The sequence below is a fragment of the Actinomyces sp. oral taxon 180 str. F0310 genome, assembly GCF_000185285.1.
GTDB lineage: Bacteria > Actinomycetota > Actinomycetes > Actinomycetales > Actinomycetaceae > Pauljensenia.
This window is the reverse complement of sequence record NZ_GL622194.1, coordinates 1,276,479-1,323,575: the sequence shown is the minus strand read 5'-3', so window position 1 is coordinate 1,323,575 and position 47,097 is coordinate 1,276,479. Positions and strand designations below refer to the sequence as shown.

Here is a 47,097-nt window from a genome sequence, read left to right as displayed (position 1 = left end):
GCGGGCGCGCCGAAGCGGGGGTGGTCTGGGTTTCAGCGGGGGCGCGGGCGCGCCGAAGCGGGGGTGGTCTGGGTTTCAGCGGGGGCATGGATATGAAACCGGAAGCGCCCGTGCCTTCCGAAACTGCCCTTCAAGCGGCGCGTATCGTGCAGCAGGGGTGGCCTGGGTTTCAGCGGGGGTCCCCCGCCCCCGCCCCGGCACTTGCCCGCCCGCCCCCGCACCCCGGGGCAAGCCCCCCCGCACCCCGGGGCAAGCCCCTCGCGCCCCGCCGCCCGTGACATCGGACTGACCCGCCATGCCGCGCACACGCAAAAGGGGCGGGACCTCGACGGTCCCGCCCCTTCGATCAAGCGATCAGTTCTTCCACCAACCCTTGACGGTCTCGAGAGCCTGCGAACCCAGGTCCGTCAGGCCCGCGTAAGCGTTCACCAGGCCGGAAGACAGGCGAGCGCCGTGGAAGCGAGATGCAACGTTCTCCCAGTTGACCAGGTTCCACCAGGCCTTGACGTAGTCGGCCTTGACGTTGAGGTAGTCCAGGTAGAACGCGTGCTCCCACATGTCAATCATGAGCAGCGGGACGGTCGCCACGGGGATGTTGCCCTGCTGGTCGGTCAGCTGGAAGGTCACCAGGCGCTTGGAAATCGTGTCCCATGCGAGCACTGCCCAGCCGGAACCCTGCAGCCCCAGGGCGGCGGCTGCGAACTGTGCCTGGAAGGACTCGAAGGAACCGAAGAACTCGCTGATGGCGGCGGCGAGCTCACCCTCGGGACGGGACGCGCCCTCGCCGGTCATGTTCGTCCAAAAGATCGAGTGGTTCGTGTGGCCACCCAGGTTGAAGGACAGGTTCTTCTCCCACAGGTTGATGGCGGCAAAATCGCCAGCCTCGCGCGCCGCGGCCAGCTTGTCCAGCGCCGCGTTCGCGCCGGCCACGTAGGCGGCGTGGTGCTTGTCGTGGTGCAGCTCCATGATGCGCCCGGAGATGTGGGGCTCAAGAGCGGAGTAGTCGTAGGGCAGATCCGGCAGGGTGTAGGCGGTCATGATGCTCCTTCAGTGGGTCGTCAGCGAATGTCTGCTACTCCCTAGGGTAGTACTTAGGTCCCGTGTTGCGAAGAGGTTGGCGACAACCTCCCGCGTGAGAGTACTCATGGACGAGGCCGGCAACCCCGCGCATGGACGAGGCCGAGGGGCACCCGCGCCGTCGGAATCACCCGCACCGTCGGAATCACCCGCACCGTCGGAATCACCCGCACCGTCGGAATCACCCGCGCCGCCGAGGACCACCCGCACCGGCAACCCCGCGCATGGACGAGGCCGAGGGGCACCCGCACCGTCGGAATCACCCCTGTGCGTGCCGACCTCGCATGGCGCTCACGGCCGCGGCCACGCCAACGACGAGCCACGCGAGAACGGCGCCCAGGGCGAGGCCGAACACGCCGGACAACGCGGTTTCCACCACCCACGACGTCGCCGCGCCCAGAGGCGAAACCGCGTGGACCGCACCCTCCAACAGGTGGTGGAACACGGAAAGCCCGACCTGGGAGAGGTTCTCGATGACCAGGTGACCGCCGACCCACAGCATGGCGACCGTGCCGACGATCCCGATGACGTTGAAAACATGCGGCATGACGCGCACGATCGAACGTCCGACGTTGTCCACCGGGCCGGGACGATTATCCGCCGGATCCAGGGCCCCGCGCGCCAGCTTGACACCGAAATCATCGGCCTTCACCAGCAGAGCAACCAGGCCGTAGACGAAGAACGTCATGAAGAAGGCTACCCCGATCAGCACCGCGACGCGCCGCACGCCCGACTCTCCCGCCAGTCCCGCCATCGACACCAGCATGATCTCGGCGCTGAGGATCAGGTCCGTGCGCGTCGCCGAGGCCACGATCTGCTTTTCCGCATCCTCCGCTCTCGCGGTGTCCTCATCGTCGTGGCCCCCGTGGTGGGAAGGCAGCCACCCGAGCTTCTCCAGGACCTTCTCCCCGCCCTCGAAGCACAGGTACGCGCCGCCCGCGACCAGGAGGACGGGCAGGACCTGGGGAGCGAGCCAGGTCAGGGCCAGCGCGACGGGCAGAATGATGACGAGCTTGTTGATGAGGGAACCGCGCGCGATCTTCGCGATGATCGGCAGCTCGCGAGCCGGACTGAGCCCCGACACGTACTGCGGGGTGACGGCCGTGTCGTCGATGACGACGCCGACTGCCTTCGAGGAAGCCTTCACCGCGCTCGAGGCGACATCGTCGATGGATGAGGCCGTGGCCTTCGCGAGGGTTGCGATATCGTCGAGCAGGGCGACAAGTCCGCCGGACATGAGCTTTCCTCCTATGGGCCTCGCGTGGGGCGCCTCGTTGGGTACCCGCGCATTGTACGCGCGGGGATACGCTTGAGTCATGACGACCTCCGTACCCGTCCCCGCCCTCGACCGCGACCTGATCGGCAAGCTTCGCGCCGACGCGATCGCCTCCCGCTGGAGCGTTGAGCACCTGCAGACCGTGCTCAGTGCGGCCGCGCTGGACGCGCTCATGCGCGACTCCCGCCTGCCCGCCCTCGTCGAACTCGCCGAGCAGGAAGACCCCGCGGCGACCCTCACGCGCTTCTTCATCCTCGGTGTGCCCGCGCGCGCCTCCGCCCTCGACCAGGCCCTGCCCTCCCTCGGCGCCCTGGGCCTGGAGGCCCTCGGCCTGGCCGCCGCCATTGACGAGGCCGACGCCATTGACGAGGCCGACGCCATCCTGGCTCTTCCCCGGTTGTGCGCCAAGCGCGCGGGAGCGCAGGAGGCCACGGCCAGGCCCGCCACCACCGTTCCGGCCATGACCGACCCCAGCGGCGAGGCCCCCGGCAGCGTCGAGGCGTCCGACCCGTGGATGCGCGCCCTCTTCGACCTGCGCCCGCACGCCGCCACGACGCCGGATGGGGACCACGAGTGGTGGGTGGCCTCGGACCTGTCGGAGGTGCAGACCGGCAAGCCGCTGTGCGACGACCACGTGCTCGGAATCGGCGGGGCGACGCTGACGCTGCTGGAGATGACGGTGCGCGAGAGCGTCGAATCGGCGCTGGACGTTGGCTGCGGCTGCGGCATCCAGGCCCTGTACCTCGCGACTCACGCGAGCCGCGTCGTCGCGACCGACCTGTCGGCGCGGGCGTGCGCGCTCACCCAGTTCAACGCGGCCCTCAACGAGGCCACCATCGACGTGCGCGAGGGCTCCCTCTTCGAACCCGTCGAGGGCGAAACCTTCGACCTGATCGTCACGAACCCGCCGTTCGTGATCACGCCGGACTCGGTGCGCGGCGCTGCGGGGCTGTTCGAATACCGCGACGGGGGCATGGACCGCGACAACCTCGTGCGCGCGGTCCTGCGCGAGGCGCCGGCCTGCATGGCGCGGGGCGGCACCCTGCAGATGCTCGCCAATTGGGAGATTCCGGGCGATCGCGACCCGGACACGCAGTGGTCCGGTCGCGTCGACGAGTGGCTCGAGGGGCTACCGGTCGACGCCTGGATCGTCCAGCGCGACGTGCTGGACCCGGCCAGATACGTCGACATGTGGATCCGCGACTCGGGCGGCCAACTCATGGATCGCGCCGACTACGAGCGGGCCTTCACCTCGTGGCTGGCCGACTTCCGTCGCGCGGGCACGGGAGCGATTGGCATGGGGTTCGTCGCGCTTCGTCGGCTCGACGAGGCCGAGGCCGCCTCGGGGGGCAGGCGAGCCTACGACCTGTCGCTTGACGGGCGCGTGCCCCGCGGGGCCGACGTGAGCTGGGCGCTGGCCTCCCTGCGCGGCCCGGAGCTGTGGGACACCGCGCTGACGCGGGCCTCCGATGTGCGCGAGGAGCGCCACTACGTGCCGGGAAGCCCCGATCCGGAGCTGCTGATCCTCCACCAGGGCGCGGGACTGGGCCGTTCCGTGCCCGTCTCCTCGGCCGTGTCCGCCGTCGTTGGAGCCTCCGACGGGGAACTCACGGTCGGCCAGATCGTGGCGGCCGTCGCGACGCTGACCGGCGCTCAGGCGCAGCAGGTGCGCGAGGAGGTTGAGGCGCCCCTGCGCGACCTGATCCGCTGGGGATTCCTCACGTTCTGAGCAGCCGCACCCGTGCTACCCCGTCGGCTTGCCCGCGAGGCCGCCGAGGCGTTGGATGCCCTCACCGCCCTCGCGTCCCACCGAGTCGATGGATCCGGCCCCACCATCGGGTGATCAGCCACTCGTCGTGAGTGGAGATAACCAGGGTTCCCTCCCACTCGCGCATTGACTCTTCGAGGGACTCCAGGGCGTCCAGGTCCAGGTAGTTGGTGGGCTCGTCGATCACGAGGACATGGGGGTTGGCGCGCGCCGCCCACGCCAGCTGTGCCCTGCGCTGGTTTCCCGCGGAGAGCTCGCCGAGCGGCCTCCTCCACGCCGCCGGGGGGACGAATCCCCTTCCTGCCTCCCCGATGCCCAGGTGCCACGCGTCCTCGGGGATCAGGGGGTCGCCGGGCCGGGGGAGCACCTGGGGCACGAAAACGACCCCGGGGGCGGCGTCGATGCTTCCGTGCGCCCCGCCGGGGGCCCCGCGTGCGATCCACTCCAGCAGGGTGGTCTTGCCCGACCCGTTGGGACCCGCGACGAGGAGATGCTCGCCGTAGCGCGCCTCGAAGGAGGTCGGCGCGAGACGTCCCTCCACCGACGCGCCGCGGACGGACAACGCGATGCACGTTGCGCCTGGGTGTGAAGGTGTCCCACCCGTGGTGGTCCCGCTGGCGTGGGGGAAGGAGAACGCCAACTCGTCGTAGCGGGGCTTGGGGACTTCGCGGGCCGCGAGGACCGTCAGCCTCCGGGAGTCGTCGTTGATGCGCCGCGTCGAGGTGGCCTGGGCGCGGTCGGCGTAGTACTTCTGCGCCATCCTCGTCTCCGTGCGGGGCTTGAAGCGCGCATGCCCCACCACCGCCGAATCCCGCTGGTGGGCAGCGAGTCGACGTTTCATTGCCTGCTGCTCCGCGTAGATGGCGATGTGCCGCGAGCGTGCGGCGGCCTTGTCGCGCAGGTAGTCCGAGTAGGATCCGCCCACCCTGTACGCCCCGAAGCCCGCGGGCTCTCCCTCGGAGATCGCAACCGCCCGCCACGGCGTCGGATCCAGGTCGAGCAGCGCCGTCGCCGTGCGCTCAATGAAGGCCCGGTCGTGGCTGGTCATGAGCACCGGCCCCTGCCAGTCGTCGATCGTGCGCGCCAGGTGCTCGCGCCCGTCAGCGTCCAGGTGGTTCGTCGGTTCGTCCAGGACGAGCGCCTCCGGTCGATCGACGAGGATGAGGGCCAGGCGCAGGCGGGCGCGCTGCCCCGGGGAGAGGGATGCGAGGGGTCGGGAGCGGTCGAGGCCTCCCAGGGCGAGGGCCTCCAGGGTCTGTTCGAGGCGCGTGTCGATGGTCCACGCGTCCCGCGCGATCATCGCCGCTAGGACGCGGTCGTACTCCGCTTCGTCGCGCGGAGAGGGGCCCTGGGCGAGGCGCTCGGTGAGGAAGTCGAAGCGCGCCGCCAGCCCACGGGTGCCCGACGTGGCGGTATCGATGAGGTGTGCGACGGTGCGGGCCTCCCGTGCTTCCGCGGGCGGGGGGAGCGGCGTGGACCTCGTCAGCGCGGGTGGAGGGGGTACTGATGACGGTGGGACCTCTGCGGGCGGCGATGCCTGGAGGGACGCCGAGGCCGGTGGGGCGCTGACCGTCCCGGAGTCCGGCTCGAGCTGCCCGGCTGCCAGGGCGAGCAGCGTTGACTTGCCGATCCCATTGGGGCCAACGACGACGAGGCGCTCGGCGGGCCCACACGTGAAAGAGACGTTGCTCAGAACATGACGCGCGCCATAGGAAAAGAAGACGCGGGAAAAGACAATCGTAGACATAACACACCTGGGGGAGGAGGGACGAGGGGCGCTATGTCAGGAGTCCATGGGCCCATTGTACCGGGAACGGCTCATTCGTGGGGCGGAGTCCGTCGGGAGGCCGCGAGGCCGCCGTCTCCCGGGGAGTCGTCGTGGGCGTTTGCACTGGGAAGGGCGGGGAGGAGGCTCAAGCCTCCTCCCCGCCCCGTGAACATCAGTGAACTACTTCCACATGACTCCTTCGTCTGGTTGGGCGAGTGCTCCCGCGTTATCACCGCGCTGTTGGTGGCGTTACCTGGCTCCTTCGGTGGTCTGTGCGGGATTCCCGCCTCCCTTTTGTCTGACAACAGTTACTGTAGGATGCCAACCTTGGGGAATGGGCGAAGGAAGCCTGGAGAATCCTGGGATTTCGAGCCGTCACGGCTTGATGTACGTGGCCCCGTCCTTCGTCCACTCGCGGATCGCGGGGATGGCGGCGGGCACTTGCCCCAGCCACTCGGGCAGCGTGCCGTCGACGAACTCGTGGTTGGCCAGCGACCTGGCGCAGGCGAAGAAGTCCACGCCAGCACGGGCCGCCGCCTCCATCTGCGCAGTCCAGTCGTTTGCGCCCTGGAGCGCGTAGACTCCAGTGCCGTTCACGATGACGACGATCCCGTGAGCCAGGCCGAGTTGCGTGAGGTTGCCGAGGTTCGACAGCGCCGCGGGCCAGCGGGCGACGTCAGAAACGTGAAGAATGTAGTCGTAGCTCATAGTGCTCTCTTCCGTGGGAATGACGTGGCGTCAGTGGAGTCCCCGTCGGGGTACGGGGAAGGCTACCGCGCGGGGATGGGACGGCCGCTAGTGACCCCGGTGTCGTGCTTTTGCCTTCTCACGTTCGAGTCGGTACTTGGCATCTGCCGCCTCCCGTTTCTTCTGCTTGGCGTCCGCGGCTCGGCGCTGCGCCCAGCGCTCGCGGTCTGCGTGGATTGCCGCTTGCGAAGCGGTCGATGGGCGCCCCCGGTGGGCGAGGCGGGACGCTTGGCGCTGCGCGCGCTTGGGATTGGGGCGCTTGGTGCGGCGCTCGAGGTCGGCAGAAACAACGGCTGCCTCATCGAGCCGGCGTGTGAGCGCGTTGGCGTGGGCGAGGAAAAACTCATACAGTTCCGCGTCCGAGGGCTGCGTGCCAAACACGATCCGAACCGCCTGGACGCGGCCCGCCTCGTGGCGCTCAATGACGACCACCCAAAAGCGGCCGTCGAAATACAGTGTGGACTCCGTCTTCATCATGTGTCTCCAGGTACACCAAAGTGGACCTGATGACGCCGGATTCTGCGCTGGGCAGCGACGGATGCGGGGCATCGTCCAGACTTCCTACTGGACCGTGCGATTCGCGTACCAGGACTGACGCTTCATTGTACGTCCGGTTTCCCCAGATCCGTCACTTCGTGGCCGCAGGAGAATACGGACGAGGGGTGAGCGTGCGTTAGTTGACGATCGGCTTGCCGCCGATGGACATGGGGGCACGGGTGCGTGCCTGCGTGTCGAGATCCCTCTCCCAGGCCGAGGCATCCTCCCAGTTGGCTGAGGAGAGGAGGCGCAGGGCGCCGATCTCTCCGAGGGCGTCCAGCAGGAGGAAGCGGGGAGCGGGGTAGGGGGCGTCCCACGGGATGGCTGTCCACACGCCATTCTTGCCCAGCAGGAACTCGCCGCGGTTGCGATCGTGCAGGTCGTTGGCGGCCTCCCGCGCCTGCCCTTCGGCGGCCCACAGCCAGCGGGTGGTGCGGAATGCCTCCCAGGTCTCGTCCCACGACGAATAGTAGGACTGGAGGGCGCGGTTGATGGCCGCGAGGGTGTCGAAGGCCTCGTCCTCGCTGAGCCACCCGGCGGATGCGCCCGCGCGGGTCAGGTTGGCGGCGCGGATGAAATCCCACGCGGCGAACTCCAGGGATTGCAGGCCGCGGTCGTTGGCCTGGAATCGGTGGATCTGCCAGAGCCTCTCCCAGTCCTGCGTCGACACGTCCGCGGTCTTGCGCAGGCGGGAGATCTCGGCCTCGGCCCACGACTGATTGGCGCAGCGCTTGCGCAAAAACGCGAAGTCCTCGCGATGACCGTCGCGCAGGAGCGAGTAGAGCTGGCGCAGCAGCTGCTTCCTATCCGTGATGTCCCAGTCTCGCTTGAGCATCTCCTTCGTGGCCGCGGGGTCGGACACGCTCAACACGTTGAGCGTGTCTCCGTTGCACAGCGCGTAGGGGAAGGACGGGGCGAGCAGGCGCGCCGTCGGGTCCGTCGTCATCGAGGAGCGAGTCCCGCGCAGGTGCGGCGTGTGATGCTCGTTGAGGTCATTCCACTCGCTTTCCTGCCCCGCCTTGCGCACGTCTTGAGGCGCGGGTGCGGCTCCCTTCGAACGATTGATCGCCGTCTTGATCCTGTTCGACACCAGCGCGAGTGCCACGAAGAAGATCGCGAGCCACACGGGGGAGGGAACCTGGGAGAGGATGTTCTCAATCACGATGACGATTGTGCATGATCGGCGGTGACTTACACAAGCCAGCGGACGACCGACGCCACGGGGAGCCCGGGCCAGCCGCGTCCTCGCACGCGTGAGAATCGGACATCGCCTCGGCGCTGTCAACCCCGCGCCGCGTGAGACGCGCGGATATCACCTGCGGTACCCAGATGAGCGCCGGACACGGTAAGGTCCTTCCCAGGTGCGTCTCCGGGTAAGAGAGCCGCGGGGATGCTACAAATGCTGGGGAAGAACGGGAAGGGACGGCAATGTCAGCGACGAAGCTCGTGATCGTGGAGTCTCCTGCGAAGGCTGCCACCATCGAGGGATACCTGGGCCCCGACTACCATGTGACCGCCTCGATCGGTCACATCCGCGACCTACCCCAGCCCTCCGAGCTACCCAAGGATATGAAGAAGGGGCCCTTCGGACGCTTCGCCGTCAACGTCGATGACGGCTTCACGCCCTACTACGTGGTGAACCCCGACAAGAAGAAGAAGGTCACCGAACTCAAGAAGCTCCTCAAGGAGTCCGACGAACTCTTCCTGGCAACCGATGAGGATCGCGAGGGAGAGGCCATCGCGTGGCACCTCCTGCAGGTCCTCAAGCCGAAGGTGCCCGTGCGACGCATGGTCTTCCACGAGATCACGAAGGAAGCGATCCAGCGGGCACTGGACAACACGCGCGACCTGGACACGGCGCTGGTGGACGCCCAAGAGACGCGCCGCATCCTCGACCGCCTCTACGGCTACGAGGTCTCCCCCCTGCTGTGGCGCAAGATTCGCCCGTCCCTGTCGGCGGGTCGCGTCCAGTCGGTGGCCACGCGCCTCGTGGTCGCCAGGGAACGGGACCGCATGGCCCACGTGAGCGCCGAATACTGGTCGATCGACACGGCCTTCACCTGCGCCGGTCAGGCCTTCAGCGCCCGCGTGACCTCCGTCGATGGGGCGGCGATCGCGACGGGCTCGGACTTCAGTGAGAAGGGCGAGCTGAGTGCGAAGGCTCTCAAGGCCGGCGTTCTCCACCTCGACGAGGCCACGGCCCGCTCCTACGCCCGCGCGCTCACTGACGCCCCGGCCTCGGTCGTCGACTCCGTGACCCGCAAGCCCTATCGGCGCCGCCCGGCCGCCCCCTTCACGACCTCGACCCTGCAGCAGGAGGCTTCGCGCAAGCTGCACTGGAATGCATCCTCGACCATGCGCACCGCCCAGTCCCTCTACGAGTCCGGCTACATCACGTACATGCGTACCGACTCCACGGCGCTGTCGGGGCAGGCCATCCACGCGGCCCGCGAGCAGGCCACCCAGCTCTACGGGGCCGAGGCCGTGGCCGAGGCTCCGCGCACCTACGGAACCGCGTCGAAGGGCGCGCAGGAGGCCCACGAGGCGATCCGACCCGCCGGGGACCACTTCCGCACGCCGGGCGAGGTGGCCTCGTCCCTGTCCAAGCAGCAGCTGGCCCTGTACGACCTGATCTGGAAGCGCACGGTCGCCTCCCAGATGGCCGACGCGCGCGGGTACACGGCGACGATCCGCGTGCTCACGGGCATCAACGTTGACGGCAAGCGACACGATGTCCTCTCGTCGGCCTCGGGCACCGTCATCACCGCCCCCGGGTTCCGCCTGGCCTACGAGGAGGGGCGCGACCAGGGCCGATACGAGGCGGAGAAGAGCGACGCGGAGAAGACCCTGCCCGACGTGGCCGAGGGCGACGCCGCCTCCCTGACCCAGGCGACCCCCGCCGGGCACGAGACGCAGCCCCCGGGGCGCTACACGGAGGCCACGCTGGTCAAGACCATGGAGGAGCTCGGCATCGGACGCCCCTCCACGTACGCGGCCACGATCCAGACGATCGGCGACCGCGGATACGTCACGCACCGCGGCCAGTACCTGGTCCCCACGTGGCTGGCATTCTCGGTGACGCGCCTGCTCGAAGAGAACCTCGCGAACCTCGTGGACTACGACTTCACGGCCTCCATGGAGGGCGACCTGGACCGCATCGCGGCGGGGGAAGAGAACGGAACGGAGTTCCTCTCCGGCTTCTTCTTTGGCCCCGACGGTTCGGGCGAGACGGGAGGCCTGCGACACGACGTGGCCTCCCTGGGAGACGACATCGACGCGCGCGCCGTCAACTCCATCGACCTGGGGCGCGGGGTGACCCTGCGCGTGGGCCGCTACGGCCCCTACATGGAAAAGGCCGACGGCACGCGCGCGAACGTTCCGCCGGAGGTGGCTCCGGACGAGCTGACCGACGAGCTCATCGACCAGCTCTTTAGCCGGGCCGCCGACGACGGGCGCGAGCTGGGCGTCGATCCCGGCACCGGCCACACGATCATCGTGAAGGACGGGCGCTACGGTCCCTACGTCACCGAGGTCCTTCCCGAGCCCGAGGGGGATGCCGGCGCGAAGGCCAAGAAGGGCGCGGTTAAGCCCAGGACCGCGTCCCTGTTCAAGACGATGGACATTTCCACCGTGACCCTTGCCGAGGCCCTCCAGCTGCTCTCCCTGCCGCGCGAGGTGGGGGTCGACCCGGCCTCGGGCGAGGTCATCACGGCGCAAAATGGCCGCTACGGTCCCTACCTGAAGAAGGGGACGGACTCGCGCACGCTGGCCAGTGAGGACCAGCTCCTGACGATCACCCTGGACGAGGCCCTGGCGATCTACGCTCAGCCCAAGACTCGGGGTCGAGGCGTGGCCCGTCCGCCGCTGCGCGAGTTCGGCGAGGACCCGATCTCCGGCAAGAAGGTCACCGTTAAGGACGGGCGCTTCGGCCCCTACGTGACCGACGGTGAGACGAACGTGACCGTCCCGCGGGCGGAAACGGTCGAGGACCTGACGGCCGAACGCGCCTACGAGCTCCTGGCCGACAAGCGAGCCAAGGGGCCCGCCCCCAAGCGCGCGCGCAAGACGGCGGCAAAGAAGACGACGACGAAGAAGAAAACGGCGGCGAAGAAACCCGCCGCGAAGAAGACGCGCGCCAAGAAACAGGCGGCGACGAAGGAATGACGATGGCAGCGCGAGGAGTGTTCATCACTTTCGAGGGCGGCGACGGCTCCGGCAAGTCCACGCAGATCCTGGCGGTGCGCGACTGGTTCGCGAGTCGCGGACGCGAGGTCGTTGTCACCCGCGAGCCGGGCGGCACCGAGCTGGGGGCGGAGATCCGTCGCCTGGTGCAAAACGGGCCTGAGGACGTGGATGCGCGCACCGAGGCGCTTCTGTATGCGGCGGACCGTGCCTACCACGTGACCACGGTCGTGGCCCCCGCCCTCGAGCGCGGCGCGGTCGTGCTGGGGGACCGCTACATCGACTCCTCCCTGGCCTACCAGGGGGCGGCCCGCTCCCTGGGCGTCGACGAGATCTCGTCCCTGTCCGCGTGGGCGACCCGCGGCCTCTACCCCTCGCTCACGTTCCTCCTGGACCTGCCCCCCGAGGTCGGGCTGCGGCGCCATACCGACGCCCCGGACCGCATGGAGCGCGAGTCCATGGACTTCCACGAGCGCGTCCGCCACGAGTACCTGCGCCTGGCCGACGCGGAGCCGGATCGCATCGTCGTCATCGACGCCGTCGGCACCGTCGAGGAGGTGTTCTCCGAGATCCGCGGGGTCCTCGTCGAACGCTTCGAAGGTGGGGTGGCCACCATTGACGAGGCCGCGGACGTATCCGCGGAAGCCGCGAGGGACGCGGGGGAGCCGGCACCCGACGCCGGCCGCTCCCCGCGCACGGGAGGCGGCGAGACGCCCTCCTCCCGCAAGCCCGCGACCATGGTTGGCGCCCTCGGGGAATCCCAGGGTGCCCTGTGGGATGAATGATGAGCGTCTGGTCCTCCCTGGTCGGACAGGATGATGCGGTCGCTAAGCTCAGCGAGGCCGCGGCCAGCGCGCGCGCGATCGTGGCTTCCAGGGCGGGTTCGGCCGCCTTGGAAGACGCTCGCTCGATGAGCCACGCGTGGCTCATCACCGGCCCCCCGGGATCCGGACGATCCGTGGCCGCGCGGGCCTTCGCGGCGGCCCTGCAGTGCACCGGCGAGGAGGTCGGCTGTGGAACGTGCCCGGGGTGCCGCACGACCACGGGGCGCACCAATGCGGACGTTCTCTTCGTCGCGACGGAGACCTCGATCATCAACGTTGAGACCGCGCGTTCCCTGGTCCTCCAGGCCCAGTCGTCCCCCTCCCAGGGGCTGTGGCGCGTGATCGTCGTCGAGGACGCGGATCGCCTGGGTGAAGCGGGGGCGAACGCCCTGCTCAAGGCCATTGAAGAACCCCCCGAGCACACGGTCTGGCTCCTGTGCGCCCCCAGCCCGGAGGATATGATCGCCACGATCCGGTCGAGGTGCCGCCACCTCGGCCTGCGCATCCCCACCGCCAACGCGGTCGCGGACCTCCTCGTGCGCGAGGGCGTGGCCACCCCCGAGGTTGCCCTCGAGGCCGCGCGAGCCGCCCAATCCCACATCGGCCTCGCCCGAGCGCTGGCCGCCGACCCCGAGATGCGAGCGCGCAGGCGCGCCATCGTCACCGCTCCCGCCTCGGTGCGAAGCGTCGGAGAGGCGGTGCTCGCCGCCGAACGGCTCCTGGAGACCGCCAAGGCTCAGGCCGACGCGCAGGTCAGCGAACGCAACGCGCGCGAGAAAGCGGAGCTGCTGCGCCAGCTCGGGATGGAGGAGGACGAACGCGCCACCAAGGCCTCGCGCACCCTCATCCGCCAGCTCGAGGAGGATCAGAAGCGCCGCTCCAAGCGCGCGCTCACGGACGCGATCGACCGCGCCCTCATCGACCTGCTCGCCATCTACCGCGACGTCCTCATGACGCAGGTGGGTGGAGACGGAGAACTCATCAACACCGACCTGGCCGACCTGGTCCGTTCGATCGCGGCCGAGTCGACTCCCCGCCAGACGCTGAGCCGCGTCGACCACATCGAGACGGCGCGGCGGCGGCTGAAGTCGAATGGAAACACACTCCTCGTCCTGGAGGACATGGCGATCTCCCTGCGGCCCCAGGCGTAAAACTAACCCCCGCAATCTCCGTTACAATCGGGGCCATGAAGACACGCTCCATCGCGGCCGTCGCCGTCGCGATCCTCGCCGTCGTCGCGATCGTCCTGACAGTCCTCGGCTACTACGGGACTCAGCACAGGGGACCCGTTCCGGCAGCGACGGCCACGTCGTCGGCGCCTCCGATCCCGGTGCAATCCGGATCGACTCAGGCGTACTACGAGCAGACCATCACGTGGGGCGCGTGCGCATCCGGCACCTTCGGCTCCTTCCAGGGGGTGGACTCCTCCGACGCCAGCGAGTACCAGTGCGCCTTCCTGAAGGCGCCCCTCGACTGGGCGCAGCCCGACGGCAACCAGATCTCGTTGGCCCTCGCCGTCCACCGCTCCGGCTCCAAGAACGCCCCCGCCCTGTTTATCAACCCGGGCGGACCCGGCGGGGCGGTCGTCTCCGCTCTTCCCTACTACGCGAGCCAGGGACTGGGTGAGTCCGTCGTCAACGCCTACGACATCATCGCCCTCGACCCGCGCGGGGTGGGCGACTCCACCCCCGTCTTTTGCCTGAGCGACGACGAGAAGGACAAGCGAAACGCGGGCGAGGACGGCGCGAACGACACCGGGGATGAGTCCCCCCAGTCGGCCATCGAAGCGGCCCAGGAGGACTCGCGCACCCTCGCCGCCGGATGCAAGGAGCGTTCCGGTAGCCTCTTCGAACACATCGACACCGTCAGCGCGGCGCGCGACTTCGACATGGTGCGTGCCGTCCTCGGTCAGGACACCCTCAACCTTCTCGGATACTCCTACGGCACGTTCCTGGGGGCCACCTACGCCGGGCTCTTCCCCGAGCGGGTCGGCCGCTTCGTCCTCGATGGTGCCCTCGATCCCTCCCTCAGCGTCAACGAGGTCGCGGCCCTGCAGATGCGCGGCCTGGACGCTTCCCTCCAACAGTGGATCAGCGACTGCGCCACCCAGGCCTCGTGCCCGATGGGACGCAGCCGCGACGAGGGGATCGAAACGGTCCGTTCCTTCCTGGACTCTCTGCAGGACAAGCCGCTGCGCACGTCGAACCCGGATCGCCCCCTGACGGAGAACCTGGCCGTGACCGCCATGACCGGAGCCATGTACAACACGCAGTGGTGGCCCCAGCTCACCCAGGCCTTTGCCTCCGCGTGGCGCAGCGGGGACGGCAGCGCCATGCTCGCCATCGCCGACACGCTCAACTCGCGCAACGAAGACGGCACCTACGAGGACAACTCCTCCGACGCGATCAATGCGATCAACAACCTCGACTATGCGCCCGAGGGAACCAGCGAGCAGTGGGCCGCCGAGGTGGACTCCCTCAGGAAGGACCTGCGGATCCTCGGCAAGTACGTGGGCTACCCGTCGGCGGCCCTCGAAGCGTGGCCCACGCGCCACGCCCCGCGCTCGCGCATCACCGCGCAGGGGGCGGCGCCCATCGTCGTCATCGGGACGACCCACGACCCGGCCACCCCGTACTCGATGGCTCAGGGGCTCTCCGGTCAGCTGGCGAGCGGCGTCCTCGTGTCGGTCGAAGGCTGGAATCACACGGCATACAGGCGCGGCGCGAACCCGTGCGTCGTGCGGGCCGTCGAAGACTACCTGGTCAAGGGCACCGTCCCCTCCGACGGGCTCATGTGCCAGTAGGTGCGTGACCCACGACATCCCTCAGGGGGGTGTCCTGGTTTGCGCTCGCGGCACACATTCCAGTACAGTTGTGCCGTTGCCTGCGCGCCCCGGAGACGGTGGAACGGCAGGCTCGGCCGCCTTAGCTCAGTCGGCAGAGCGATTCACTCGTAATGAATAGGTCGTGGGTTCGATTCCCACAGGCGGCTCGGATGCGCCCACCCCGCTCGGGGTGGGCGCTCGTGTCTTCTCCCCCGCGCATGTCTGGATGCGGGTGTCGAGGCGCAGCCGAGTCGCGGGCAAGCCGTGGCTCGCCGGGGCGGACGGGACCGTGAGGTAACCGCGGCCTCGACCAAGATTGGTAAGGCGCTCCTATCCACCTGTCGCGTGCGAGCCAACGGCGGTATAACGCGCGCTTTCGGCGTTTTATTCCCGGAAGTGGCCGCGCCGTGAAACAGGCAACGAACGGCGAGTTAGGACTAGAAAATGCGGGACCAAAGGACCAAGATGGATGTGACCAAGAGGCGGTCCCGCGAGGGTAGGTCCGCCACGTAACAACACGAGCGAAGGAGAATCAACATGACCGTTGAGTCCACTGGTTTCAAAGCTTCCGACGTCCTCGCAGGCAACCTGCAGAAGGTCCTCACCGACGTGACGGCGCTGTCCCTCGTGGGCAAGCAGCTGCACTGGAACATCACGGGCGACGGATTCCGTTCGCTGCACCTCTTCCTCGACGATGTCGTTAACATCGCGCGCGAGGCCTCCGACGAGGTCGCCGAGCGCATGCGCGCCATGCAGGCCGTCCCCAACGGCCTGCCTGAGGTCGTGGCGCAGCGCAACACCCTGCCCACGGTGCCCGAGACGATCATCAAGACGGACGATGCCGAGGAGCTCGCCGTCGCCGCGATCAACGCCACCGTCGCCACCATGCGCGACGTCCACGAGAAGGTCGACGCCGAGGATTCGGCTTCTGCGGATATCCTCAACGACTACATTCGTCGCCTTGAGCAGCAGGCATGGTTCATCCGTTCGCAAAACGGCCAGGCCTGAGCCTACCCTTCACGGCCGGGGTGTGAGCCTGCCCGGCTCGCCACAGCACCGGGGTGTCCCGCCTAGGAGGCGGGACACCCCGGTCCCGTTGAAGGCTCGGCTCCCGTGGGGCAAACCGGGAGGGTCGGCGTGCCCCGCCCCGCGCTCGTCCAGGCGCTCACCCGAGCTCCACCCGTGGGCGGAGGTGACACCCCGTCAGCGACACGCGGGACCGCGATCACTACGCTGGAGGCGTGATGAACTCCCAGGACCCCGAGGTCGCCGAGGCCTCCCTCGCCGCAGCCGCGCCCTCCCGCCCCGACGACGCCGTCGCCCTCGTCCTGGTTAACCTCGGAACCCCGAGCGCTCCCGAACCCGGACCGGTGCGCGCCTTCCTCCGCGAGTTCCTGTCCGACCGGCGCGTCATCGAGATGAACCCGTTCCTGTGGAAGCCGATCCTCGAAGGAATCATCCTGCGGGTGCGCCCCCGCGAGGTGTCCCGCAAGTACCGCAGCATCTGGCTGGAGCAGGGCTCGCCCCTCATGCACTACACCCGTGAGCAGGCGCGCCTCCTCGGCGAGCGCCTTCCCGGCGTGCGGGTGGAGGTTGCCATGCGATACGGTCAGCTCTCGATCGGCGCCGCGTTGGATCGCCTGCACGCCCAGGGCGTGCGCCGCGTGGCCGTGCTTCCCGCCTACCCCCATTATTCGGCGACGACGGTCGCGTCGATCAACGACGCCGTGTGCGCCTGGATCGGACGCAACCGAGACGGATTCGAGATGCGCCTGCACCGCTCGTTCCCAGCCTCGCCCGCCTACATCGACGCGCTCGCCGTCGCGCTGGAGGCCCACTGGGAGCGCGAGGGGCGCCCAAACTTCCTGGCCGGAGAGCGCGTGGTCGTCTCCTTCCACTCGATTCCCGTGGCGATGGATCAGGCGGGCGACCCTTACCGCGCCGAATGCCGTCGAACCGTGGCGGCCCTCGAAGCTCGGCTCGGGCTGCCGATGGGGACGCTCACTGCGACATTCCAGAGCGTCTTCGGCCGCGCCGAGTGGCTGGGACCGCAAACAATCGAGGAAATGGCGAGGCTCGGTGGCGAGCACTGCCCCCGCGTCGACGTCATATGCCCAGGATTTACGGCCGACTGCCTGGAGACGCTGGAGGAGATCGACCAGCTCAACCGCGAGACCTTCACCGAGGCGGGGGGCGGGGACTACCACTACGTGCCGTGGGCGAACGCGTCGGATGGGGCCGTGAGCGCCCTGGAGGAACAGGCGCGCATCGCGCTCGCGGGTTGGATCTAGGGCGTGCGCGCCGACCCTTTGCTGTCACAATCGACCGGCGGACGAACCGATCCGGCGCGGGGGCTGAACGCCTCGTAGCGTGAGGGCATGGACTCCCCCGACTGTCACGACCTTGCAACGCTGGCCATTCACATCGGCTGTGCGCCGGATCCGGTGACCGGCGACGTCGTTCCCCCGATCCACGTCGCCTCCACCTACGTTCAAGACCGGCCCGGGCAGCTGCGCGACGGCTACGAGTACGGCCGCTGCGCTAACCCGACGACCAACGCCTTCGCGGGGGCAATCGCGGCCCTGGAAGGCGCGCGGAACGGCTTCGCTTTCCCGTCCGGAATGAGCGCGGAAGACACGCTCATTCGCCTGCTGGCCAGACCGGGGGATCAGGTCGTGCACTCGACCGACGTGTACGGGGGCACGCACAAACTGCTCAGCGTCATCAAACCCGCCGAGGGCATCGCATCGGAGTCGGTGGATCTGACCGACGTGGACGTGGCGGCGTGCGCGATTCGGAGGGCTCGCCCCCAGATCGTCTGGGTGGAAACCCCGTCGAACCCGTTTCTCACGGTGACCGACATCGCCGCCATCGCGGAGCTGACTCACGAGGTGGGCGGCCTGCTGGTGGTCGATAACACCTTCGCGACCCCCGTTCTGCAGCGTCCCCTCGACCTGGGAGCGGACGCCGTGGTGCACTCGACCACGAAGTACGTGGCCGGGCACTCGGACGTCGTGGGAGGGGCTTTCGTGCTGCGCGATGACCTGACACTCCCCGCCCACGTCACCCCCTTCTTCGACGAGGCGGATGCGGCCGCGGAGGCGGTCAAGCTGCAGATGACGCTCGGGCACGTGCCCTCCCCGCGGGACACCTACCTTGCGCACCGGGGCCTGAAGACGCTCGCTCTACGGGTCGAGCGACACTGCGAGAATGCGCAGAGGGTCGCCGAGTACCTGGCCGAGCACCCCAAGGTCACCTCCGTGCACTACCCGGGCCTGGCCTCGGACCCGGGTCACGGGATTGCGCGGCGCCAGAATCCGCGAGGCGTGGGCGGGGTCCTCTCCTTCCAGGTGGCCACCGAGGAGGCGGCCATCCGCCTGTCGACGCGTACGCGCCTCTTCACGCTGGCGGCGTCGCTGGGCGCTCCGGAGTCCCTCATCGAGCATCCTGCGATCATGACGCACTCGACGCGCGCGGGCGGCGTGGGCGGGGTGCCCGGGACGCTGCTGCGCCTGGCGGTGGGCCTGGAGGACGCAGGGGACCTGATCGCGGACCTGGAACAGGCGCTCGCGCAGATATGATCGTGACGAGGGGGAAGCAGCATCGGTCGAATGACGCAGGTCCGCCGGGCCTCCTCACCGCCCGGATTCGTCCGTGAACCGCGGGGATCCAGGTGCTGAGCTCGCGGTGAGACTTCCCCGGGAGTGCCTGCGGGCAAGCCAGCTGGCGGCTGCGGTGGCGCCACCGACCGCGAGAACCGCGGGCACGAGGATCGTGGCGCCCTCGCCGGTGAACTCGATGACCAGGATGAGGCCGGTGAAGGGGGCCTTCATGGATGCGCCGAGGAAGGCTGCCGCGCCCAGGAACGCGAAGGCCGCAACCTGTGATCCCGGCCATGCGGCGGCCCAGGGCAGTCCGATGACGGCCCCGAGACCCGCCCCCAAGGCAACCGCGGGAGTCAGGACGCCGCCCCAGCCGCCGGAGCGAATCGTCGCGAGGGTTGTGGCGGTCTTGGCAACGAGGACAAGCGCGGCGAGGGCGACGCCGGCTCCTGCGGCCCAGGCGGCGTCGAACTGGGTTTGGGCGCTGGCCTGCCCGTTTCCGAGCACCGAGGGCACCCGGGTCGAGACGAGGCCGACGAGAGTGAAGCAGAGCGGCATGGCGACGAGGAGGCGCCAGTCGCGTGGGCGAGCCGAACCGAGGGAGGCGACCACCCGGCGAAACACCCACCCGGCCGCCCCCAGGAGCGGACCGACGAGCGCCCCAAACACTGTGAGAGACAGGGAAGGGGTGAGGGGGGGAAGCGAGTAGAAGAAGGCGGGCCTGGTGAAACCCGTCGACAGGAGGACTGCGATGGAAGAACTGACGAGGGCGGGTGCGACGGCGCGCGCGGATCGGGAGACGAGGAGGACCTCAAGGGTGTAGATGGCTCCCGACAGCGGAATCGAGTAGACGGCCGCCAGTCCCGCGCCTGCTCCGCAGGCGACGATGATCCTGCGGTCCTGCGCGCACAGGCCGAGCCGATCGGCCGCCGCGGCGGCGAGCGCTGCGGCCATCTCTCGGGGGGCGACCTCGCGTCCGACCGAGGCCCCGAGGCCGACGATGACGATCTGGGTGAGGGCGTGCCACACGGCCCGAAGAGGAGGCATCGGCGTGCCCTCCACCGCGGCGCCGACCGACGTGATCGTCTGATTGCGCCGGAAGAGGAAGAACCAGGACAGCGCGCCGATCACTCCGGCCAGGGCGAGGACTCCGACGCGGCGAGCGGGGGAGGCGGCGCTCACGGCCTGCAGGAGCGTGCCCGAATGCATGTTCCAGGCCAGCGCCTGGATCCAATGCAGCAGGTGAATGCACGCCAGGCCGACGAGGCCGGCAATGATGCCGGTGGCCACGGTGGCTGCAGCGAGGCGGCGGGTGTGGCTCAGCACAGTGAATCCTCGTCAAGGCGCGCGCTGACCCTGGAGAAAAGGGAGGTGAGCACGGACACCTCTTCGGGTGTGATGTCGTCGAGGAACAGGCGGCGGATGACGGCGCGCTGGATGAGCGCAGCCTTGTCGAAGAGAGTCTTTCCGTCGAGCGTGAGGAAGACGAGGCCGCCGCGCCCGTCGCCCTGACAGGGGCGGCGCTCGATGAGTCCGCGTGATTCGAGGCGCTTCATCGTGTGCGTGAGGCGCGAACGTGAGAAGACGACCCGATGGGCCAGCACGGAGGGGCGGATTCCCTCCTCTCCCGCGCGGTCGGTCATGAGCAGGACGGAGTATTCGGGCATGGAGAGTCCGGCCTGCCCCTTGAGTGCCGCTTCGATGCGTTCGGTGAGGCGCGCGGTCGCCGTGAAGTAGAGTTCCCAGGCTGCTGCGCGGGGGTGGTGTGCTCGGCTCACTGCTTCTCCTCGTGTCGTGCTCCTCACCGGCGAGGCCGATGACGACCTCGCGGGCGGCTACGAGTATAACTTTCAATTACCCACAGCTAGAAATCAGTGCAGCGTAACTCACGTTCGGCGCGTGAATGGGATGATGAGAAAGATATGGCGAATTGCGTTAATCTGATTTCATTGAATTCCATGTTGATAGGGATCTGGAATTCTTGGAACGCATGAAGGAGTGAGTACATGAAGAAGACGACGAAGATTGTGGAAGTTGTCGATGATTTCGATGGATCGCCCGCCGATCAGACGGTCCGATTCGCATTCAATGGCGCCTCGTATGAGATCGATCTGAGCCGCGAGCACTTTGAGGAATTCGCCGAGGCCATCCAGCCCTACATCAAGGCCGGGCGCAAGACCGGTTCCACTCGCCGCCGCGGCAACGCAGGAAACCCGACGCAGCGTCTCGAGAACGCGAAGATTCGTGCGTGGGCTCTCGCCGAGGGGCATCAGGTCTCGGACCGCGGGCGCATCCCCGCCCCGATCGTTGAGGCCTATCGCAAGGCCAACGCCTGAGGAGCCCAACGGATTGGGGCGCGCAGTTTCCTGCGCGCCCCAATCGCTGCACTATCTGGGGGCCGCGCATCGCGCGGCCCCCAGATAGTTTTCGTCAGTTCTTCGTGACGGTGTTATTTGTTCCGGAATCGCTCATGACATGGGGAGCGTTTCCGTTGTCGTATTCGATGACGTTGTTGGAACCCGTGAAGCTCACGTGCTGAACAGAATCCACATCGATGTGGTTGTTGGAACCACTGACGGTGATCTCGGTGACGTCGTCGCCGTCAACCTCGAGGTTGGATCCATTAATCACCACCTTCGTGGTTCCGTCCGGAATGCGCACCTTGGTGCCGGAATCGTTGATCGTGAAGGGCGCGGAAGCGTCCGTCTTCTGGTCGGAACTCGCCGAGGAACCCGATGCCTCGGGCGAGGCGGCGGCTGTGGGGCTGGAGGACTCGGTGGAAGAGGGGCTGGAGGAGGGCGAGTTGATGACGCACCCGCTCAGGGCGGCGGACGAGATCGCAACGGCGGCGGCCAGCGGGACGAGGGACTTCAGGGACATGTTGTCTCCGTTTCGTAGGTCGGAATTGGGTTGCTTCGTGCCACAGGGTACTAGAAGGCGGGGATGTAGATTTCGACGCGGCGGTTGAGGGCGCGTCCGGCGGGGTTGTCGCTTCCGTCGGGGTTTTCGTTGGGGGCCACGGGTTTGGTTTCGCCGTAGCCGGTGGCGTCGAGGGTCGCGGTGACGCCGTTCTTGCTGAGGTCGTTCATGACGGCGTTTGCTCGGTCTTCGGAGAGTTTCTGGTTGAAGGCTTCGTCGGAGACGGAGTCGGTGTGTCCGTAGATGTGTGCGGCGGGGACTTTGGCGTTGTTGAGGACGGTGGCGAGTGTGGAGAGGGTTTGGGCGGCGTCGGGTCGGATGTCGGACTTGCCGAAATCGAAGAGGATGCTGTCCTCGAGGGTGATGACCGTCCCGCAGGACTCCACCGGCTTCAGTGACTCCACCGGCGGGAACTTCCCGAGCGCAGGGAGCGGCTCAACCCTGGGTGCGTCCGTGATCGTCACCCCGTTCACCAATGCCGTACCGTCACCATAGTTGATGATCGACAATGTTCCATCGCTATAGCTGCCCGATCCATCTCTATTGTTATAGATTGTTGTTTTCCCGACCGCGTAGTTGCCCGAGCCATCGCCGTTGTTGACGATACTCTCGTCGGTCTCGGAGTTGGAGTAGTTGCCGTAGCCGCGGCTGTCAATGAAGACGCTGACCGGCCCGGCGGAGTATGTTCCCCCACCGTCCGAAAGGATAAACAGGGACACCTGGGTGTCGGAGTTGACGTAGGACCCGCTGCCGTCACCGCCGTAGATGATGGTGATAGGGCCTTCGACGATCGAGCCTGCGCCGTCTCCGTTGTTGATGACGAGTCCGTCTCCTGTCGAGGTTGATGCTGAGCCGTCGCCGCCGAAGACCGTGCTGCCCGAGATGAGGACGTTGCCGTCGCACTTGGCGGGGGAAACCGTGATGCCCGGGACGGACTGGAGGGATGAGGAGGCGGTCTGGATGACGGCCTTGTCCGCGTTCGAGGCGAACACATCCATGGAAGGGACAGTGAAGAGGGGGACCGGGGGGATCTCGCCGGGGCGATACCCCGGCACCGTCGGCACGGTGTCGGTTGAGGCGGACGGGGAGGGAGTGGATGCTGCCGCGCTCGGCGAAGCCGCAGAATCGTGGGGCTTCGAGGCCGCGCAGGCACCCAGCGTGAGGGTGGTCGCGGCGAGGAGCGTGAGAACTGTCAGGGAGGAGCGCGCAGTATTCATGCCCCTACCGTACGGGAAAAATACAAGATGGACAATGATCCGGTAAGTGTCGAAAACGCCGGTATTTCAACGTTCTGAGGTGAAAGTCAAGAGGTCAGTTGGGCAGTCGCCGGGAATGTGCCTGGGGGTCGAGCATGGATCGCGATTCTCCTTCGCATTCGCGGGGTTGCGGCACCGCGGCCCATTCTGTGGCGTGATCAACGACACGGGGTGTGGGAGTCGAGACGCGCCTGTGGAACAATAGAGACATGAGCTACAAACTGGTGCTGCTCCGCCACGGCGAGAGCGAATGGAATGCAAAGAACCTCTTCACCGGTTGGGTGGATGTTCCGCTGTCGGACAAGGGCCGCGCGGAGGCTACTCACGGTGGCGAGCTCCTCAAGGAAGCCGGAGTGAAGCCCGACCTCCTGTTCACCTCGATGCTGCGTCGAGCCATCATGACCGCCAACCTGGCGCTCGATGCCGCTGATCGTCACTGGATCCCCGTCGAGCGCAACTGGCGCCTCAACGAACGCCACTACGGTGCGCTGCAGGGCAAGAACAAGAAGGAAATCCGCGACGAATACGGCGAGGAACAGTTCATGCTGTGGCGCCGCTCCTTCGACGTTGCCCCGCCAGCCATCGAGGCGGGTTCGGAGTTCTCTCAGGACGCCGATCCGCGCTACGCCGGCGAACCCGTTCCCATGAGCGAGTGTCTGAAGGACGTCATCGCGCGCCTGCTCCCCTACTGGGATGCGACGATCGTTCCGGCCATCAAGACCGGTAAGACCGTCATGATTGCCGCGCACGGCAACTCCCTGCGCGCCATCGTCAAGCACCTGGATGAGATCTCCGACGCGGACATCGCCGGCGTCAACATCCCCACCGGCATCCCGCTCGTGTACGAGCTCGACGAGGAAACCCTCAAGCCCATCAAGAAGGGCGGCACCTACCTGGATCCCGAGGCCGAGGCCAAGATCGCCGCGGTCGCCAACCAGGGCAAGTGAGCGACGCGCAAGCCCCGGCCTCGTCCATCAGACGAAGCTGGGGCTTCGCCGTCGAATCGGTGCGGACATGGCGCGACTCCCAACGCGCCGGTCGCACCGCTTCTTCCCCGGAGCGGGGCGCCTGAACGCCGGGTGAGACACGCGCCGATGTTCGTTTGTGTCGCTATGGCGATGAGTGTAGTGTTGAGCTTTCACACTGTCTGGGCGCTATACGACTCTCAGCTGGTAGAATGGGTGTGCTGTCCACGCAAGCATCCAGGAGTTCTTCCATGTCGTTCGAAATCGGTCAGACGGTTGTCTACCCGCACCACGGTGCTGCCACGATTGAAGAGGTCATGACGCGCACCATTCGCGGTGAAGAGCGCACCTACCTGAAGCTGCGTGTCAACCAGGGGGACCTCGAGATTCAGGTCCCCGCAGAGAACGTCGACATGGTCGGCGTACGCGACATTGTTGACGAGGACGGGCTCGAGGAAGTCCTCTCCGTCCTGCGCGCCCCCTACGTTGAGGAACCCACGAACTGGTCTCGCCGCTTCAAGGCGAACCAGGAGAAGATTGCCACGGGTGACATCGTGAAGGTCGCCGAAGTCGTGCGCGACCTGACTCGCCGCGATGATCTGAAGAAGTTGTCCACGGGCGAGAAGCGCATGCTGACGAAGGCCCGCTCCATCCTGACCTCCGAGCTCGCCCTCGCCCGCAACATCGAGAAGACAGCGGCGGCCGAGCGGCTCGATTCCGTTCTCGCCGAGGGGCGCATCGAGATCGAGGACGATGCCCTTGCCCAGTGAGGTGCGCGCGGTCCTCACGGCCGCGGGGTCCGGATCTCGTCTCGGCTGCGAGTGCCCCAAAGCCCTCGTCGAATTGTCGGGTCGCCCCCTTGTGTGGTGGGCGGCCCGAGGCCTACGCGCCGGGGGAGTGGGCGCGATCGTCGTGACGGCCCCGGCCTCGTCGATCGAGGAGTTTCGCAGCGCCCTGTCCGATATCGACGACCTCACCGTCGTCGCCGGCTCCGATCGCTCGCGTCAGGAATCCGTGGCCCTCGGCCTGACTGCGCTCGGGAAGCGCGAGCCGGACTCGATCGTCCTCGTGCACGACGCGGCCCGGCCTCTGACGCCCCCCGAGGTGACGCGCCGCGTCATTGGCGCTGTGCGCGGCGGGGCGAGGGCCGTCATCCCCGTCCTTCCCGTCACCGACACTCTCAAGACCGTGGACGCCTCTGGCGTGGTCGTCGGCACGCCTCGCCGCTCCGACATGGTCGCCGTGCAGACTCCGCAGGGCTTCCGCTGGGACGTCCTCATTCGCGCGCACGAGGCGGGCGCCTCCCTGGGCGCGGACGAGGCGGCTGCTGCCACGGACGACGCCGGCCTCGTCGAGGCCATCGGAGCTTCCGTTCAGACCGTTGCCGGAGATGAGCTCTCCCTGAAGGTCACGCGCCCCCTCGACCTGGCCATCGCGCGCCTCCTCGCCGACGCGGAGGCCCACCCCTAGAACCTGGGCGGAGCGCTGCCGCGTAGGATGGCTCGCACGACCGCGACGCCGTCCCTAGTGGCGAGCACGTCGCGCTGGTCGGCGTTGGCAACGAAGTAGCGCATGATGCGCTCCAGAGCCACAAAGGATAATCCCAGATCCGTCAAAAGCAGGCGAGAGATGCCCTTCTCGCCGTCTGCCTCCCAGTGAAGATCGGTGACCCCCGCGCGGGTCGTCCCCATGTAGGGTGCTGCAGCCCAGTCTGTCATGATAAGGCTGGGAGAAAGAGTTGGGTTCGCGACGATGACTCCGGCCGGGTGAAGAGCGATCCTCTGGCGTTTAAATTTCTCTGGTTGAGGGAAAAAGACGGTTGGTTGCTTGAGGAACAAGGAGCCGAGCATAAAGACTGTGCCGACGGATAGGGCAAATCCGTGTTTGGGACTCGATGAGAACGCAAGCGGAATGAGGGAAATGACAATACCGCTGATCCCCCACGCGAATCCGGCGGAACGTAGGCGCGCGACGGTGGTGTCCGCGATGAGCTCGATCTCGCAGACCACGCGCTCGTCGTCGTACCTGGCGAAGACAATCCGTGGCTCACGCATGGGGGAGCGGGCATACGCGATGGCGGTGGGAACGAAGCAGATGAGAACGATAAGCGCAATGGCGAGGCTGTGGACCAGCATGCGTGGGGCGTTTCCCTGTGCCACGAGAACAATGAGGGGGATCGTAGCGGCGATACCGAGGGCGTACAGGAGGACCGACACGCCCCATGCCCGCCGTCTGATGACGTCCGCCTGGTGGGGATCCAGCGGCCGTCTTACGAAGCGCAGAGCAATCATGCCGAGCCTCCCGCTGTGATGATCTCGGCGACGAGGTCGATGCCCCCTGGGGTCCCAAGGATCGCGCGGTCTTCAGGGTGGGTGTTGAAGTGATTAATGATCCGCTTAAGCTGCCAGAATCGTAGGGGTAACCCCATCGTGTCGAGGCGCAGCGTACCCTTGATGTCGCGAGCGGATACATGTAGCAGGTTGTAGCTGTCGTAGGTTGTCTTCACCTGCTCGATGCCCTCAATGCGCGGCTGCTTGTCCCACGGGATTGTGGTGGCGACATCGCTCAGGAGTGGATGAATTCCCAGGTGGGTGGGCGTGAGGGTGATGATGGGTGAGTGGTGGATGTTGGACGGCCGATATGGCGTTCGCCGGAGCAGAACATAACCCAAGAACGAAAACGAGATGCCGAGGACGATGCCGCCTACGCTGTCGGGTCGAAGCACGTAGAAGACGATAGCCGCCGGTCCCCATGTCGCGACGGCGATCATGAACACGTAGCTGACCCGAATGGCCGTGAGGGTGGGATAAACTGCCACCCCTCCCTCATCAATGTGAACCGTTGGGCCCCTGTGGTCGAGCCACAGTCGATGTAATCCGAGGCCGGTCGCCAGGAGCGTACCGAGCAATGAGTAGAACGTCAACAACATGGTGATGCTCATTGAGACGTATCTGCTCAGGAAAACGCCGATGACAGTGGACGCAGCAAGCACGCATGCAACCTTGATCCAATTGCTCGCTCTACTCTGATTCTCATCCACTTCAGACGTGTCGATCAGACGTGCCGTAGTCACCACGATTCTCCAAACATGTAGTAGGGGAGGTGTGCCAGGTCGATGGAATGGTGTTTCACCTGTGGCGCTTCGATGCGTGCGACGTGAGGCGTACTCTCCCACGGGAAACGCGCGGGGGACTCGCACCTGTTAGGCCGCAGATGAACTCTCATAATCCGGCTCCTTGGGTCGTGGCGCATCGGTTGCTGGCGGAAAGACGCTGGGCTCTATCCCGCGCGTCCTCCCTTGCTTAGGGGGCTGTCAGGATCGCGCGCACGATGCTCGCGCCCTCCCGCAGGCCGAGAGCATCGCGCCTATCCGGGTTGTCGTTGAAGTAATTGATGATGCGCGTGAGCCACGCGAACGGTATGGGAGTGCCTGTCATATCCAAGACCATGTCCCGGTCGGCCCCCTCAACGGACACGTGCATGAATATGTACGGAACGTAGTTCAGCGTCACCTGGGAGAAACCCTCGATGGTGGGGCGCGAGTCCCACGGAATGCGCGTCGGAGAATCGTCGAGGAGCGGCTGAAACTCGACATGATCGGGGCATACCCGGATGATCGGCCCGCGGTGGATCAGTGTGGGCCGGTGGGGAAGAACCCTTATGTAGACGAAGGATGCCGCCGAGAAGAAGAAACCGACGATGACGGTGCCGATGATGCCCGCTAGGCTGTCTCGAAGTGCCAGTTCAATGACGAGCGCGACCGGTCCGCAGGCCATCCCGATCACGAGGCTGATGTAGAGCGCGCGAACGTTGGCCAGGGAGGGATGTATGACCAGCCCTTCGCCCTCGACGTGCACGATCCAGCCGCCACCGTGGCGTGCGTGCTCTCCAAGCCCGACGGCGAGGGAGACGATGCACATGAGGAAGAACATTCCCGAGAGGAACAGGACCAAGCCGACGGGCAGGTGCCCGTGGAGGAACAGGACGAGGATTGCTGCGAGAGGGGAGAAGACCGCTGTGCGAGCCCAGTTGCTCGCCTTCGACAGTCGTTCGTCCGCCTCGGGAGCGCTCAAGAGTGCAGGGGTTGTCATCGTGTCTCTCCTTCGCCCGACACCCCAGCATAGGGCACGCGCTCCTCCAGCGTTGCCGATTCCTCGGCCGTCGCCGCTCAACGGCCTCGGGTACGTCGGAGGGGCGAAACGTGGTAGTTTCACCCTGGACGCACACGCGCCGCCGAGAACTCCCACCGAAGGAACCCAGACCTCATGAGCACCTCGACCTCCTCCACCCGCCGCGTCATCACGCGCAAAGTCATCGACTGGGCGGCGTGGGACTGGGGCAGCGCCGCCTTCAACGCGGTCGCCACGACCTTCGTGTTCACGACCTACCTGACCAGCGACGGTGTCTTCACCGACTCGGGAACGGCCTCGTCCATGCTCAGCAACGGCATGACGATCGCCGGCCTGTTCATCGCCCTGCTCGCCCCCATCACGGGTCAGCGCGCCGACCGGCGAGGCCGAGGCGGCGTCTGGCTCGGATGGTTCACGGGCGCCGTCGTCGTGTGCATGCTCGCCATGTACTTCGTCCACCCAGAATCGGTCCTGGGGGCCAACGGCGCGCTCATGCTCGGAATCGCGCTACTCGGACTCGGCAACGTGTTCTTCGAGTTCGCGTCCGTCAACTACAACGCGATGCTCAACCACCTCGGGGAGAAGGAAGACCGAGGCAAGATCTCCGGCTTCGGCTGGGCAGCCGGATACATCGGCGGCATCGTCCTGCTGCTCATCCTCTACGTCGGGCTCATCGGCGTGAACCTCGCGCACGTGCCCACCGACTCCCACCTGAACATCCGCATCTCGATGGTCATCGCAGCCCTGTGGCTCGGCGGCTTCGCGCTCCCCGTCATCCTGAACCCGCCGCTGCCCAAGAACCCGCAGAGCGGCCCGAGCCACGAGAACATCCTCGAATCCTACAAGCTGCTGTGGCACACCGTGCGCACCCTCAAGCGCGAGGCCCCCCACACCCTGTTCTTCCTCGTCGCCTCCGCCGTGTTCCGCGACGGGCTGGCCGGCGTCTTCACCTTCGGGGCCGTCCTGGCCAAGACCGCCTTCGGCTTCAGCGCCAGCGACGTCATGCTCTTCGCGATCGCCGCCAACATCGTCGCAGGCCTGGCGACCGTCGCCTTCGGGTGGGTCGACGACAAGATCGGACCAAAGAAGGTCATCATCCTGTCCCTATCCGCCATGGTCGTCGCCGGATTCGGTGTCTTCTTCCTCCACTCCAACGGGCCCCTCGTCTTTTGGACCCTCGGCCTGATCCTCTGCGTCTTCGTCGGTCCCACGCAGTCGGCGTCGCGCTCGTTCCTCTCTCGCATCATCCCCGCGGGACGCGAAGGCGAGGTCTTCGGCCTCTACGCCACCACCGGTCGCGCCGTGTCCTTCATGGCGCCCGCCATGTACAGCCTCTTCCTCGCCATCGGCGCGGCCCTCACGCCGAGCGGGCAGGACTACACCTACTGGGGCATCCTCGGCATCATGCTGATCCTCGCCGTCGGACTTGCCCTGACGATCCCCGTCAAGGCACACCGCGCGACCCTGGACCACATGGAGAACTGAGCTCGTTGACGAGGCGCCCGCGCCTGCAAGCGATACGTCCCCGACATCCGAGTGAGTCTCGGGCGTCGGGGACGATCCTTTGCCCTTCCGCCTAGTGGGTGTCGGGCGTGAAGGCAACGATTGCGTCGGCGCGAGCCCCGACGAGCAAGTCGTCGTAGACCCACACGAAGTTCGTCGCCTCGTTCATGACCGGCGACACGTACGTCATCGGATCCTCCGCGTTGAAGAAGAACGAGTCCGTGGGGCTGCCTGAGTAGCCCTGGATGTACAGTGCCTTGCCATCGGAGCTGGCGCGCACCTGAGCGACGGACCATCCCTCGCCCCCTCGAGTTTCACGGAATGACTCGCCGGGGTTGAGCGTGAGGTTCTTCCCGTTGCTGAGAGTGAGCGACAGGATGTAGCCGTTTGCATCCTTGGAATAGACGCGCTCCAGGGCGCCAGACGTCCACTGGGCGTTGCCCTGCGTCAAGAACGCTCCGAGGAATGCCACGCTCGGGAGCTCGCGGTCGGTCGTTGGGAACTTGTCGAGCTCCCAACCGGCGTTGAACGTGCCGACAACCTGGCCTGCGGTGTTGTAGGCGATGGTTTCCTTCTCTCCGGCCACGAGGAGTCCATCTCCTGCCAGCGTGACCCTGGAGCTTGAAGGGCAGAGCCCGGAGGGGGCCTCCCCGAGCGTCGTGAGTGCGCCCGTGGTCGGGTTGATGATCTGCGGGGCAAAGTGAGCCTCGTCGACGGGGACGACCACGGCCTTGTCCGTACCGCTGCTGATGACGGCCGTCGTGGGCTTCGTGAGCCCCGAGTGTGCGAGGCCCGCGCGGCGCTGGGGCGAGGTCTGTGTGGACCACAGTGTCGTCCACTCTCCCGACTCGTGGGACCATCCGGAGCACGAGCTGAAGGTGTCGCAGGTGACGAGGACGCCGTCTGCCACCCCCATCGGGAGGTCGGAGCCCCAGGGGGCCTGCGTCTGGCTGCCGGTCGACCGATCGACGATGATGTCGCTGAGCAGAATCTCGTCCTGGGTCGAGACGGAGGATGGGAACGCCTCGGCGCGAATCCGGGACGGCAGCGGTCCGGTCGTGCTCCACTGTGCGACCGGCTCGGCCCCTGAGACGTCGTAGGCGGACACGGTGACCACCGCGTCGGCGCCGCTTCCGTAGGACAGCGCGTACAGGGTCGAGCCCTCGGCGATCAACTGCGCGGGCAGGAGAGCGTCGCTGGCGGGCAGGGTCCAAGCCGTCGCGATGCCCGAGGCCCACGAGCTGGAGAGCTCGCCCGTGTTGGTGGCCTGTCCGTGGTAGCCGATCGCGTCCGGCTGCGCCGTCTGTTCCGGGCCGGTGATGTGCGGAGGCGGGGTCGCCGTCGGGCCAGGGAGCTGGAGGGCGCTGGTGCCGAGCGAGAAGGTGAGGGAGGTGGCGAGGACCGCGAGGAAAGTGACGCCGACCACGAAGGCGCGTGTCGCTCGAGAAGGTTTGGGTGTCGGGAGGGAGTTCCTGTACCGGGGGGCGTTGGTGCTCACGGGCTATACCTTTTCTGTCGTTGGTCGGGCAGGAGTTTACGAGGCCTTCGGGGTGAACGCCACGATGCCGTCGATCGTCACGCCGATGGCCAGGTCGTCGAAGGCCCACAAGAGGTCTTCGGCGTCGCGGAGCTCCTCCGATCCGTGTCCGAGGCCGCTCGCCGTGTCGAAGAAGAACCGATTACCCCCGTTGGCGTGATCGACGGACTCGACGTACACGACCGACGTGTCGGTGCTGGCGCGGACCTCGGAGGGCCAAAACGTGCTGACGTCGTAATGCTGGTCATTGTTCCCGGCGTCAAGAGTAAAGGGCGGGCGTCCGTCGCTCGGCGTCACCGTGAGGCTAAAGGGGAAGCCGGCCACCGCCTTTGTCGGGGCGGTGACCGTCGCGTTCGACCATGCAGGGTGGGCGCCGCTCAGGAAGTCTCCGAGTTCGGCCGTCGTAGGCAAGCGTCCGTCGCGTGTTGGTATTCTCTTCATCTGCTTGTAGGACTGGGTGCCCGTGATGAAGCCGTCGGCGTCGTAGGTGACGAAGAGGTCATCGTTGAGGGCCAGGATCCCATCGCTGGTGATAACAAACGACATAACGTTGTTCTGCCTGTCCCTGAAGGGGCTCACAGATCCTACGTCCGTGACCTGCCCGGTTCGCGGATCGAGGAGCTGTGCCGCATGCGTCTGCGAATCGACGGGCAGGACGACCGACTCGTGCTCTCCGGTACCGATGACGGGTGTATCGGGGTAGGTGAGCTTGGTTAACGTGGACAGGCTGCCCTGTTGGTTGGCAGTGGTTGTTTCCCACTGGCGCACCCACGACGAGGCCTCCTGCGTCCAGCCCGAGCACGCTCGTTTGTTATCGCAGGCCACGACGATGCCGTCAACGGCCGCGAGCGCCTCCGATCCCTCCCAGGGAGCTAAGGACTGCGCCCCCGACGCCTTGTTGACGACGATGCTGCCGACGATGAACTGGTCTTCGTAGGACACGAAGCTGGGCCGCCCGAGCGAGTTGGGAAGGGGCCCCGTCGTGCGCCACAGCTCGCGCGGCTGCTCGGAGGAGATATCGAAGGCCGCGGCAGTGACCTGGTGGGTGGGGCGATCGGGGTCTTCGAAGAGGGCATACAGTGTGGTGCCCTCCACGGTCGTGAGTGCCCGCGGCCCGTACTTCGTGGACGGGAAAGGGATCCTCCACGCCGTTTCGACGCCCGAGGCCCAGGCGGGGGAGATCGCTCCCGTGCTCGTCGCGGACCCCGAGTACCCGATGGTGGGCATCGTGGTGTATGAACGCTGATCCTCCGGCTGTGAGGGTGAGGGCACGAGTCGGTGAAAGAAGCCGATGGCGGCGACGACGGCGACGACGGACAGGAGCCCCATGAGAAGGACCGGCTTCACGCGACTCGTCGGGCGAGGCGGGGGCGTACCGATCAAAGTGGCGGCGCGCGCCGCGCTCAGTGAGTGCGTGCCTTCCTCGCGCGCGGGAACGTCGGTGCCCGTGTGATCGTCATTGGTCATGAGTAGTTTCTATCACACGACAGTGTTGGCGTTAACCGGATGGTGACCTCGGGAGGACACCGATGCGCGAGCGTCTCAGGACCACCGGGGAGTGTAGGCCGTGATGGCCATGTAATCGACCACGAGGACGAGGTCGTCGTACACGTGGAAGGATATTTCGCCAGTCCCAGCGAAGCCATCCGTGGGAGTGAAGCTACCAGAAGTGTGGAAGAGACCGACGCTGTGCATGTCGATGAGCGCGTCTCTGTCACCGCCGTAGTGGCTCCAGGTGTGGATGACCGAGTGGTCCTTGCTGATTGCCGCGTTCTGAGCACCCATGCGACATTCTCCAGTGGTCCGGTCTGGGGAGAATGTGTCGGAGGTAGTCGTTTCGCGGGTGGGGTGGGTGGAGCCGGTCGGTGTGAAGGAGAGGGTGTCGCAGACCGTTGCCCCGTTGTCGGTTGTCGTGGCCCGGGTGCGCAGCAGCCCTTCGGCCCATGGGGCCTCGCCGGTTGTGAGGAAGTCGCGCAGCTGCGCGCTCGTGGGCGTCTGCCCCCCGATGGGGAGCGCTGCCTTGTGGAACCCGGCGCCTGCGGAGGCGGAGATGGCGAAGGACTCCAGGGGGCGCCCGTCGGGGGTGAACACGGTCGCCTGGTCGGTCTTGGAGTCCGCCACGACCCAGCCGTCGGCGGTGGAGTGCAACTCGAAGCGGTGATTGTGGTTAACGTCGTGCAGGGCACGGACCTCCCCGGTCTGCGTGTTGATGATGTGTCCCTCCTGCGCGACCGGGTCGAAGAACCCCCCTAGCGGGGCGTTCTCGGCCGCGGGGCCCCATCTGAGGATTTGGAGGTCGTTGAGGGGCACCCATGTTCCCTCCCCGCATTCGGGGCAGTCCTGGTAGTCCTCCAGGGGGGTGGGGGTGGAGTCGCGTTCCCATCGCATCGTCCACTCGCCGTCCTCTTTTTCCCAGCCGGAGCAGATTCTGCGGCTGCAGGCGATGACGAGCCCGTCGCGGGAGGTGATCACGATCGTCGTGGCCAGTTCCGGCTTGTCCTGCCCGTCCTGGTTCCGCCCGGCCCACGGAGCGGGCGAGGCGGCTCCGGTGGTGGGATCCAGCCGATGCTCCCCCACGAAAAGGTCCTCTCCGACCATGACCAGGTGAGGCTCTATGTTGCGTGGGACGGCCTTGGAGACGACCGAGTTCCACTGGATGGCGGGCTCGGTGCCGGACACGTCGAGGCTGACGACCTTGAAGCGGTCGCTCTCTCTGAGTGGCAGGGCGAGGATCACCTGGTCGCCGTTCTTCATGGCTGCATACGCGCCAGCACCCATTGCGTAATGGTCCAGTTTCCATGCGATGTCGGTTCCGTTGGCCCACTTGGGGGAGGGGCGGCCGGTGTCGGTGTGGGTCCCGGTGTAGCCCTGGGATCGCAGTTTAGGCTTGTGGGGAGAATGGAAGGGACCCCAGACGTAGACGGCGGAGAGGACGAGTGCGAGCAAGACCCCGGCCGTGGTCAGGCACCTTCGGCGGATGCGCTGGCGTCGCTCGCGCAGGATTTCGGAGGGCTTCTTACTGACGATCGGCGAGACCTCCCTGCTGCCGAAGCGGGAGGTAGCCCCCTGCGCGTCGTCGCAGTCGGGGTCGTGGTCGGGGTGCTTATCAACGAGGGACATGGCGTTCTTTTCTCCGACGGCGAGTCATCGGACGACCTCTGATGACTCGCCGGACAGGGGCGGGGTGCTCGGTGCACCATAAGGCGAGACGAGTGCGGCCCCCGGGTGCTTGCTTCCCCTCCATTATGTCAAAGAAAACTGAACGACCGACAGGCTTTTCAAGTATTCGTCGCGACATTCCGTCGGTGCATGGCTCCCCAGTAAAAGCCGGAGCATCGGCGCCCCAGCGGCTGGGTTACCCCCCTGCCCACACCATGAGGACACTCGCGAACGCCGCCACGCCCTCGCCCCTGCCCGTGAAACCCAGACGATCCGAGGTCGTCGCCGACACGGTCACCGTGCCCCCGACGATCTCGCTCATGACCCGGCACGCCTCGGGCAGGCGCGCCGCCATACGCGGGCGGTTACCCACAACCTGTACGGTCGCGTTGCCGAGCACCCAGCCGGCCTCCGTCGTCATGCGCCGCACCTCCTCCAGGAGAGCACGCCCCGACGCGCCCGACCACTGGGGACGATCCACCCCGAACACGCTCCCCAACTCACCCAGGCCCGTGGCCAGCAGCATCGCGTCGCACAGCGCGTGAGCGGCCACGTCGGCGTCCGAGTGCCCCGCAAGGCCCCGCTCGCCGGGCCACTCCAGGCAGGCAACCATGAGGGGACGGGGCGAGTCGGGCGCCGCAAAGGCATGCACGTCGACCGCCTGGCCGACGCGAAAAGGCAAATCAGTCATGGCACCAGGGTAGCGTCACGCGGAAGCCGGAGTAAAGGCCGTGACCTGGCCCTTCGAGATCGCGATCACGAGGTCATCGAACGCCCACGTCAGCTGATCCGCGTTGGTCAACGCCGTGTTCTCGTGGACGACGTCCCCGTCCGTGTCGAGGAAGTAGACATGGTCGGACTGCACATGCCCGCCATTCACGATGTACACGGCGGCGCCGTCGGTGCTCATACGCACCTCCGTCACATCCGGGGTACACCGCTCGCCGGAACCGATCGCCAGGCCCTTGGCGTCGTGCACGATACGCGAGCTCCCGCCCGATGTCGTGGAGACCGTGACGTCCTCGCACTTTCGGCCCGACACCTCGACCGTGCCCGTCGCCCACGGGGTCCTCCCGGTCTTCAGGTAGGTCTGGAGCTCTTCAAGGGTCGGGGCCTGTCCCCCGCGCACGATCTCATTCAGGTAGCGCGCCACCTGGAAGGAATCGACGAGAGTGCCGGAGGTATCGAAGAACTGCGCTTGGTCCCTGTCGATGACGACGGCGACACCGTCGCTGGCGACGAAGACATCGCGTCGGTAGCTGGTTGGGTCCAAACGAACCTTCTCCCCGAGCGTCGTCACCGTGCCTGTGCGCACGTTGATCAGCTGCAGGGTTCGCCTGTCCGCCACGGGTGCCAGGACCGACATGTCGTCGCCGCTGCCAACAACTGGGGCGTCCCGCATCTCCCAGATGCCGTGGCGCTCCTCCTGCAGCGACGTGATCGACTTCCACTGCTGCTTCCACTCGGAAGACTCCCACGTCCAGCCGGTGCAGGTTTCGGCACCCGAGCACGTCACGAGGACGTCTCCGGCCACCGTGAGGGGAGCGTCATCCACCCAGGGGGCTTCCTGAACCTCGCCCGTCGCCTTGTCCACCGTGGAGTTACCAACGATGAGCCTGTCGCCGATGGACGCCATGCGCAGATTCAAACGGTAGGAATCGCGGACCACGTTCGGGTTGCTGGAATCCCAGATGACCTGCGGCTGCGAGCCCGAAATATCCACGGCGGCGACGTCAAGCCCCTCGCGGATGGAATTGGTTGCGGCCACGTACAGGGTCGTGCCGTCGACCAGCGTCGTCACCTCATCGTGCTCCCCGCGGACCGGCGAGATACTGTCGAGGGTCCACGCTGTAGCGATGCCCGCCGCCCAGTCGCGGGAGATGTTCCCGGTGCTCGTGGCAGAACCGGAGTATCCCTGGGAGCTTGCCGCCATCTCGCGGGGCTGGGAACCCCACGGCACGAAGAAATAGCCGAGGACCACGAGGACGACGACCAGGAACGCAAGGATTGACAGAACGATGAACCACGCGCGCTTCGAAGAAACGTTTGAGGCGGCCCCCGGATCGTTCGGGCGCTGAATGGGGTTCGGGACCGACGACGGCGAGGCAAACGTGTTCGTCGACGAGGCGACACCGTTCGCTACCGGGGCACCCGCCGGCGGCTGGGAAATCGGGGCGCTCGAGGAATTGAAAGAGGAGGGCTGCGTCCACGGGAAATCGTTCGTACTCACCGGTCGTTTCTACCACAGTCGAGGGGCAACCTCCCCCGGCGTTCACGTGGCCCACGCCTCGTTCGTACATGTGACGAGGTCCGGGCGCCCTCGCCCCGCACGCCGCCGCCCGATAGGATCGACGCGTGCGCTACATTTCCACCCGACGCGGCCCCGACGCCCGCCCCCGATCCTTCAGCGACATCCTCTTGGAGGGCCTCGCCCCCGACGGCGGGCTCTACCTGCCCGAGGAGTACCCGACGCTCGATGGATCCGACCTCGACACGCTGCGTGGCGTCCTGGCGGAGGAAGGGTACGCGGCCATGGCGGCCCGCATCCTGGCGCTCTTCGTCGACGACATTCCCGCCGAGGACCTGAACGCCATTGCGGCACGCGCCTACCGCACCCCCGCCTTCAGTGACCCCCGGATCGTGCCCGTCAGCGCCCTTCAGGGAAGCGGACTGCACCTGGCTCACCTCTCGGGCGGCCCCACGGCCGCGTTCAAGGACATGGCCATGCAGCTCCTGGGTGAGCTCTTCGAATACGAGCTCACCCGACGCGGCGACTGGCTCACGATCGTGGGGGCGACCTCGGGCGACACCGGCTCCTCCGCCGAGTACGCCCTGCGTGGCCGCCCCGGCCTCTCCGTCGTCATGCTCACCCCCGCCGGGCGCATGACCGCCTTCCAACGCGCCCAGATGTTCTCCCTTGCCGACTCCAACATCGTCAACGTCGCCGTTGACGGGGTCTTCGACGACTGCCAGGACCTGGTCAAGGCCGTCAACATGGACGCCGAGTTCAAGGCGGCCTGGCACGTGGGAGCCGTCAACTCCATCAACTGGGCGCGCCTGCTCGCCCAGGTCTGCTACTACGTGGCGACGTGGCTGCGCGTCACCGAGCAGGACGCCTCCGCGAAGGTCAGCGTCGTTGTCCCCTCGGGCAACTTCGGCAACGTCTGCGCCGCCCACATCGCCCGTCAGATGGGAGTTCCGCTGGGTAGCCTCGTCGTCGCCACCAACGAGAACGACGTGCTGGACGAGTTCTTCCGCACCGGCGTCTACCGGCCCCGCTCCGCCGCCGACACACTCGCCACGTCCAGCCCATCCATGGACATCTCCAAGGCATCCAACTTCGAGCGATTCATCTTCGATCTGCTGGGACGCGACGGGGACGCCACGCGCGCCCTCTTCGGCGAGGCGCTCGCCCGCGACGGTTTCTTCGACCTGTCCGCAACGCCCGAATTCGCCTCCCTGCGAGACACCTACGGCTTCATGTCGGGAACCTCCACCCACGCCGATCGCCTGGAGGAAATCGCGCGCACCGAGAAGGAAAGCGGCTACCTCCTCGACCCGCACACCGCCGACGGCGTGCACGTTGCGCGCGCGGTCCGCGCCGAGATCGAGGGCCCGCTCGTCGTCATGGAGACCGCCCTGCCCGTCAAGTTCGCCGACACCATCCTCGAGGCCACCGGGCACCTGCCGCCCGTCCCCTCCCGCTTCGAGGGGATCGAGGGCCAGGAAGAGCGCGTCACACCCCTGGCCAACTCGGCGCAGGCCCTCAAGGAGCTGATCGCGCAGCGCGTGCATCCCGCAGGCCGCGCCTGACACGCGCCTGCCCCCGGGCCGCCGCCTCGGGCAAGCCACCGCCTCGGCCCCGCACGGGAACCCACGGCGCGGCCCAGCAACCCGCGCCTAAGCCCGGTGCCGCCTCGGCCCCGCGCGCGAGCCCGAGGGATCGCGGGCGAGCCTCGATCCCCGACAAAACGGGGGGCAACCCCGGCCTCGTCACATCCTCCCGCCGGGTAGGCGCGCCCGGCGACGCCGATGCCAGCCCGGGTAGGATGAGCACCATGCTGCACCTGTACGACTCCAAGAGCGCCCGCATCCAGCCCCTCAACCCGGTCACCCCCGGCAAGGTCGGCATCTACCTGTGCGGCGCCACCGTGCAGGGATCCCCCCACGTCGGCCACCTGCGCGCCGCCGTCTCCTTCGACACCTTGATCCGTTGGCTGCGCCGCAGCGGCTACGAGGTCACGTACGTGCGTAACGTCACCGACATCGACGACAAGATCCTCACCAAGTCCGCCGAGTCCGGCTGGGACTGGTGGGCGTGGGCCTACCGCTTCGAACGCGAGTTCACGCAAGCGTACGACACCCTCGGCGTCCAGGCCCCCACCTACGAGCCGCGCGCCACCGGACACATCCCCGACCAGATCGACCTCGTGAGCCGCCTCATCGACGCCGGGCACGCCTACAGCGACGGGCGCGGCAACGTCTACTTCGACGTACACTCTCAGGCCGACTACGGGTCGCTCACCCGCCAGCGCCTGGCCGACATGCGCACCACGGAGGACGACGCGCAGATCGACGAGGCCGTCGAGGCGGGCAAGCGCGACCCCCGCGACTTCGCCCTGTGGAAGGCCACCAAACCCGGGGAGCCGGACACCGCCTCGTGGGAGAGCCCGTGGGGGCGCGGACGGCCGGGCTGGCACCTCGAATGCTCCGCCATGTCGAGGCGATACCTGGGCGACGAGTTCGACATTCACGGCGGCGGAATCGACCTGCGCTTCCCACACCACGAGAACGAGCAGGCCCAGTCCCACGGGGCCGGGTGGGCGTTCGCACGCCTGTGGGTGCACAACGCGTGGGTGACCACCAAGGGCGAGAAGATGTCCAAGTCGCTGGGTAACGTCCTGTCCATCGGGGCACTCACCGAGGAGCACCCGGCGGTCGCCGTGCGCTGGGCGCTGTCCACCGTCCACCACCGCTCCGCCATCGAGTGGGGGCCCGACACTCTCCCCGCCGCCCACGCCGCATGGGAGAAGTTCTCCTCCTTCGTGGCCCGAGCGATCGAGGCGGTCGGCGAGGCAGGCGCCGACGAGATCGCCCTGGGACCGGGCGACCTCCCCGAGGCCTTCGTCGCCGCCATGGACGACGACCTCAACGTCGCCGGAGCGCTCGCGGTCCTGCACGAGCACCTCAAGGCCGGCAACGCCGCGCTGGCTGCCGGGGATGCCGACGGCATTTACCGCGAGCAGGTCCTGGTTCGCTCCATGCTGGACGTGCTGGGCCTGGACCCGGCCTCGCAGCAGTGGCGCGGCCAGGCGGGCATCGACGCGGGCGGGGCCGCTGCGGGTGAGCACTCGGCTTTGGATGCGCTGGTTGGGGCTGTGCTGGAGGAGCGTGCGCAGGCGCGCGCCGCCAAGGACTGGGGCCGGGCCGACGAGCTGCGCGACCGCCTTGCCGCCGCCGGTGTTTCCGTCGCCGATGGGCGCGATGGCGTAACCTGGAGCGTCGGCTGATCCGCGGTTGAGCTGCGGCCGAGGGCCGGGCTGCTTGATGAGCCCTGGGTGGCGGCCCGCCCGCTCGCCGTCCGCGCCGCGAGCTTCGCTCGGCGCGCCCGCTCGAAGGCCTGCCAGGCTCCGCCACCGCCCACGGGCACCGCAGCCAGGCCTCGCAACCCTCCGGTGCCCTCCACATCGGCGCGGCTACCAAGGAACCGCGTTTTGGCTTGTTGTATAGGGCTATCGCACTACTTGGGGAGGCATTGCACCCGATCCGTAGGCATTGCACCCGATCCGTAGGCATTGCACCCGTTCTGAACGGGTGCAGCGCGACGTAACGGGTGCAGTGCGACGTAACGGGTTCGGCGCGACGTAACGGGTGCGGCGCGACGTAACGGGTGCAGCGCGCTACGCGCTGTCGAGCCAGCCACCTGATGTCAGGAAACGTGGTGATCAGCAGGGCAGAACCGCTTGGGTAGACACTGCGGTATCTGGTACTTAGTGCAATGTCGCGCGCGGTCGTGCAATGCATCCCTGATTGGCGCGATGCCTCCCCCCGGGATGCCGGGCCGGACGAGCTCGGTCGTGCAGTGCATCCCTGATTGGCGCGATGCCTCCCAGGGGAGAGGCAGAGAACGCGGCCACGGCGTCGACGATGAGGATTGCATCCCGGGTACCGCTAGAGTCCCTTTCCGCACTGTACGCTGGTCAGGATGAGGCCTTCTCGAGAGAACGACAGGAGGAACGGCATGGAGTACGTGGCGCTGCTGCGCGGCATTAACGTCGGGGGCAAGAACAAGGTCGTCATGAGTGAGCTGCGCGAGCAGGTCGCCGACGCAGGCTACGGGAACGTTCGCACCTACATCAACAGCGGCAACCTTCTCTTCGAGGCGGACGCCCCGCGTGACGAGGTCGCTCAGAGCGTTGAAGCCCTGCTGGAGAGCCACTACCCCTTCCCGATTCGCGTGGCGCTCCTGTCGGGGCAGGACTATCTCGCGGAGCTGTCGGGCGTGCCCGAGTGGTGGCACGGGGATGTCGCGCGACGCGACGCGCTGTTCTACACGCGAGGCCTCGACCGGGCCCGCGTGCGCGAGCGCATCGAGGCGATGCCCCTGGGTGACGAGGCCGTTTACTTCGGCGAGAACGCCGTCTTCTGGGGCAAGTTCAACGAGACGGAGTTCCTCAAGACCGCCTACCACAAGTACCTGCTGCGCGAAGACTTCTACCGTCAGGTGACGATCCGCTCCGGCGCAACGGTCGAGCGCATCGCGTCGATGCTGTCACAGGACTGACGCGCCCGATCGTGATCTTTGCCCCCGCGCCCGGTCACGGCGCACCGAGGAGGAATGAAACCCGTACCCTGGTGTCAGTTCGAGTTTGATGAGGAGACACCATGGCCGCACACAGCGGGCGCCCCGGCGCCATCCGTAAGAAGGGCACCAAGAAGGGCGCGCAGGTGGGCACCGGCGGGCACTCGCGCCGCCGCCTCGAAGGCAAGGGGCCGACCCCCAAGGCTGAGGACCGCACCTACCATCCCGCTCACAAGCGCAAGGTCAAGCGCGAGGCTCGCGAGGCGCAGGAGGCAGCGATCGCGCGCGCCCGCGCCAAGTCCTCGATCCGAGTGAAGCCCGGCCATGAGCTCATCGCCGGTCGCAACCCGGTCGCCGAGGCCGCCCGGGCCTCGGTCCCGATTGAGCGCGTCTTCGTGCTGGACAACGTCAAGGACGACCGCGTGGAGGAGGTCGTGCGCCTCGCCTCGGCTATGGGGGCTCCCGTCTACGAGGTGACCCGCCGCGACCTGGACGTCGCGACCGACGGGGCGGTTCACCAGGGGGTGGCCATCGAGGTGCGCGGCTACGAGTACGCCGATGCTTCCGACCTCATTGCGGGGTCCCTGCAGCAGCTTGGCCACCCGCTCCTCGTTGCCCTCGACCAGGTGACGGACCCGCACAACCTGGGTGCGGTCCTGCGCAGCGCGGGCGCGTTCGGCGCCGACGGCGTCATCATCCCTGAGCGTCGCAGCGCGGGCGTCAACACCACGGCGTGGAAGGTGTCGGCCGGCGCGGCGGCGCGTGTGCCCGTGGCTCGCGCGACGAACCTCGTGCGTGCCCTGGAGGAGGCCAAGCGGGCCGGCTACTTCGTGGTCGGCCTGGATGGCGGAGGGGATGCTCCCCTGCGTGGCCTCTCGCTCGCCGACGGCCCGCTCGTCGTGGTCACGGGGGCCGAGGGTGCGGGCCTGTCCCGCCTCGTGCGGGAAACCTGCGATCAGATCGTGTCCATCCCGATCGCCTCCACCGTCGAATCCCTCAACGCGGCGGTCGCCACGGGCATTGCCCTGTACGAGGTGGCCTCCCTGCGCGCCAAGGCCTGAGCGCTCGTCCGGCGCGCGAGTCCTCCTATGCCCGCACCCCCTCGCGACGCGCGCCCGGGGGTGCGCTGTCTTGCCTGGCGAGAGCGGCGGGGGCGCCCCGTGACGCGCGCGGGGTGAATGAACGAGCTCGCCCCGAGAGGAGCGCAGAGCCAGTCGCGACGTGGGCAGTGCTGGGTCAGCTCGCCCACATGGCGTTGACCGTCGCGTGAGCCTCGCGGTAGTGATCGAGCGCAGACTCGAGAGCTTTCTTGTTGTCCGCGAGGGACTTGGCAACGTCCCGCAGCTTCTTCTCGTGTCCCACGGCACGGTCGAGGGCCGCGGACGCAGCCTCGCCCTCCCAACCATGAGCCAGGAGCGATGCCGCCTGCGGAACACCGTCGATCAGGGCCTCGAGCTCGTCGGCTCGTGCCCCGAGGGTGGTGGCCAAGGCCTGGAGTTCATCCTCGTTGACGTAAATCTCGCTCATTGTTATCTCCTGCGGTGCTGGTTGACATCCAGGTTCTCCGCGCGGCGCGGGTGCGCCCGCGAGGCGTGCGAGCGTCGGCGCGAAGGCGTCCCGGAGGGGAGGAAAGCCCGTCGGCGCACAGCTTCCTGCGCGTGTCAGCGAGTTGACCTCTCCGCTCCACCAAATTAACACACTCTGTCAGAGTTTGACAGGGCGGGAACGACAGGCGCCCCCTTCATGCCCGTCGGGAGGTCTCAGACGCCTCGTGACCGACGGCGAACGGCTCCGACCGTGGATGCCGCCTCGGGATAGGGCTAGGGATGGGGTCCGAGGAGGGGAGGCTACCGTCTGCGTTTCTGTGCGGCCTTGCGCATCGCCATAAGCTCGGGGACCGAGAGGGGTATGTCCGGCTCGATGTCCTTGCGATCGAGGTGATGGACGGGGGCGGACAGGATGCCCTGGGCGTTGAATGACTCTTCGAGCGAGCGCATCGACGATTCGATGTAACTGTTTTCGAAGCCGCTGAGGTTGATTCGCGTCGCCCAATCAGCGAGGCACCACAGTTCGGTCATCGGCCCCGATTCGTCCTCGATTGTGCGTGCGATGATGTCCACGTAAATCTTGGTGATGGCGGCTCTCTTGACACGGTTGGGCAGGAAAGAGCTTGTCTGTGATAACAGGAGGGTGAGCCCTCGCGTGTTGAAGAAAAAATCAGTGAGGAGTGCGCGCCCGCTGTGTCCGATGACCAGCTCCGTTCCCGACCACCCTCGCTGCTTGAATTGTTCGCGCATGCCGACTCTCTCGGAGCGGATGCCTTTCATCTTCCACAGGCCGACGCAGCGAGACACGGCGTCGGCGGGGGCTATTGCCAGGCGAAAAACGGTGATCGGGCTGAAAGACGCGTCGAAGTCTCGATGCATGGTTGAGACAAAAGAGTTCATCGTCTATCTTCCGTGTGGTGTCAGTAGTGCCTGTTCTTCTTCGCGTCCCTGCGCATGATGGCGACGCTTCGGAAGTAGAACAGGTGGTCTTTCGGCAGGTCTCCGCCGTGGAAGAATCGAGGAGCTTCCAGGAGGAGTCCTTGGCGCTGGAGGTCGCCCGCGAGTTCACGGAAGGACATGTCCATGAAGGCGTCAGTACCCCAGCGTTCATCGTGCAGAATGCGAGCCTCGCAGCACCAGAGTTCGGACGCTGGGCGTCCCCCCACTGAGCAGGAACGTGCGGCGACGAGGATCTCTGTCCTCTCTTGGCGTGTGCGTTTGACCGACGTGGGTGCTGTGGAAGGGAGGAGGTCGATGCCCGGGATAGCGTCGATGATTGGCGATAGTGCGAGGCTGCGCAGATCGCTGCCGATAATGACTTCCGCGCCGACCCAACCGTGCTGGGCGAGCTGCTCACGCATGCCGTTCGTCTCGCCCCAGGCTCCTTTGGACACCCAGTAGTTGACAGCATGCGTGACCGTCTGATGTGGGTCGGCCGCGATGAGCGCGTAGAAGTACCTGCGTCGGTTGATGACCCTCCGTAGAGAGAAACCTGAATGACCTGCCCCCCATGAATATCCTCCTCGAGGAAAGACCAGTGTCAACAACAAGCATCAGCACTCTGCCGCAGTGTGTTGCTGCTGAGCGCCGCTGCTCACCAGGATACTATCCGCAGGGAATTATCGGGATTGACGAGGCATGGGAATCCCCGTGGTGATCGGCCGGGGAGGGAGGCTACCCCCGGCACTTCTTCGCAGCCTTGCGCATTGCCGTGAGCTCGGGGAGTGAGAGGGGGACGTCCGACGGGATATCCCAGCGATTGAGGTGACGGGCGGGTGCAGTCATGATGCCCTGCGCGTTGAAGGACTCTTCGAGTGAGTGCATCGACGATTCAGCGTAACTGTTTTCGAAGCCGCTGAGATTCATCCGTGTTGCCCAATCAGTGAGGCACCACAGTTCGGTCACCGGACTCGATTCGCTCTCGACTGTGCGCGCAATGATATCCACGTACACCTTGGTGATGGCGGCTCGCTTGATTCGGTCGGGCACGAGAGAGGGGGCATGTGACAAGAGGCGACGGTATGAGCGTGTCTCGAAGAAAACATTAGTCAGGAATGCACGACCGCTGTGTCCGATGATCAGTTCCGTTCCGGTCCATCCCCGCTGCTTGAATTGCTCTTGCATGCCGGTACTGGTGCGGCGGACCCCCTTCGTCTTCCAGAGGCCGACGCAGCGAGAGACAGCATCGGACTGGGACGCTGACAGCTGAAAAACGGTGATTGTGCTGAAAGATTCGTTGAAGCCTTGCTGCATACTTGAGATGAAAGAGTTCATCGCGATTCCCCGTTGTCGCGGCGGTGCTGTCGCTTCTTAATTGCTTCACTGTACATGATGCCTTCTCCTGCTGCGGATCGACCGCGACCCTGGCATAGAAGTACCTGCGGCGGTTGAAAATCCGGCGCAGTGAGAACCCGGGGGTCATGACCGCTCCTTCGACGGGAGGAACTTGGTGACGGGGTCGAGGAAACTGCCCCGCATCTGGGCGATGTTGGTGGGGGAGAGGGGGTGGTCCTCGGGCAGTTCCTCGCCGTCGACGAGGCGCGGGGGAGCCAGCAGGATGCCCTGCTGGTGCAGGGACGTGTGCAGGTACTCGAAGACGCGGGCGAAGGGGTCTTTGCCGGGGCGGGCGCGCTGAATTGCCGTATCCCAGGGGAAACACCACAGCTCAGTGGATGCCTGCGCGGCGTCGGGCGAGGGGTGAGCCGCGATGACGATGCGCGTCTTGTTGAGGTGGCGCAGCTGCGCGCGCACCGCCTTCGACGTCAGGTAGACGGCGAGGCCTCCCAGCACGAGGCCCGGGGCAATCTCGCCAAGTTCCAGGAACGTGTCGTCGAAGTGTCTGCGCGAGGCCGTGGCCTGCCCGGGCATGACCGTCACTTCCGTGCCCGACCAGCCGCGGTCCGCGAACTCCTCGAACATCCTGGTCGACTCGCGCTTGATGCCGACAGCACGCCAGAACGCCACGCAGCGTGCGACAGCCTCCGCCGACGGACACGACACGGTGAACACCGTCATGGGCCGACGCTGAAAGACTGGAAGCTTTAGCGACGAGCTTCTCACAGTGACCACAGCGATGAAACTGTTTGCTCCGTCTCTTCGTAGGTGCGAATAGCATCGTCGAGAAGCTGCCGGGCTCGAGAGAGTGCATCCGCAGACTCGCGGAGAGCTTCTTCGTCGATCCTCATGCGGTTCAACGCTGCCCGCGCGGCCTCACCTTCCCAAGTGTTCGCAAGGAACTTCATCATCATCGGGATGGTGTCGATGATTGCTTCCATGTGGTCCACACGTTGGCTGAGCGTGCTAGATAGAGACTGAAGTCCGTCCTCGTCGACGTAGAGATCTGGCATGGTTGTCTCCTTCGTTCACGACCTGTTAGAAACTCTGAAGATTTTGAACTCGCTGTTCGGTCTCTCGACTCATAACAGAGAGTTTTCCTTGGAGGGCGGTGAAAGGATCTTCCTCGTCGTTGTCTTCCGCATCCTGGCGCGCCTGCTGCATTGCCTTTCTAATGTTGCGCTGGGCGGTTTGCCGCAATGAGGCTGCTGCATCGGAGGTGTCCTCGCCGGAGAAGACATCACGTAGTGTGGTTTCTCCGTTGTCGATGCGCTCTTGGATCTTCGCCCAGTCGTCGCCCAGCTCTCCCCGGCGTGCTGCCTCGGCATGTTTTCGTAGTCGCTCAGCATGGACTCGCTCATTCTTTATGCGAAGTTGTTGAATCTCTTGGGATAATTTGTTGAATGAGTGTGCAAATTCCTCAAAATTCTCGATCTTGCCGTCGTAGATCATGCTCGTGCTGCAACTCCTCTAATGATAGCTTCAACGATATTGGCGATGGTTAAACGTATTTCATTAAGTTGTCCTTGTGCTCTAATGGCAGATTCGATCAGGTCGAAAATCGTGTTGTAGGCCATGTATAGCTTGCTGATGGCTCCGTAAATTTCGTCAAGAGCGACTACTAGTTCTGCTGATGCTGCGATCCAGCCCGCGACGGGGATTGTGCCTGCAGTTAGCAGTCCAAGGCAAGTGGTCTCAATATCTAGGAGCAGGTCGGTAATCAGGCCTGCTAGAACTTTTGTGCCAAGGGATATGAGGCTCAAGACGGTGGAAGCTGTACCGGCTGCTGAGTGTAGTAGTGTTGTTGCCCCAGCAAGCGCAGCGATGAAGGCATTTGCTGCTTCCGATCCCTTTCCGGTCCACTCTGAAAGTGCAGGTAGTATTTCGGAATCATTTTCGCCTACTGCAATCAGAGCATCGCCGATTTCTCCCCAGGCTATCGATGCGCATTGAACGGCGCGCCAGTCGCCAATAATGTACTTGAGTAAGTAGTCGTTCAGGAGAGATTGTCCTGTCAGTTGCTCGATAATCCAGTCGACACTTCCGATGATGAGTCCAGCTTTCCATCTGAGGTCTTCCAATGGTGAGTCTGGAGCTTCGGGTTTCACGAGGTAGGAACTTGCATCCTGTGCTTCCACAATGGAACGGTCAGATGAGAATGCTCGGCCTGTCCGTTTGCCAAGATAATATGTTTGCCTAATGGAATATTCAGCAAGCTCGGCGAGCCCCTCCAGATTCTGGGTGAAGCGATCGTGATCTGCTCCACCGTACCAGCCGGACGCGCTTCGTTCTGCAGGGCCAAGTTCGGGTCTCTTGGGCATGCTGAAGGGGCTCGGTGAG

At 66.4% G+C, this 47,097-nt stretch carries 43 protein-coding genes, 1 tRNA gene and 1 pseudogene (1 of these 45 cut by a window edge); 18 read left to right on the top strand and 27 right to left on the bottom strand.

Translation table 11 applies throughout. From position 1 onward, the window contains the following. Nucleotides 1-354: 354 nt before the first annotated feature. Together HMPREF9006_RS05620 and HMPREF9006_RS05615 are read right to left on the bottom strand one after the other, a co-directional pair. Nucleotides 355-1,038 (bottom strand): superoxide dismutase, encoded by a 684-nt coding sequence (locus tag HMPREF9006_RS05620; RefSeq protein WP_009212603.1) that lies wholly within the window; start codon nucleotides 1,036-1,038, stop codon nucleotides 355-357. Nucleotides 1,039-1,336: 298 nt separating this feature from the next. After that, on the bottom strand, nucleotides 1,337-2,314 hold the full coding sequence (locus HMPREF9006_RS05615; protein WP_009212602.1) for a DUF808 domain-containing protein: 978 nt from the start codon (nucleotides 2,312-2,314) through the stop codon (nucleotides 1,337-1,339). 79 nt (nucleotides 2,315-2,393) lie between these two features. Here HMPREF9006_RS05615 and HMPREF9006_RS05610 point away from each other — a divergent pair, with 79 nt between their 5' ends. Continuing rightward, nucleotides 2,394-4,082: a methyltransferase gene (locus tag HMPREF9006_RS05610; RefSeq protein ID WP_009212601.1), complete on the top strand. Its 1,689-nt coding sequence runs from the start codon at nucleotides 2,394-2,396 to the stop codon at nucleotides 4,080-4,082. A gap of 61 nt (nucleotides 4,083-4,143) precedes the next feature. On the opposite strand, the gene HMPREF9006_RS11090 is transcribed toward HMPREF9006_RS05610, so the two are convergent. From HMPREF9006_RS11090 to HMPREF9006_RS05590, 5 genes and pseudogenes are all read right to left on the bottom strand, one after another. After that, the gene (locus HMPREF9006_RS11090) at nucleotides 4,144-4,881 is read right to left on the bottom strand and encodes an ATP-binding cassette domain-containing protein (RefSeq protein ID WP_442852145.1); all 738 of its coding nucleotides are present in this window, start codon (nucleotides 4,879-4,881) and stop codon (nucleotides 4,144-4,146) included. A 366-nt stretch (nucleotides 4,882-5,247) separates the two neighbouring features. Next, nucleotides 5,248-5,802: pseudogene (locus HMPREF9006_RS11085) on the bottom strand (ATP-binding cassette domain-containing protein); the annotation flags it as partial. A gap of 462 nt (nucleotides 5,803-6,264) precedes the next feature. After that, nucleotides 6,265-6,597 (bottom strand): DsrE family protein, encoded by a 333-nt coding sequence (locus HMPREF9006_RS05600; protein WP_009212599.1) that lies wholly within the window; start codon nucleotides 6,595-6,597, stop codon nucleotides 6,265-6,267. 87 nt (nucleotides 6,598-6,684) lie between these two features. Then, on the bottom strand, nucleotides 6,685-7,113 hold the full coding sequence (locus HMPREF9006_RS05595) for a YjdF family protein (protein WP_009212598.1): 429 nt from the start codon (nucleotides 7,111-7,113) through the stop codon (nucleotides 6,685-6,687). Nucleotides 7,114-7,309: 196 nt separating this feature from the next. Beyond that, complete coding sequence (locus HMPREF9006_RS05590; RefSeq protein ID WP_009212597.1) at nucleotides 7,310-8,335, bottom strand: DUF1266 domain-containing protein; 1,026 nt, start codon at nucleotides 8,333-8,335, stop codon at nucleotides 7,310-7,312. 266 nt (nucleotides 8,336-8,601) lie between these two features. Here HMPREF9006_RS05590 and topA point away from each other — a divergent pair, with 266 nt between their 5' ends. The 8 genes from topA to HMPREF9006_RS05550 all read left to right on the top strand — a co-directional run bounded on the left by topA (nucleotide 8,602) and on the right by HMPREF9006_RS05550 (nucleotide 18,584). Beyond that, nucleotides 8,602-11,337 (top strand): type I DNA topoisomerase, encoded by a 2,736-nt coding sequence (topA, locus tag HMPREF9006_RS05585; protein ID WP_009212596.1) that lies wholly within the window; start codon nucleotides 8,602-8,604, stop codon nucleotides 11,335-11,337. Between the two features lie 2 nt (nucleotides 11,338-11,339). Then, complete coding sequence (gene tmk, locus HMPREF9006_RS05580) at nucleotides 11,340-12,140, top strand: dTMP kinase (RefSeq protein WP_034231209.1); 801 nt, start codon at nucleotides 11,340-11,342, stop codon at nucleotides 12,138-12,140. Beyond that, nucleotides 12,137-13,330: a DNA polymerase III subunit delta' gene (locus HMPREF9006_RS05575; RefSeq protein WP_009212594.1), complete on the top strand. Its 1,194-nt coding sequence runs from the start codon at nucleotides 12,137-12,139 to the stop codon at nucleotides 13,328-13,330. The genes tmk and HMPREF9006_RS05575 overlap by 4 nt, the downstream gene beginning before the upstream one ends. 35 nt (nucleotides 13,331-13,365) lie before the next feature. Then, nucleotides 13,366-14,982 (top strand): alpha/beta hydrolase, encoded by a 1,617-nt coding sequence (locus HMPREF9006_RS05570; protein ID WP_009212593.1) that lies wholly within the window; start codon nucleotides 13,366-13,368, stop codon nucleotides 14,980-14,982. 115 nt (nucleotides 14,983-15,097) lie between these two features. Next, nucleotides 15,098-15,170 (top strand) — tRNA-Thr (locus tag HMPREF9006_RS05565). Between the two features lie 370 nt (nucleotides 15,171-15,540). Beyond that, nucleotides 15,541-16,011 carry a Dps family protein gene (locus HMPREF9006_RS05560; protein WP_009212592.1) on the top strand — a complete coding sequence of 157 codons (471 nt, stop codon included), beginning with the start codon at nucleotides 15,541-15,543 and terminating at the stop codon, nucleotides 16,009-16,011. Nucleotides 16,012-16,244: 233 nt separating this feature from the next. Beyond that, complete coding sequence (gene hemH, locus HMPREF9006_RS05555; protein ID WP_373567042.1) at nucleotides 16,245-17,294, top strand: ferrochelatase; 1,050 nt, start codon at nucleotides 16,245-16,247, stop codon at nucleotides 17,292-17,294. A gap of 87 nt (nucleotides 17,295-17,381) precedes the next feature. Continuing rightward, nucleotides 17,382-18,584: an aminotransferase class I/II-fold pyridoxal phosphate-dependent enzyme gene (locus tag HMPREF9006_RS05550; RefSeq protein WP_009212590.1), complete on the top strand. Its 1,203-nt coding sequence runs from the start codon at nucleotides 17,382-17,384 to the stop codon at nucleotides 18,582-18,584. Between the two features lie 54 nt (nucleotides 18,585-18,638). On the opposite strand, the gene HMPREF9006_RS05545 is transcribed toward HMPREF9006_RS05550, so the two are convergent. Together HMPREF9006_RS05545 and HMPREF9006_RS05540 are read right to left on the bottom strand one after the other, a co-directional pair. Then, complete coding sequence (locus HMPREF9006_RS05545; protein ID WP_009212589.1) at nucleotides 18,639-19,931, bottom strand: chloride channel protein; 1,293 nt, start codon at nucleotides 19,929-19,931, stop codon at nucleotides 18,639-18,641. Further along, nucleotides 19,925-20,383, bottom strand: a complete 459-nt coding sequence (locus HMPREF9006_RS05540) for a MarR family winged helix-turn-helix transcriptional regulator (RefSeq protein WP_009212588.1) — start codon at nucleotides 20,381-20,383, stop codon at nucleotides 19,925-19,927. Before HMPREF9006_RS05540 ends, HMPREF9006_RS05545 begins: the two co-directional genes overlap by 7 nt. Before the next feature lie 228 nt (nucleotides 20,384-20,611). Between HMPREF9006_RS05540 and HMPREF9006_RS05535 the strand changes: the two genes are divergently transcribed. Further along, entirely contained in the window at nucleotides 20,612-20,941 is a 330-nt protein-coding gene (locus HMPREF9006_RS05535) for a histone-like nucleoid-structuring protein Lsr2 (protein WP_009212587.1), read from the top strand. A 94-nt stretch (nucleotides 20,942-21,035) separates the two neighbouring features. On the opposite strand, the gene HMPREF9006_RS05530 is transcribed toward HMPREF9006_RS05535, so the two are convergent. Together HMPREF9006_RS05530 and HMPREF9006_RS05525 are read right to left on the bottom strand one after the other, a co-directional pair. Beyond that, the gene (locus tag HMPREF9006_RS05530; protein WP_009212586.1) at nucleotides 21,036-21,485 is read right to left on the bottom strand and encodes a DUF3060 domain-containing protein; all 450 of its coding nucleotides are present in this window, start codon (nucleotides 21,483-21,485) and stop codon (nucleotides 21,036-21,038) included. Between the two features lie 50 nt (nucleotides 21,486-21,535). Next, entirely contained in the window at nucleotides 21,536-22,741 is a 1,206-nt protein-coding gene (locus HMPREF9006_RS05525) for an OmpA family protein (RefSeq protein ID WP_009212585.1), read from the bottom strand. Between the two features lie 248 nt (nucleotides 22,742-22,989). Between HMPREF9006_RS05525 and HMPREF9006_RS05520 the strand changes: the two genes are divergently transcribed. The 3 genes from HMPREF9006_RS05520 to ispD all read left to right on the top strand — a co-directional run bounded on the left by HMPREF9006_RS05520 (nucleotide 22,990) and on the right by ispD (nucleotide 25,215). Further along, nucleotides 22,990-23,727, top strand: coding sequence for a phosphoglyceromutase (locus HMPREF9006_RS05520; protein WP_034231207.1), 738 nt, complete (start codon nucleotides 22,990-22,992; stop codon nucleotides 23,725-23,727). 269 nt (nucleotides 23,728-23,996) lie between these two features. Next, entirely contained in the window at nucleotides 23,997-24,515 is a 519-nt protein-coding gene (locus tag HMPREF9006_RS05515) for a CarD family transcriptional regulator (protein WP_009212583.1), read from the top strand. Further along, nucleotides 24,499-25,215, top strand: coding sequence for a 2-C-methyl-D-erythritol 4-phosphate cytidylyltransferase (gene ispD / locus HMPREF9006_RS05510; RefSeq protein WP_009212582.1), 717 nt, complete (start codon nucleotides 24,499-24,501; stop codon nucleotides 25,213-25,215). The genes HMPREF9006_RS05515 and ispD overlap by 17 nt, the downstream gene beginning before the upstream one ends. Here the strand turns inward: ispD and HMPREF9006_RS05505 are convergent. The 3 genes from HMPREF9006_RS05505 to HMPREF9006_RS05495 form a co-directional block, all read right to left on the bottom strand. After that, nucleotides 25,212-26,036 (bottom strand): hypothetical protein, encoded by an 825-nt coding sequence (locus HMPREF9006_RS05505; RefSeq protein WP_009212581.1) that lies wholly within the window; start codon nucleotides 26,034-26,036, stop codon nucleotides 25,212-25,214. The two genes, ispD and HMPREF9006_RS05505, sit on opposite strands and share 4 nt — an antisense overlap. Further along, entirely contained in the window at nucleotides 26,033-26,821 is a 789-nt protein-coding gene (locus tag HMPREF9006_RS05500) for a hypothetical protein (RefSeq protein WP_198002542.1), read from the bottom strand. The genes HMPREF9006_RS05505 and HMPREF9006_RS05500 overlap by 4 nt, the downstream gene beginning before the upstream one ends. A gap of 226 nt (nucleotides 26,822-27,047) precedes the next feature. Further along, complete coding sequence (locus tag HMPREF9006_RS05495; RefSeq protein WP_009212579.1) at nucleotides 27,048-27,836, bottom strand: hypothetical protein; 789 nt, start codon at nucleotides 27,834-27,836, stop codon at nucleotides 27,048-27,050. Between the two features lie 174 nt (nucleotides 27,837-28,010). Between HMPREF9006_RS05495 and HMPREF9006_RS05490 the strand changes: the two genes are divergently transcribed. Then, nucleotides 28,011-29,360, top strand: coding sequence for an MFS transporter (locus HMPREF9006_RS05490; protein ID WP_009212578.1), 1,350 nt, complete (start codon nucleotides 28,011-28,013; stop codon nucleotides 29,358-29,360). Between the two features lie 91 nt (nucleotides 29,361-29,451). Here the strand turns inward: HMPREF9006_RS05490 and HMPREF9006_RS05485 are convergent, their stop codons facing one another. From HMPREF9006_RS05485 to HMPREF9006_RS05465, 5 genes are all read right to left on the bottom strand, one after another. Further along, the gene (locus HMPREF9006_RS05485; protein ID WP_083806943.1) at nucleotides 29,452-30,876 is read right to left on the bottom strand and encodes a hypothetical protein; all 1,425 of its coding nucleotides are present in this window, start codon (nucleotides 30,874-30,876) and stop codon (nucleotides 29,452-29,454) included. A 36-nt stretch (nucleotides 30,877-30,912) separates the two neighbouring features. Next, entirely contained in the window at nucleotides 30,913-32,382 is a 1,470-nt protein-coding gene (locus HMPREF9006_RS05480; protein WP_009212576.1) for a hypothetical protein, read from the bottom strand. 75 nt (nucleotides 32,383-32,457) lie between these two features. Continuing rightward, nucleotides 32,458-34,035 carry a hypothetical protein gene (locus HMPREF9006_RS05475; protein ID WP_009212575.1) on the bottom strand — a complete coding sequence of 526 codons (1,578 nt, stop codon included), beginning with the start codon at nucleotides 34,033-34,035 and terminating at the stop codon, nucleotides 32,458-32,460. Between the two features lie 235 nt (nucleotides 34,036-34,270). Then, complete coding sequence (gene ispF / locus HMPREF9006_RS05470) at nucleotides 34,271-34,765, bottom strand: 2-C-methyl-D-erythritol 2,4-cyclodiphosphate synthase (protein ID WP_009212574.1); 495 nt, start codon at nucleotides 34,763-34,765, stop codon at nucleotides 34,271-34,273. A gap of 15 nt (nucleotides 34,766-34,780) precedes the next feature. Continuing rightward, nucleotides 34,781-36,304: a hypothetical protein gene (locus HMPREF9006_RS05465; protein WP_009212573.1), complete on the bottom strand. Its 1,524-nt coding sequence runs from the start codon at nucleotides 36,302-36,304 to the stop codon at nucleotides 34,781-34,783. A 125-nt stretch (nucleotides 36,305-36,429) separates the two neighbouring features. Here HMPREF9006_RS05465 and thrC point away from each other — a divergent pair, with 125 nt between their 5' ends. From thrC to rlmB, 4 genes are all read left to right on the top strand, one after another. Then, on the top strand, nucleotides 36,430-37,887 hold the full coding sequence (thrC, locus tag HMPREF9006_RS05460) for a threonine synthase (protein ID WP_009212572.1): 1,458 nt from the start codon (nucleotides 36,430-36,432) through the stop codon (nucleotides 37,885-37,887). 245 nt (nucleotides 37,888-38,132) lie between these two features. Next, entirely contained in the window at nucleotides 38,133-39,584 is a 1,452-nt protein-coding gene (gene cysS, locus HMPREF9006_RS05455) for a cysteine--tRNA ligase (RefSeq protein WP_034231199.1), read from the top strand. Between the two features lie 731 nt (nucleotides 39,585-40,315). Further along, the gene (locus HMPREF9006_RS05450; RefSeq protein WP_009212570.1) at nucleotides 40,316-40,858 is read left to right on the top strand and encodes a DUF1697 domain-containing protein; all 543 of its coding nucleotides are present in this window, start codon (nucleotides 40,316-40,318) and stop codon (nucleotides 40,856-40,858) included. 101 nt (nucleotides 40,859-40,959) lie between these two features. Beyond that, complete coding sequence (gene rlmB, locus HMPREF9006_RS05445) at nucleotides 40,960-41,937, top strand: 23S rRNA (guanosine(2251)-2'-O)-methyltransferase RlmB (protein ID WP_009212569.1); 978 nt, start codon at nucleotides 40,960-40,962, stop codon at nucleotides 41,935-41,937. 175 nt (nucleotides 41,938-42,112) lie between these two features. Here the strand turns inward: rlmB and HMPREF9006_RS05440 are convergent, their stop codons facing one another. From HMPREF9006_RS05440 to HMPREF9006_RS10315, 8 genes are all read right to left on the bottom strand, one after another. Next, nucleotides 42,113-42,403 (bottom strand): WXG100 family type VII secretion target, encoded by a 291-nt coding sequence (locus HMPREF9006_RS05440; RefSeq protein ID WP_009212568.1) that lies wholly within the window; start codon nucleotides 42,401-42,403, stop codon nucleotides 42,113-42,115. 320 nt (nucleotides 42,404-42,723) lie between these two features. Then, complete coding sequence (locus HMPREF9006_RS05435) at nucleotides 42,724-43,323, bottom strand: hypothetical protein (RefSeq protein ID WP_009212567.1); 600 nt, start codon at nucleotides 43,321-43,323, stop codon at nucleotides 42,724-42,726. Nucleotides 43,324-43,343: 20 nt separating this feature from the next. Further along, nucleotides 43,344-43,817: a hypothetical protein gene (locus HMPREF9006_RS05430; protein ID WP_232209835.1), complete on the bottom strand. Its 474-nt coding sequence runs from the start codon at nucleotides 43,815-43,817 to the stop codon at nucleotides 43,344-43,346. A 280-nt stretch (nucleotides 43,818-44,097) separates the two neighbouring features. Continuing rightward, nucleotides 44,098-44,697 (bottom strand): hypothetical protein, encoded by a 600-nt coding sequence (locus tag HMPREF9006_RS05425; protein ID WP_009212565.1) that lies wholly within the window; start codon nucleotides 44,695-44,697, stop codon nucleotides 44,098-44,100. Between the two features lie 144 nt (nucleotides 44,698-44,841). Then, a complete protein-coding gene (locus tag HMPREF9006_RS05420) occupies nucleotides 44,842-45,438 on the bottom strand; it encodes a hypothetical protein (protein WP_009212564.1) in 597 nt (198 codons plus the stop codon). A 41-nt stretch (nucleotides 45,439-45,479) separates the two neighbouring features. After that, nucleotides 45,480-45,770, bottom strand: coding sequence for a WXG100 family type VII secretion target (locus HMPREF9006_RS05415; RefSeq protein WP_009212563.1), 291 nt, complete (start codon nucleotides 45,768-45,770; stop codon nucleotides 45,480-45,482). Between the two features lie 25 nt (nucleotides 45,771-45,795). Then, nucleotides 45,796-46,209, bottom strand: a complete 414-nt coding sequence (locus HMPREF9006_RS05410; protein ID WP_009212562.1) for a hypothetical protein — start codon at nucleotides 46,207-46,209, stop codon at nucleotides 45,796-45,798. Beyond that, nucleotides 46,206-47,097 carry the 3' portion of a hypothetical protein gene (locus HMPREF9006_RS10315; RefSeq protein WP_082162974.1) on the bottom strand. The gene runs 320 nt beyond the window's last position, so 892 of the gene's 1,212 nt are visible here — the last part of the coding sequence; its start codon lies beyond the right edge, outside the window; its stop codon occupies nucleotides 46,206-46,208. The genes HMPREF9006_RS05410 and HMPREF9006_RS10315 overlap by 4 nt, the downstream gene beginning before the upstream one ends.

Coding starts and splice junctions, on each gene's coding strand:
- HMPREF9006_RS05415 (WP_009212563.1), bottom strand. CDS start 45,770: ATGCCAGATCTCTACGTCGACGAGGACGGACTTCAGTCTCTATCTAGC.
- HMPREF9006_RS05410 (WP_009212562.1), bottom strand. CDS start 46,209: ATGATCTACGACGGCAAGATCGAGAATTTTGAGGAATTTGCACACTCA.
- cysS (WP_034231199.1), top strand. CDS start 38,133: ATGCTGCACCTGTACGACTCCAAGAGCGCCCGCATCCAGCCCCTCAAC.
- HMPREF9006_RS05435 (WP_009212567.1), bottom strand. CDS start 43,323: ATGAACTCTTTTGTCTCAACCATGCATCGAGACTTCGACGCGTCTTTC.
- HMPREF9006_RS05515 (WP_009212583.1), top strand. CDS start 23,997: ATGTCGTTCGAAATCGGTCAGACGGTTGTCTACCCGCACCACGGTGCT.
- HMPREF9006_RS05525 (WP_009212585.1), bottom strand. CDS start 22,741: ATGAATACTGCGCGCTCCTCCCTGACAGTTCTCACGCTCCTCGCCGCG.
- HMPREF9006_RS05475 (WP_009212575.1), bottom strand. CDS start 34,035: ATGTCCCTCGTTGATAAGCACCCCGACCACGACCCCGACTGCGACGAC.
- HMPREF9006_RS05505 (WP_009212581.1), bottom strand. CDS start 26,036: ATGATTGCTCTGCGCTTCGTAAGACGGCCGCTGGATCCCCACCAGGCG.
- ispF (WP_009212574.1), bottom strand. CDS start 34,765: ATGACTGATTTGCCTTTTCGCGTCGGCCAGGCGGTCGACGTGCATGCC.
- HMPREF9006_RS05440 (WP_009212568.1), bottom strand. CDS start 42,403: ATGAGCGAGATTTACGTCAACGAGGATGAACTCCAGGCCTTGGCCACC.
- HMPREF9006_RS05595 (WP_009212598.1), bottom strand. CDS start 7,113: ATGATGAAGACGGAGTCCACACTGTATTTCGACGGCCGCTTTTGGGTG.
- HMPREF9006_RS05425 (WP_009212565.1), bottom strand. CDS start 44,697: ATGAACTCTTTCATCTCAAGTATGCAGCAAGGCTTCAACGAATCTTTC.
- HMPREF9006_RS05495 (WP_009212579.1), bottom strand. CDS start 27,836: ATGACAACCCCTGCACTCTTGAGCGCTCCCGAGGCGGACGAACGACTG.
- HMPREF9006_RS05450 (WP_009212570.1), top strand. CDS start 40,316: ATGGAGTACGTGGCGCTGCTGCGCGGCATTAACGTCGGGGGCAAGAAC.
- ispD (WP_009212582.1), top strand. CDS start 24,499: ATGCCCTTGCCCAGTGAGGTGCGCGCGGTCCTCACGGCCGCGGGGTCC.
- HMPREF9006_RS05620 (WP_009212603.1), bottom strand. CDS start 1,038: ATGACCGCCTACACCCTGCCGGATCTGCCCTACGACTACTCCGCTCTT.
- HMPREF9006_RS05530 (WP_009212586.1), bottom strand. CDS start 21,485: ATGTCCCTGAAGTCCCTCGTCCCGCTGGCCGCCGCCGTTGCGATCTCG.
- HMPREF9006_RS11090 (WP_442852145.1), bottom strand. CDS start 4,881: ATGGCGCAGAAGTACTACGCCGACCGCGCCCAGGCCACCTCGACGCGG.
- HMPREF9006_RS05615 (WP_009212602.1), bottom strand. CDS start 2,314: ATGTCCGGCGGACTTGTCGCCCTGCTCGACGATATCGCAACCCTCGCG.
- tmk (WP_034231209.1), top strand. CDS start 11,340: ATGGCAGCGCGAGGAGTGTTCATCACTTTCGAGGGCGGCGACGGCTCC.
- HMPREF9006_RS05550 (WP_009212590.1), top strand. CDS start 17,382: ATGGACTCCCCCGACTGTCACGACCTTGCAACGCTGGCCATTCACATC.
- HMPREF9006_RS05575 (WP_009212594.1), top strand. CDS start 12,137: ATGATGAGCGTCTGGTCCTCCCTGGTCGGACAGGATGATGCGGTCGCT.
- HMPREF9006_RS05420 (WP_009212564.1), bottom strand. CDS start 45,438: ATGACGGTGTTCACCGTGTCGTGTCCGTCGGCGGAGGCTGTCGCACGC.
- HMPREF9006_RS05490 (WP_009212578.1), top strand. CDS start 28,011: ATGAGCACCTCGACCTCCTCCACCCGCCGCGTCATCACGCGCAAAGTC.
- topA (WP_009212596.1), top strand. CDS start 8,602: ATGTCAGCGACGAAGCTCGTGATCGTGGAGTCTCCTGCGAAGGCTGCC.
- HMPREF9006_RS05600 (WP_009212599.1), bottom strand. CDS start 6,597: ATGAGCTACGACTACATTCTTCACGTTTCTGACGTCGCCCGCTGGCCC.
- HMPREF9006_RS05570 (WP_009212593.1), top strand. CDS start 13,366: ATGAAGACACGCTCCATCGCGGCCGTCGCCGTCGCGATCCTCGCCGTC.
- HMPREF9006_RS05610 (WP_009212601.1), top strand. CDS start 2,394: ATGACGACCTCCGTACCCGTCCCCGCCCTCGACCGCGACCTGATCGGC.
- HMPREF9006_RS05535 (WP_009212587.1), top strand. CDS start 20,612: ATGAAGAAGACGACGAAGATTGTGGAAGTTGTCGATGATTTCGATGGA.
- HMPREF9006_RS05560 (WP_009212592.1), top strand. CDS start 15,541: ATGACCGTTGAGTCCACTGGTTTCAAAGCTTCCGACGTCCTCGCAGGC.
- HMPREF9006_RS05480 (WP_009212576.1), bottom strand. CDS start 32,382: ATGACCAATGACGATCACACGGGCACCGACGTTCCCGCGCGCGAGGAA.
- rlmB (WP_009212569.1), top strand. CDS start 40,960: ATGGCCGCACACAGCGGGCGCCCCGGCGCCATCCGTAAGAAGGGCACC.
- HMPREF9006_RS05520 (WP_034231207.1), top strand. CDS start 22,990: ATGAGCTACAAACTGGTGCTGCTCCGCCACGGCGAGAGCGAATGGAAT.